Consider the following 54866-nt stretch of genomic DNA (forward strand, 5'->3'; position numbering starts at 1 on the left):
CCCCTCCCCCGTCCGGGGCGCCTATCCTGTTCCTATGTCACAGGACCCGCGCACATCGGAGAGGCTGACGCCGGAGGAACGGCGGGCGCGGTTGCGCGCCTTTGCCGACCGCATCCTGATGTGCGTCGAGCAGATGGACGATCCCGAAGACATGGTCGAGGCCGAGCGCGCCATGCGCTTCGGCGCGCTGGTCGAGCGGGTTTATTCGCGCTGTGATGCCGCCGACGTGCTGCGCGACAAACAGGCGGCGACCAAGATCGTCCATCGCGTCGAACTAGTCAATAAATCCGAGTGGGAACAGAGCCTTATCGGCAAGGGCAAGCTGTCGGGACCGACCTTGCCCGCTCCGGCCGTGCCCGTCGCGCCGCCTGTGGCGCGGGTTGTGGGTTTGCCGGTAGCGCCGAAGCTGGCCAAGCTGGAAACCAAGCGCGCGCCCGCTTCTGCGACGATGCCGGTGGCGACGGCGAAAACTGACGGCGGCAAAGACCCGTGGCGGCATGTGCTCGACCGGTTGAAGACCGAGTTGCGCTATCATCCCGACATCGACGAAGACGGCGAACTGAGCCGGGAACTCGATGATCTGGCGGATGATTTCGCGGACGATCCCTATCCGGATGATCCCTGGTACGATGAGGACGGGACGCCGATGGCTGATCCGAGGCGGAAACCGGGACCGTCCTGAGTGTGGGGACACAGTTCCCTCACCCCGACCCTCTCCCTCAGGGAGAGGGAGAAGAAAGATTGCCCCCTCACCCGGCGCTTCGCGCCACCCTCTCCCCATAGGGGCGAGGGGAAGGCGGGAGTCTATGGCGGAGATTTCCTCTATAGACCAAAGTCGCAGGGATAAAGGCTTGACCGGGCGACGGCTGAGGCGGCATTTGTCGTATAAAAACGACAACAATGCTTCAGGGGGCTTTCATGGCTTTTTCATCGGTTTTCAATCGCTCGCTCTTTGCCGGGACGGCGCTGGTGTGCGCTCTGGCTCTCCCGGCGCACGCCAAAACCTTCGTTTTCGGCAGCGACGCCAAGCCGACGGCCTCCGCCGTGGTCGGCAATGCAGTCTATGACCCGGCCGCCGGGTTCGGCGTCGAGGGCACCGCGCCGCTGTTGCAAAAGCAGAGCGCCAACGGGGCCTTCTACTATTCGGTCGACGTGCCGGAGGGCAATTACAAGGTCACGGTCACCTTCGGCGGCGATCAGGCGTCGGAGACCACCGTCAAGGCCGAGCTGCGCCGCCTGATGCTGGAGCGCGTCAAGGTGCCCGCCAAGGGCTCGGTGACGAAGACCTTCATCGTCAATGTCCGCACGCCGGTCTATCCGGGTGGTAAGGTGAAGCTCAAGGTGCCGCGCGAGGTCGAGACCGAAGCCCGCGCTTGGGATGCGCGCCTGACGCTGGAGTTCAACGGCACCCCTGCCGTGCGCGCGATCACGGTCGAGCCGGTCACCGTGCCGACACTTTATGTGCTGGGGGATTCGACGGTCTGCGATCAGTCGGGCGAGCCCTATGCCTCGTGGGGGCAGATGCTGCCGCGCTTTTTCAAGCCGACCGTGGCCGTCGCCAATCACGGTGAGTCGGGGGAATCGACCTTCTCATCGAAGGGCGCCAACCGCTTCGACAAGATCATCTCGCTGATCAAACCTGGCGACTATTTCATCGTGCAGTTCGGCCACAACGACCAGAAGTCGAAGGACGCCGACGCCGAGCCAAAGTACAAGGCGATCCTCATCGACTGGGCGACGCAGGTGAAGGCCAGGGGCGGCACCGCCGTGATCGTCTCGCCGATGCACCGCAACCGCTTCGAGGGCGGTAAGGTGACCGAGACGCTGGGCAATTATCCGCAACTGGCCAAGGAGGCCGCGGCGGAATCAGGCGCGATCTTCATCGATCTGCACGACAAGAGCCGGGTGCTGTACGAGACGCTGGGGCCGAAGGCGGCCATGGCGCTGTTCATGCACAACGAGGATTATTCCAAGAAAGACGGCACCCACCACGGGCCTTACGGGGCCTACGAACTGGCCAAGATCGTGGCGCAAGGGTTGCGCGAGGCCAAGGCTCCGGTCGCCAGCGAGATCGTCGCCGATCTGCCGGGTTACGATCCGTCGAAGCCTTTGCTGGAGAAAGACTTCAAGGTGCCGCCGAGCGCCGCCTTCACCACCGAACGGCCACTGGGGGTCAATCAGGAACAGTAGTTATACTCGCGTTGGGTCGGGCGGGTTATGCTTCTCGATAAAGGCGACGATGGCGGTGGACATTTCCAGCCGCCGGGCCTCGACCGACGACCAGTGGTCCTCGCCCTTCAGTTCGATGAAGGTCATGTCCTTGCCCGCCGATTTGAGCGCACGTTCCATCTTGCGGCTCTGGCCGATATCGACGACGATATCGTCCTTGCCGTGGATGAGCAGGACGGGGACCGTGACCTTATCGACGAACTTGATCGGTGAAATCTGATCGAGGGTCTTGCGATCGCCGACCGAGCGCTTGAGCGACAACATCATCGGGCTGGTGCTGGAACCCGACTGGCTGGTGTCGAAGTCGAGCATGGACTTGATGTCGGAGATCCCTGCCACCGATACGGCGCAGTTATAGACGCCGGGATCGAGGGTCACCCCGGCCAGAGCGGCATAACCGCCATAGGAGGCCCCGACGATGGCGACTCGTTTGGGATCGACCAGCCCTTGGGCGACCAGATGGCGGACGCCGTCGGACAGGTCGGTCTGCATTTTCCGGCCCCACTGACCGTAACCGGCCTCGACAAAATCGTCGCCGTAACCGGTCGAGCCCCGGAAGTTCGGTTGCAGGACGGCATAGCCGCGCGAGGCATAGAGCTGAACCTCCCAGTCGAAGCTGGAGGTATCGCGCGCATGGGGACCGCCGTGCGGCAGCACGATCAGGGGCAGGTTTTTGGCGTCACGATGGGGCGGCAAGGTCAGGTAACCGTGGATCGTCAGCCCGTCCGTTGCCTTGTAAGAGATCGGCTTTTTCTGGGTGATCCATTCCGGCGGTAGGTCGGGATAGTTCTCACCGACCGCGACATAATCCTTGCTGCCGAAATCGATGTAATAATAGGTGCCAGGGTCGTCGGGGCTTTCACCGTAAATGATGACCTTGCGCGGGTCTTCGGCAGCAAATTCGTAGATGGAGACATTATAGCCCGGCATGGCCTTCTGACACACTTCGGCGATGCGCTTTAGCTGAGGGTCGCTGTATTCGTAGCTCACCCAATCGTCCCAGCGCGCGAAACCGGCAAACAGCCGCGTCGTCGGATGGAACCGCGGCGCGCGATTATAGCCGCCCTTGTCCAGCGGTTCGGAGAGCGTGCCGTCGGATTTGACCTCTAAATATTCCCCGGCATTGTCGCCGGAGTCTAGGTAGATGATGGCCGAATTTTCATCCCGGCCCAGACCGATCAGCGACGGGTAGTCGATGGCTTCCTTCTGGGTGAAAACGGGCCGCCAGAAGCCCTTTTCGTTGCGCATCAGCAGGCGCCATTCCTTGCGCAGGCGAACATATTCCGAGCGCGCCACCAGCACGCCCGACGGGGTCACGACCCATCCGTGGGTATCGCTGTTCGCCGTATCGATCAGCTTGCCCTTGATGGTGTCGAAGTCGAACCGGTACAGTAAAAGGGGGAAATCACCCAGCATCTGATAGTTGGAGGCGGTGATATAGTATTTGCCGTCCTGTTTTATGCGATTGATGTCGCCTTCGACGATATTGTAATGACCACCCATATCGTCGAACAGGGTACGGATCTTGCCCGTTTCTATGTTGATGCAATGGGCCTGGGTATGTTCCTGACGGCTGCCGGCAAAGGCTTCCAGCCCTATCGTCGTAGAGACCTGAACCACGACATTACGCTCATCGCCCCAGATCACCGAACGGACCTTGCCGGTTCCCAGATCGAAGGTGCGAACGTCGCCACCCGTCGTCACCTGAGTCAGGAGCACGAAACGGTCCCTGACCCACGTGATCAGCGCAATGCGCTTCCCGTCCGGCGACAGGCTGACGTCGTGAACAGCCGGTTTCCGGCAAAAGGCGTCGAGGGCCGGTTGCGGCGGTATCTTGTGCGGCGGGATATTGTTCTGGGACGCTGGCGCAGACATCGTTTCGGCAGCCCTTGCCCCCAACGGTACGATGCTTACACCCAACAAGCTGCCCATAACGGCGCGCCGGTCAAATACCTGTTTCATCTGGCTATTCCCCCACATAGTCCCGGCGCTCACCCCGAACACCTTTTTCAGCTTAATCAGCCGGATCGAAGACGACAAGTCTCAACGGTAAAATACCCCCGCAGATTGAGCGTGATAGAATAGCCGGGCCAATGCAATAGTAAAACGCGCTTCCCCTCAGGTCTGAAATCCGCTACGCCACGCCTATAAAACCCCGGCATAACGGGACTACCCAGGACATATCCATGACCACCGCCCAGATCGAGCCCACCGGGACCAAGCCGGTCAATTCCCCGGCTCAGGTGCTTGTCGCCAGCCTGATCGGCACGACGATCGAGTTCTTCGATTTCTACGTCTACACGACCGCCGCCGTGCTGGTGTTTCCGACGCTGTTCTTTCCGACCAGCGACCCGACCTCGGCACTGTTGCAGTCGTTCGCCACCTTCTCGCTGGCCTTTTTCGCCAGACCCATCGGCGCTATGGTCTTCGGGCATTTCGGCGACCGGGTCGGCCGCAAGGCGACGCTGGTCGCGGCCTTGCTGACCATGGGGATTTCGACGGTGCTGATCGGCTGCCTGCCGTCCTACGCGCAGATCGGCGTCTGGGCGCCCTTCCTGTTGTCGCTGTGCCGGTTCGGTCAGGGGCTCGGTCTGGGGGGCGAATGGGGCGGTGCGGTGTTGCTGGCGACCGAAAACGCGCCGGAAGGCAAGCGTTCGTGGTACGGCATGTTCCCGCAGCTGGGGGCACCGCTGGGACTGCTGCTCTCGTCGGGCGCGTTCTGGATTCTGCTGCATTTCATTTCTCAGGAGGCGCTGCTAAGCTGGGGCTGGCGCATACCGTTCATCGCCTCGCTGGTACTGATCATGGTCGGTCTGTGGGTGCGTCTGTCGATCACCGAAACGCCGGAATTCCAGCAGGCCATCGACAAGGAAGAGCGCGTCAAGGTGCCTCTGGTCGACATTTTCGCCCGCCACAAGCGCAGCCTGTTTCTGGGCACCTTCGTGGCACTGGTCACCTTCGTCCTGTTCTATATCGGCAGCGCCTGGCTCCTGTCCTACAATACCAAGGTTCGCCAAATCCCCTATATCGACGCGCTGGAAATCCAGATTCTGGGGTCGCTGGCCTTCGGTCTGTTCATCCCCCTGTCGGCCAAACTGGCCGAACGTTTCGGACGTCGTGAAGTCCTGATCGGCACGACGATCGCCATCGCGCTGTTTTCGTTCCTGCTGCCGGTCCTGATGGGCGGCAGCGAAGCGGGTATTTTCGTTTTCGCGGCTCTGGCCATGGCGCTGATGGGAATGACCTACGCCCTGATCGGCACGGCGCTGGCCGCGCCGTTTCCCACCAGCGTACGCTATACGGGCTCGTCCCTGACCTTCAATTTCGCCGGTATTTTCGGGGCGTCTCTGGCGCCCTATGCCGCGACGTGGTTACAGAAAACCTACGGCCTGAGCCATGTCGGCTACTATCTGCTGGCGGCGGCGCTGATTACGCTGCTGTGCATTTTCGCGTCGGGCAAGGACGAGGTCTAATCCTCGGTCGGCGTTTCGATGATGACCGGCGCGCCTTCGGAGGCCGGGACGACGGGGGCCTTGTCGTTCGATATGATGGGGGCAGCCTCGGGCAAGGGTTCGACCGTATCTCGCGCTTCGGATTCGGCGTTACGACACACATCGGTGCAGATCATGACACCGGACGAAGGCTTGTCGGACGCCAGATATACGGCCTTATCCCCGCGCGGCGCAGTGGGCTCGGAATAGGTGTTAGACGGCTCGACCCATGTGTCCGCCACAGGTCGATAGGCGGGCACCTCAAAGGCCGACGGTGCAAAGGCGTAGCCGAAGGTTCCGGTATTTTGAGCCTGTATCGGTAACACCGGGCGCACGTCGAGCTTTTCGCGCACGACCTCGGAGGTATCCGGGTAGAGGTTGCGCGGATCGGCATAGGCGTGCGGTTGAGCGTCCTCGGGCATATCACCTCCTGTTACCTGCGTGGCAATAACGACGGTGGCGAGGGCAGTCACCATCAAACCCGTCCATAAACTGATGGACAGGGCATGGCGCGGTTTCACCCTGGTTTGCACACCGCCCGATCGGTTCCAGGCGCGGGCCTCAAGCAAGGTGCCGGACAGCAAGGGCCTGATCGGCATGACGACCTCCTCAGTCAAAGCCTAAGTGGCGGATGAACGCACCAGTTCGGTATCGGGCGCCGTCTGGTTCTGACGACGCTTGAGACCCTTGATGAAGGAAACGGCCGCGATGGCGGCCAACCCGATGGTGACGGCGGCGCTCAGGCCGGGGGCGGCGCGGCGGATGAACGGCGCATTGACCAGAGCGGCAGCGGCCACGAGTTGCGGCGATTGCGGTTGTTTGGTGAAGGCCTGCGCGAAGGGCAGAACGCTTAAGATACGGTTGGCGTTGGTGAGGAGTGCGGTTTTCATGGCGAATCCTGAGGCTGATTTGTCCTCAGCCTACGCCGCCGCGCATAAGAATGACCTTCGGGCCGCCTGCCACGCGCATCAAAAAACTATCTTGCTCATCAAAAAATGGGGGGATTATTCCTTCGGCGGGACGCGAACCTTCGCCTGTTGTTCAAAGGCATAGCCCGCACGCAGCAGGCCTTCGTCCGACCATTGGGTGCCGATAAACGACAGGCCGAGCGGCAAGCCCTGCACATAGCCCATCGGCACGGTCAGGTGCGGATAGCCCGACATGGCCGGCCACTGGCTGGCCGACGGGCCGCTGAATTGATCGCCATTGACCTCGTCTGACAACCACGGCAGGCCATAGGTCGGGGCGACGAGAAGGGTGACGTTGTAGGATTTCAGCAGACCGTCGATATGGCTCTGCGACACAGAGCGGGCCTTGGCGGCGGCCAGTTTGTAGGCCGGATCGTCGAGCCCTTTGGTGGTTTCGGCATCGACGAAGAAGGCCTGACCGAAGAAGGGCATTTCGGTCGCGGCATGGGCGGTGTTGAAGGCGATGACCTCGGCAAGCGTGCGCGTTTTCACCGTCGCGGGCGTGGTGGCCAGATAGGCGTTGAGGTCGGCCTTAAGTTCGGTCTTTAAAACGGTCAGTTCCGCTTCGCCCAGCCCTTCGATGCGCGACACCGGGATGTCGACCAGCACGGCCCCGGCAGCCTCCAGAGATTTGAGCGCGGCGTTGAACACCGGCTCGATCTTGCCCGGTCCGCCCGTGCGGTCGCGCAGGACGCCGATGCGGACGCCTTTCAGGGCATCGGGCGATAACCGGGCGGTGTAATCGAGCTTATGCCCGTCGGCCTCGGCTGTGGCAGAATCGGCGGGATCGCTGCCCGCCATGACGCCGAGCATGACGGCGACGTCTTTTACGCTGCGAGCCATCGGTCCGGGGATATCCTGAGAATGCGAGATCGGCACGACATGGGTGCGCGAAATCAGGCCCATCGAGGGTTTCAGGCCGACGATACCGTTCATGGCCGAGGGACAGACCACCGACCCGTCGGTTTCGGTGCCGACGGCCAGCACCGCGAAGCTCCACGCCACGGCGACGCCGCTGCCCGACGACGACCCGCAGGCCGAGCGACGCGCATCGTAAGCATTGCCGGTCAGCCCGCCCACCGCGCTCCAGCCGCTCATCGAATCGTTGTCGCGGATATTGGCCCATTCAGACAGGTTGGTCTTGCCGAGGATGACCGCGCCCGCCGCGCGCAACCGCGCCACCACCGGGGCGTCGCGCCCGGTGACATTGTCTTTGAGCGCCAAAGATCCCGCCGTGGTGGCGATCGGGTCTTTGGTCTCGACATTGTCCTTGATCAGGACCGGAATGCCATGCAACGGCCCGCGGATTTTTCCGGCCTTGCGCTCGGCATCCAGCGCCTTCGCCTCGGCCACGGCATTGGGGTTGAGGACGATGACCGAATTCAGACCTCTGGATTTATCGAAGGTCTCGATGCGTTTGATCGAGGCGCGGGTCAGGGCTTCGGCGGAGGTCTCGCCTCTACGCATGGCCGCTTGCAGGGACTCGACCGAGGCTTCCTTTACGACGTCGGTTTTCGGCGCCGCGCTCACCGGACCTATAGACAGAACCGCCACCAGCATGATCGGTAAAATCGTTTTCATCGCCGTTTCCTTTGAAAAACCCCGGCAAAGGTTACACGGCAAACCGCTTGCCGCAAGCGCCGCATTACAAATACCGAAACCCGAAGAACGGCGATTTTCAAAAACAACGAATGGTGTATGGTTCCCTCAGAGCCCCCACCAAGGCTGTTCAAAAGCCGCCATCATGCACCCGGCGGCCGAGGGGCTGGGAAACATCAAAGGAGATATTATGCGTATTTCTCACCTTATTGCCGTGGCCGCTCTGGTCGCTGGCAGCGCCTTCGCTTTTGCTGGCACGTCCTACGCCGGCACCCAGGTTATCGCCAGCGGCACCGCGGTTGGAAAGTGTCTGGATGTCGCCGGCAACACAGGAGCTATCGTTCTTTGGGGCTGCCATGGCGGCTCAAACCAAAACTTCGTTTTCGCTTCCGGCAACTATGGTCAACTAAAGGTTAATGACAAATGCCTGAGCACCTCGGCCGTCTCCTTTAACCAAAAAAATGGTACGCCTCTGGTCGTCACGAATTGCAACAGCTCGCCGGCTCAAAAATGGGTTAATGACGAGAAAGGCTTCCTGCGCAATGAAGAAGGCTTTTGCGCCGATGTCCAATTCGGAAGTAAAAGCGACGGCGCCCGTATCATCGCCTACAAATGCGAAGAAGAATGGGCGTTGTGGAGTAAAAAAGCGGCGAAGAGCAATCAGCGCTTCGGCTTTGCGGACTTTGTCCCGAAGAAAGAACTTGCGGGGATAGCGGGCGGCGCGACGCTGACGGGTAAGACGAACAATGCTGCCACAGGTGCAGTTATCAGAAGCAATGGCCTGGTCGCGGCCGGCGGCGGTAACCTCGTCGGGAACGACGGTGCCTCGCTCATCGGAAACGACGGCTCCACCCTCGTCGCGGCGGGCGGTGGTAATGTCCTGGCCCCCAAGTCGGGTCTGGTCGCGGCGGGCGGCGGTAACTAATACAGATCAGCTCATAGGAAACGGCGCGGAGCGATCCGCGCCGTTTTTCATTTCCGTTTGGCCGCGACGACCAGTACGGCGGTGGACAGCAATATCCCCGACACCAGACCAGCTATGGCCCAGATACCCTCCGGCGTAACCCGGACACTCATGCGTGTAGCCGCAGGGCCGGCACGCAGCGCCAGATACGCCGACTGGATGTTTGCAGGTTGATCGGTCTCGCGCATGAGGAGCCTCCGGGAATTATCGTCAACGCAGTATAGCCGCTTGTGTAGCCGACTGAAATGACTACCTTGCCCGAATGCCCGCCTTCCGCCGCCCGCTCAGCGATAGAGAAATCCGCGCCCTGCCCGTTCGGCTTACCGCTGCGCTGGCGCTGGACACGGTACAGCTGATCGCGGCACATCACCCGGTATCGCGCCTGTCACAACTGATCGGCCGCAGCGCCCTGATCGTCGTGCGCGGACGGTGCATCTTCTGGCCGAACCTGCCCGACGATCTGTCGGCACAGCCTGAGACTCTGGCCCTTCTGGCGCACGAACTGACCCACATCTGGCAATATGCCAATGGCATGACCCTGTGGCGCTATATGTGGCGCGAACGCGGGCGTTATCGCTACAGACTTGTCCCCGGTCAGGGGTTTACGGGCTATGGTTATGAACAGCAGGCGGCGATGGTCGAAGACTGGGTGCGCGGTCTCAACGGCCTGAAATCGCGCTGGGGGACGGCGACCGGCGCGGAATTACAGGCGCTTCTGCCGTTCCCGCATTGACATAACGGCATTCGGCCATCCTTAATAAGCGCCTCGCCAGCTTGACGGAAGCCGCCCCCGTGCTCGACGACGATAATCTGTTCACCCTGCTCGCGTTGGCCAGCGTCGCTCTGGCGCTGATCGTCGGTCTGTGGCTACTGCTGTCGGCGCTGGCGCATCTGGGGCTGGCCCTGATCCGCGCCCTGAGTGGAAAGCCTCCACGCTTCAACGGCTGGACCGCCGCGCGCGCTCTGATCGCGCTGGGGGCCGTGGCCATCGTCGCGACCGGCCACGTCGCCGTGCAGCAGGGCGTCCTTGATGATCATCCCCTGCTCCTGCCCGCAGGCGGCCTGATCGCCATGTTCGGCCTGATCGGCGCCCCGCTGCTGCTCGTCATCGCCCGCATCCGGCTGGTCGATATGGAGCGTCCGCAGAATGCCGAAGGCTGGCCTCGATTCCGGCTGGCGCTCAAAAACGGCGGCCTCGTCCTTGCCCTGCCCGGTATGATGACGCTTCTGGTCACCGGCAGCCTGCTGATCAACAAAAACAGCGACCCGGCCAACGGCTATTACGTCCTGCCGCGACCGACGGCCTGTTCTGTCTGGCTGAGGGGCACCGCCCCCATAGACCTGCCGTCGCAAACGGGGCCGCGCACCACCGGTCACCTCGCTATCGCCTCGGAATTCTGGCTCGATTCGACCGTCAACGCCCTGACCTTCAGCCTGTTCGACGCCACCGGCTGCTATCTGCGCCGCGTCGATTACAACCGCGAAAGCCCGCGCATGGTCGCCAGCGTCATCACCTACAATCTGATCCTGATCTTCGTCGTTTCGACCATCGTCGTCTCGGTCTTCCGCCACAAGGTCCGCCAGGGCGTCAACAAAGGCCTGAGCACCCATCATCCCGTACAGGAGCCCGTGTAGTGGCCGAACCGAAAACCCAACCGACCGATGTCGATCCGCGCACCTATATCGAGACCGAAGCGCCGGAAAAGCATCGCGCCGACGCCCTGCGCCTGATCGATCTGTTTACTGAGGCCACCGGCGAGGCCCCCGTCATGTGGGGCCCGGCCATCGTCGGTTACGGTCGTTACACCTATGTCAATTCATCGAAAAAGCCCGCCGACTGGCCGCTGGCCGCCTTTTCGCCCCGCAGCGCCAACCTGACTTTGTATGTCCTGTCGGGCGATACGGACAAGTCCGGCTATCTGGCTAAACTCGGCAAGCACAAGGTCAGCGGATCTTGCCTGCACATCAATCGCCTGAGCGATGTCGATGAGACGGTCTTGAAAGACCTGATCCTCGACAGCTATACGGCGATGAAAGTCAAACACCTGTCCTGAGTTATAAGCCGCGTATGTGGCTTTTCCCCGTTTTGGCCTGCCCTTAATTCCGCCTTGATATTTTCATCCTGCGTTCAGCCTTATTTCCGTAATATCCTCCCGTTACAACGTCATTTCAAAGAATAATGGTGGACCTCCTCATGTTTAAGCGTATCAAGCCGCTCGTTCTGGCGAGCGTCCTCAGCATCGGCGTCGGGTCGGCCAGTCCCATGCTCATGGCCGCGCCTGCCGTGTCTGAAAACGTCCAGAAGGAAGTCTCCGCCGATCAGGCTTTCCCGTTCCTGTCGAAATTCCTGGCCGTGCCGGTGTCCGAGCGCGACGAGATGACGGTCGCCTATCTCCTCAAAATCAAGAACGGCAGCGCCCGCGACGGGTCGATCGTCCTCAAGCACAACGGCCAAAGCCAGAAGCTGAGCATCCTCGGCGACGGCCGCATCTCGCCCCTGCCGACGCTGTCCCAGCTTCGTGGCGGTGCGCGCATCGTGGTCAGCGGGCCCAAGGATATGTCGGTGGCGATGAAGGTGCGCATCTACGCCACCGAAACCCCGGCGAAGACCATGCCCGCCGCCCCGCTGATCAAGGCCGTCGATCAGACCAGTCGTGTGCTGAAAAAGATCGCCGGCGCACTTTACGCCCTGACGCCCAAACCCGACCGCCTGTACTTCGTCGGCGCCGGCAATGGCCGCGTCACCCTGGCCGACGGCAGCGTGAAGATTTTACCGAAGACGGCAGTGGCCGACGCCTATCCGGCGGGGACGCCCTATTTCGTTCCCGCAGACTATCAGGGCGCCGTCAGCTTCACCTTCGACGCCGCACCCTCGCGCATCGGCATCGACGATAGAGCGAAGTAAGCCCTATTTTCGCCAAAAGCCTGCCGCCAACTGCGGCAGGCTTTTTTTGATGTTGAGTTGTCTATCCTGGGGGAACTTATGCTCATCGACCGTCGCGTGCTTATCCTGTCGTCTGCGGCCCTGGCCTTGTCCGGCTCCACCGTCTGGGCCGAGGACAAGGAGAAGGACATGCCGTGCGACAAGCTCTTCATGTTCCTGCGCAACTATCTGGAGTTGCCCGCCGCCGACCGCACCCACTTCAAGCTGGCCTATCGCCTGAGCGTGACCGGCGCGGCCCTGAGCGACGTGAAACTGCTGCTCAAACATAACGGTCAGACCCAGAGTCTGGCCATCGCCCCCGACGGTCTGGTGACCCCGCCCTCGCTGGCCGCGCTCAAGGCCCATGCGCCGATAGAGTTTTCCATGCCCAAGGGTACGAAGCTCAGCCTCACCTTCTCGATTGCCGGCAGCCTGCCCAATGCCACGAACTATGCGGCGGCGGACCTGAAAAAGAGCGTCGATCAGGCCCGCGCCGGGGCGAAAAAGGCCGCCGGAATCGCCGCCATGGCCGTGCCGAACTTCGACCGGATCATTTTCTCGCACACCGGATCAGGGCAGGTCGTGCTGGCCGACGGCAAGACGCAAGCCCTGCCGATGATGCCGAAAAACAAGTCCTGGCCCGCCGCGCCCTATTTCGCCCCGGTGATGTGGCCGACCGCCGTGCGCGTCACGCTCGACAAGGCCCCCAGCCAGTTGTCGATCGGCGACAAACCCAAAAGCTAGGCTGTTTGCCTTAGCCGCATCAGGGTTACATAGTTGCCCAGCAGACCTGCCGCGTAGGCCGACACCGCGCACAGCGGCAAACAGATCATCACCACCCAGTTCGGATGCGGGATGATACTCATATGGATCATGTAGCTCGCCACCAGCAGGATGCCGGTCAGCCAGGCCGGAAAGGCGCCGGTCCGGGCCATGCGCACGGCGACATAGCCGCCGCCGAAAACCCCCAGCGTCCACGAGACGAGTTTGATGATATAGGCGTCGGCGGGGACGGTATCGAGCAGCGCACGGATATCTTCGGGACTGGCCATGTCGAAGGTCGGCGGCGGCGGGAAGATATAGTTGCCTATCTGACGGAAGACGGTGTCGAGCACCAGCCCCAGCAGCAGGCCGGTCAATACGGCCAGCGTCACGTTCAACACACCGCGCGTCTTGTCTTCCGACCAGTCGGTGAACCAGTTGCGCAGCCGAATAAACATGGATTGTTTCGCCATTGACGCGCCTCCCTGAACCGGCTGTCAAAATGACAAGGGTTCGGCGAGAGGTCAACGGAATTATAGTAAATCGCAAGCGCATCCCAAAAAGTGTCTGCGGTTTTTGGAATCAGATGCGCGACTATCACGGAAGCGGAAGCGGGCGTGGCTTTCCGTCCTCATCGATGGCGACAAAGGTAAAGTCGGCCTCGGTGACCATGATACGTTCGTCGTTATGACGCGAGCGACGATAGGCCTCGACGCTGATCTTCATCGAGGTACGGCCGACCGAGATCAGTTCGGCATAGACCGAGACTTCGTCGCCGACATGAACCGGCGTATGGAAGGTCATGCCTTCAACGGCGATAGTGGCAGCCCGGCCCACGGCACGGCGCGCGGCGACATTGCCCGCCGCCAGGTCCATCTGCGACATCAGCCAGCCGCCGAAAATATCGCCGTTGGGATTGGTGTCGGCGGGCATGGCGATGGTACGGATGGCGATATTGGCCTCGTTGGGGCCTTTAGCGGTGGATTTGGAGCGCATCAGCAGGGTCTCGGTGATTTTATCGTGGAGATATCAAACCGCGCCCGCGTCGTTGTTGCAATGCAAAAAGCGTCGGAACCTTGGTTCCGACGCTTTTTATTACTCTGTCCGAGGACGAAGGTCTTAGGCCTTGGCGCGAACCGGAGCCGCACCGCCTTCGCGCTGGATGCGCTTGCGGGCCAGCTTGCGGGCGCGACGCACGGCTTCCGCCTGCTGACGGGCGCGCTTTTCCGAAGGCTTTTCGTAATGCACGTGACGCTTCATTTCGCGGAAGGAACCTTCACGCTGCATCTTCTTCTTCAGGGCCTTGAGGGCCTGATCGACATTGTTGTCGCGGACAAAAATCTGTACCAGAGGTATCTCTCCATTCCAGTGAACCGCCAGCCCTTTTGTACGGGGCCTAGAAAAGGGCGGGGTTAAAAGACCAAGCTGCCCGCAAACTGACGTCTGCGGGCGTGTGGGGAAGGGCAATACAGCAAGCCCGCGCTCAATTCAAGCCGAACCGTCGGCGAAAATGCCCTTATTTACCCTCATCGTTGAAATGCGCGGTAAATTTATCGCCCCTGCCGCTGACTTGACCGTCACGTTTCGTCACAGGGCTGGATTTCAGCTTGGCGGCCCCCGGTTGAAAGCCTAATATAGCACAATGACCGACGTCCTTACCGCTCTGGAAACCGAACTGGCCCACGCCGTGGCCGCCGTCATGCCGGATCTGGGCCTAAACAGCCTGTCCGTGCGTGCGGGCGCCAAACGAATCGGCCTCAGCGACGCCGAGGTGGCGCTGGTCTGTCCCAACGGCCCCGCCGATATCGCCGCGATTCTATGGCGCGAAGGCGACCGCGCGGTCGAGGCCGAATGGACCGACGAGACCTTATCGGGTTTGAAAATCCGCGAAAAGATAGCCACCCTGCTGCGCGCCCGACTGGCCGCCGCCTGTGTCAATGAAGCGGTGACGCACCGTCTGGTCGGCCACCTGTGCCTGCCGCAGCATCTGGGGCTCTATAAGCGCCTGTTGTGGGAGTCCGCCGACCTCGTCTGGCGCAAGGCGGGCGATGTGGCGCTGGACGAGAATCACTACTCCAAACGCCTGATCGTGTCAGGCATTCTGGCGACGGCTTTGATGACGCGGCTGACGCGCGGCCTTGAGGCGCAAAATGAACAGATCGACCGCAATATCGATCAGGTCATGGCGTTCGAAAAGTGGAAAGCAAAACTGCCGTTCAAGCCGGAATCGGCATTGCTGAATGTCGTGGAAACTTTGGGAAAGCTGCGTTTCGGGTCAGCGGCCTGACTCCCTCCTCCCCATCGCTGCGCGACAGGGAGGAGAAGATTACACCGCCCGCTTCAACCGGTTGATATGGCCCATCTTACGGCCTTCGCGCGGATCATCCTTGCCATAGACATACAACCGGGAATTCGGTTCCTGCGACAGGGTTTCCCACGCCAGAATGTCCGGCCCCAGCAGATTGGTCATCTCAACCTGAAAACGCGCGGTCGTGTCGCCCAGCGGCCAGCCCGCCACGGCGCGGATATGCTGCTCGAACTGATCGCAAAGACAGCCGTCCTGCGTCCAGTGTCCGGTATTGTGGACGCGCGGCGCGATCTCGTTCAGCACCAGTTCGTCGCCGTCAAGCACGAACAGCTCGACGCCCAGAACGCCTACATAATCAAGACCTTCCAGCACCTTCCTCGCGATATCTTCGGCACGTTTTTTCAGCGTTTCCGATATCGTCGCCGGGGCCAGGGTCGTGGACAATATGCCCTTCACGTGGTGGTTTTCACCGACGGGATAGGTTCGCACCTCGCCATTGAACCCGCGCGCCGCGATCACCGACACTTCGCGCAGAAAATCGGCCTTCGCCTCCAGAATGGCCTTCGCACCGTTCAGGCTCTCGAAGGCGGCCCGGACTTCGTCTGCGTGGCGAATCCACACCTGACCCTTGCCGTCATAGCCTTCGCGACGCGTCTTCAAAAGCGCGGGTACACCATTGATCGCAATCGCTTTTTCAAGGTCATCAAGCGTGTTGACTTCGTAAAAATCAACCGTCGAAATACCGACCGACCGCGCAAAGGTCTTTTCCAGAACGCGGTCCTGCGTGATCCCCAAGGCGCGAGCGTTCGGCGCGACCTTCGCCCCTTTCGAGACAAGGTATTCCAGCGACGAGACCGGCACGTTCTCGAATTCGAACGTAATCACGTCGGACGCCGCAGCAAAACGATCCAGCGCCGCCTCATCGGTATAGCGGGCGACCTTGGATACCGCCGAGACGCTGGCGGCGGGCGATTCCGCGTCGGGGCCGTAAACCACGACCTTGAAGCCCAGACGGCTGGCGGCCTGAGACAACATGCGCCCCAGTTGACCGTCGCCAAGGATACCGATCTTCGAACCTAAAGGCAGTGGCGTCACTTTAGTCCTCAACACTTTCCGGCACACCGTCAGTCTGGGCGGCACGCAGAGCCTCGATCCGCTGGCTCAATTCGGGGTCCGTCAGGGCCAGAATCTGCGCCGCCAGAAGCCCGGCGTTCTTGGCGCCCGCTTCACCGACGGCCAGAGTGCCCACCGGAATGCCGCCCGGCATCTGCACGATCGACAGCAGCGAATCGATGCCTTTGAGGCCGTCGCGCACCGGCACCGGCACGCCCAGCACCGGCAAGGTCGTCATGGACGCCGTCATGCCCGGCAGGTGCGCCGCACCACCTGCCCCGGCGATGATGATCTGAAAACCGGCGGCCTTGGCCCCCTTGGCAAATTCGACCATGCGCTCAGGCGTGCGGTGCGCCGAGACGACGCGCGCGTCATAGGCGACCCCCAGTCCGTCGAGCGCCTCGGCGGCCTTTTTCATGACCGGCCAGTCGGAGCGCGACCCCATGATGATGGCGACTTTGGGGGTGGTTTCAGGTTGTGCCATAGAGCGCTCACACACTTGCGGAGGAGGGATATAGTTAAGCTGCGCGCACTATAGGAAGAAAGCCTTCACCGCAAGATTTAACACTCGCATGACAACGAAAAGGTCGCTAAAGTCCGCCACATGAGCCTCCCTCCCCCTGCGTCTCAGAATGATCCGGACAGCCCGCGTCCTGTCGCGACGGGCGGCTATACCGCGTCGATGCAGAACCTGCTGCAAAGCCATTTTGGCGGCGCATCAGCCGGGCTTTCGACACCCCGTCCCGTGCCGCAACCCGTTCAGTCTCCCGCACCGCTTGCAGAGGCCGGCGAGGAATGGCCTTATGCGGCGCGCGCCCTGATCGACAGCCTGATCAAAGAAAATGCCCGCCTGAAAGCCGACGTAAAGGCCCTGTCCGAGCAGGCCCAGGCTGCCGAGCATCTGGCCGATCACGACGTCCTGACGCCGACGCTCAACCGCCGCGCCTTCCTGCGCGACATGGCCCGCGCCATGAGCGACTGCAAACGCTACGGCGAGACCGCGACCCTGATCTTCCTCGACATGGACGGCTTCAAGAGCATCAACGACACCTATGGCCACGCGGCAGGCGATACGGCCCTGATCTATGTCGCCGACCTTCTGCGCGCCAATGTCCGCGAAGGCGACAGCGTCGGGCGCATGGGCGGCGACGAATTCGCCATCCTGCTGCGCCACGCCGATATTTCCGTCGCCAGATCCAAGGCGCAGAAGCTTGAAGCCGAACTGCATCTTGGGACGTTCGAATATCAGGGGCTGTATCTCAAGGCCGCGGGCTCGTTCGGTGTGCGCGCCTATGACGGGCAAAAATCGGCCGAGGAATGGGTATCGGAAGCCGACGCGGCCATGTTCCTCGTTAAAAAGTCCAATCGTTAGCGCACGCCAAAAAGTGTGAAGCGGTTTTTGGGACCACGTGCGCGGAGAAAATCATGAGCCACGTTGCGGCGGTTACGGTGGTTGTGCCCGACTATGACGAGGCCATCGCACACTATTGCGGCGGGCTGGGGTTCGACCTGATCGAGGACACCGATTTCGGCAATGGCAAGCGCTGGGTGCTGATCGCGCCACCGGGCTCGACGGAGACCCGTCTGTTGCTCGGCAAGGCCTCGACGCCCGAACAGCGTGCAGCTATCGGCAACCAGACCGGCGGACGCGTCTTCCTGATCCTGTTCACCGACGACTTCGCCCGCGACCATGCGCGGTTCAGCGTGGCGGGGGCGGTGTTTAATGAAGCGCCGCGCCATGAACCCTACGGCACGGTGGCGGTTTTTCGTGACAGGTTCGGCAATCTGTGGGATTTGTTGGAGCCTAAGGACTAAACCCTCGCGGTAGCCGGGGGGACGGGGGGACATATGGTCAAAATCCTGGCGCGACTTGCCGTCATCCTGCTGTGCTTAACCGGCACAACGGCCCATGCCCAAAACGAACCGGACGAGCGCTGGTCCGATATCACCGAGGTCATCGTCAAGGCCCCGCGCACGACGGAGGTCACCGTCCGCGCGCCCTGCCCGGCCATGTGGCGTCTGCAACGCGGCGAGTCCGTGGTCTGGGTCATGCCGACCCTGACCACGGTCACCTTCGGCATGAAGTGGGACGAGCGCTGCCTCAAACGACGGCTGAAAGGCGCAAACGCGTTTCTGGTCCAAAGCGAATGGATTCGAGTCCCCGCCGAACCGGAGTTGCTGAAAAAGGGGCGCATCCAGGACGTGGTGTCGCCGGAAACCTATGCCCGCTACAAGGCTGCCGCCCGTCGCGCCGGTGAAAGCGGCGCGCGCTACGAGCGCTTCCGCCCAGGCTGGGCCGCGAGTTTTTTCCTGAAAGACGCCTATAACAAGCATAACCTCATAAACGAAAGTTACCCCCGCCGGATACCGCTTCTGGCCAGAGGGGCCGGGGTGCCGGTTCGGGAAATCCTTCTGTTCACCGGTGACGAAGACGGACGCAACAGTCGAAACCGGCTGGACGCCGCCGGCGATGAAGCCTGTATGAACAGCATTCTCGACCGGCTCGATCATACGCACAACAAGCTTCCGGCCATGATCGAGGCGTGGCGCACCGCGGATATCGCTACCGTTTTGAAGCTGTTCCCGCCGGAAGACGAACGCTGCTTTCCGCCGCGTCAGGACGGCAAGATTATTCAGCAGGAAAACGAGCGCCGCTGGAGTCAGGCTTTGACGACGGCGCTGAACACCCCCGGCAAGACCGTGGTCGCCCTGCCGTTGAGCTGGTTTCTGTACAGGGGCGGCGCGCTTGATCAGGTGCGGCAGGACGAGGCTGTCATCGTCACCCTGCCGGAGGGGCTGGAGGATTAAAGCGATATGCCGAAAAGTGTGTAGCGGTTTTCGGCTACAATATCGCGACCAAATCTAAAGACTAAACAGCGATTTATGCTGACTGATGGCAAAGCTGTCGGTCATGCCCGCTATATAGTCGCAGACGACGCGGGCGCGCTGGGCCTCGGTGTCCTTGGTGCAGACGCGCCCGAACCAGCCCGGCGGCAGGACTTCGGGCTCTTCCATGAACAGGGTGAACATCTGACCCAGCACGCGCTTGGCCTGAGAGCGCGTGCGGTTGACCATGAAGTGCTTGTACATCTTTGCATAGAGGAAGGCGCGCAGCCGCGACAGGTCTTCGTTGACGGCGTGCGAGAACTGCACCATCTGGCGTTTCGCGCGGCGGACGTCCTCGGCGGTCTCGATGCCGTCGGCCCTGAGGCGGGTTTCGGTTTCCTGACAGACGTCGCGGATCATGAAACCGATGACACGGCGGATGGCTTCCAGTCGCAGCAATCGCGTATCGATCAGCGGCCAGTCCTTTTCGACCTCGGCGATGGCCGGGCCGATCAACGGAATATCCCGCAGTTCATCGAGCGTGAACAGACCGGCGCGCAGGCCGTCATCGACATCGTGGTTGTTGTAGGCGATGTCGTCCGAAATGGCCGCGATCTGGGCCTCAAGCGAGGCATAGGTTTCCAGCCGCAAATCCCAGACATCCGAAAAATCGCCGACCGATTTCCACGACGGCTTCCCCAGCTTATGTGCCACGGGGCCGTTGTGCTTGATGATGCCTTCCAGCGTTTCCCAGGTCAGATTGAGCCCCTCGAAGGCCGGGTAGCGGTGCTCCAGCCGCGTCACAATGCGGAAGGTCTGGACGTTGTGGTCGAAGCCGCCCCACGGCTCCATCATGGCGTGCAGTTCGTCCTCGCCCGCATGACCGAAGGGCGAGTGGCCGAGATCGTGCGACAGGGCGATGGTTTCGGCCAGATCCTGATCGGCCCCCAGCGTATGGGCCAGCGACCGCGCCACCTGAGAGACCTCCAGCGAATGGGTCAGGCGCGTGCGGAAATAGTCGCCTTCGTCGGCGACGAAGACCTGCGTCTTGCCCTTGAGGCGGCGAAAGGCCGTGCAGTGGATTACCCGGTCGCGGTCGCGCGCGAAGGGCGTGCGCGTCGAGCTTTCGGCCTCCTGATAGAGCCTGCCTTTCGAGGTAGCGGCGTTTTCGGCAAAGGGGGCAAGCGTGAGGGTCATGGAGGTCCGTGCAACAGAATCGGCAGATAATGACGCGCAGGATACGCCTTTGGCGGCGACTTGTCCCTTCCCGATCAGGACACAACCGGGTCTGCGCGAAAATATGAGCCTTGCCCCCTAAAACTCCGCCGCGTTTGCCTCTATATTGGCGGCATGACCCAGATTACCCTGTCTGGCGCCGCGGCGCGCCACATCAATCATCTGTCCAGCGAAGCCGGGCACCCGATCATGCTGCGCGTCGCCGTCGATGCCGGGGGCTGTTCTGGGTTTCAGTACAATCTCGATCTGGTCGAGGCGGCGGAAGACGGCGATGCGGTCATCGAATATCAGGGCGCGAAGGCACTGGTCGATGAAATTTCCGCGCCCCTGCTGTCGGGCTCGATCATCGACTATGTCGAGGAACTGGTCGGCGCGCAGTTCAAGATTTTGAACCCCAATGCCAAATCGTCCTGCGGCTGCGGCGTGAGCTTTTCGATTTAATGCACTTCATACTCCCCCGGCTTGCCGGGGAAGGTGGATTTGACGCCGACGGCGTCAAAGACAGTGGGGGGGGGGCGCCTAGTTGCAACGGTCTCGGGCCTGACATAAGTAAGAACCCCCACCACCGCATCTCACCACTTCGTGGCTCGTGCGGTCCCCCTCCCCAGTAAACTGGGGAGGTATGAAACAGGACAGCGGACGCGCTATGAAATTTTTCACCTACAACGTCAATTCGGTCAATGCGCGCCTGCCACTGATCCTCGACTGGGTCGCCGAGGCCCAGCCCGATGTCTGCGCCTTTCAGGAACTGAAGTGCATCGACGAAAAGTTTCCCTATGAGGCCTTCGAGTCGCTCGGATACAACGTCGCCGTCCACGGTCAGAAGACCTATAACGGCGTCGCCCTGATCTCCAAATACCCGCTGATGGACGTCGAAAAGGGCCTGCCCGGCGAGGACGAGGACGAACAGGCGCGCTATATCGAGGCCGTGGTCGATGGCCCCGTGCCGGTGCGGGTGACCTCGATCTACCTGCCGAACGGCAACCCGATCGGTACCGACAAATACGCCTATAAGCACCGCTGGTATCAGCGGCTGATCGCGCGCGCGAAAGACATTCTGGCCTATGAGGAACTCAGCATTTTATCCGGCGATTTCAATACCATCCCGTTCAAGGCTGACCTCTATCGCGAATCTGCCTGGCTTGATGACGCGCTCTATCAGCCCGAAACACGTGCGGCGTACCAGACTCTAAAAAACCTCGGCTATACCGACGCCTTCGACGTGCTGCCGCCCGCCGACAACCGCTATACCTTCTGGGATTATCAGGCCGGGGCGTGGCAGAAGAACGAAGGCATCCGCATCGACCATCATCTGTTGTCACCGCAGGCCGCCGACCGCCTGAAAGGCTTCGAGATTCACAAGGACGCGCGCGGCAAGACGCACGAAACCGCGAAACCCTCGGATCACGTGCCGGTCGGCGTCGAACTGCTCACCGAAAATTAACCCCCGCCGCCTAAGACTTGATTCGTAAGCTTTTCTTAAGCACATCCTATCTTGACGCGCATTTAATCCGAAAACCGCTTACACTTTTCGGAATGCGCTTTATTTCATGGCTTGGCGGTAGAATGGAACAGGCCCTGCGCGTCATCTTGTGGTTCGGGTTTGCGGCGCTGGCCCTGACCCTGATTGCGTCCGGCGCTCTGTGGTGGTTCGAAAATACCCGTCGGCTGGCGCGTGGCGTTACCACGGCGCTAGGCCACGCCCCTGATGCTCTCGTTTTCGACACGCGCAACACCAAGGCTGCCGGTCTCGATTTCAGCCACGGCGATCTGGCGATCCTATGGGATATCGGCCGGCACGGGCTGGTCTTTACCTTTGACGAGATCGAAGGCGCCGAACTGATCGTCGATGAACGCGTCGTCGCCCGCACGCAAAAGGGCGAACCGCGCCGGGTGCTGGAAGAGACCTACCCCAATGCTTCGCGCGTCGTGCTGCGGCTGATCTTCGCCGACGTCCAGACGCCGGAGTTCGAACTGACGCTGTTTGGCGATGTGACGACGAACAACGTCCACCCCAAGACCGCCACCGAGGCCGTGCAACTGGGGCGCAAGTGGTTGTCGCACGTGGACGCGGTGATCAAGCGCGTACCGCCAAAGCCCGCGTCTCAACCGCGCGCCGTTCCCCAACCCTCCCCCGACGAAGCGTAAAAAAGGCCGGTGCGAACACCGGCCTTTTCCTGTTCTATTGCACCGAGGCGGAGGCCTCCGCCAAAGCCTCGCCCGGCGTTTCTGCCACGGGCGGCAACGGCGCTTCGACCGCCGCCTTTTCAGGGATTTTGTCCGAAAGACCGAACAGCGAACCCGGCATGGCACCTATGATGGCGGCCGACAGACAGGTGGCGATGAAGCCTGCGAACAGGGCTTTCCACACCATGCCCAGCACCTCTTCGCGACGCTCCGGCATCAGCACGCCCAGACCGGTCACCGTGATGCCGACCGAGCCGATATTGGCGAAGCCGCAGATAGCGTAGGTCAGCAGCATCCGGGTGCGCTCCGACATTTCATCGACGGGAATGGCACCCAGCTTCAGGAAGGCGACGAATTCGGTCAGGGTCAGCTTGGCCCCGAGGATATAGCCGGCCTTTTGCGCCTCTTCCCACGGCACGCCTATGATCCAGGCTAGCGGCGCGAAGACGACGGCCAGACCGCGCTCCAGCGACAGGGGCTCGCCGCCGACATGGGGGAACATGCCGAGCATTATATTGACCAGCGACACGAAGGAGACGAACACGATCAGGATAGCCGAGATGTTCATCACGACCATCAGGCCGTCCGCCGTGCCCTTGGAGATGGCGTCGATGGCGCTGTCGTATTTGAGCGAAGAGTTATAATCGGCAACCGCACCGCCCTCGCCGTCCTTTTCAGGCACGATGATGCGCGACAAAAGCACGCCCGCCGGGGCCGAAACGATCGAGGCGACGAGCACGTGACCGGCGGCGTTGGGCAGGGTCGCCTTGAGGATCAGAGCATAGGCCACCATGGTCGAACCGGCGACGGTCGCGAGCCCTACAACCATCATCATGAACACTTCGGAACGCGACAGCTTCGAGAGGTAGGCGCGGATAACGATCGGGCTTTCGATCATCCCAAGGAAGATATTGGTCGCCACCGACAGGGCCGACGCTCCGCCAAGGCCCATCGTCTTCTGGAACAGGAAGCCGAAGGCCTGCGTGATCCATTTGAGGATATGCCAGTGCCACAGAAGCGCCGACAGAGCCGAGATGACGAGGATCAGGGGCAGAACCTGAAAGGCGAAGACGAACAAGGCGTTGGGGTCATTGACCGCATAGGGCTGGCTGCCGCCGCCGAGGTAACCGAAAACGAACTGCGTGCCCTGGTTGGTGGCCTGAGCCAGAGCATCGACGCCCGAATTGATGGCGTCCAGCACGGCCTGCGATTGCGGGAAAGCGAAGAACAGCAGGACCAGCAGAACCTGAACGCCGATGGCGCCGAGGGTCAGAAAGATCGGAAACTTCTTCTTGTTTTCCGAGACCAGCCAGCAGGCGAGCAGCATGAGCCCGATGCCCAGTATGCTCTGAAAATTCAACATCCCGTATGACGGCATTTACGCTTATCCCCAAAATACCAGTTGGCCGCGCGTGACGCGCGAACGGGCTTTGCACACGATTGCGCCCGCAAGCCGGTAACTATTCAATAACAGTTGAAACCAAGGCAAGCGCTTTTTACATCCGGCAATACTTATTTACGCGCCATGATAAAAAGGCGACAAATGCCTGATGACAAATCAGTCACGCAACCTGTACTCTCCGGTTGATATCGGCACACAAGGATAGGATCACGTGAGCGCACCCAACGGCATCAATGACGCCATCGTCCGCCACCTGCTGGTCGTCGACGATGACGACCGCATCCGCAACCTGCTCAAGGAATTCCTGTCGCGACAAGGGTTTCGCGTCACCGCCGCCGCCCATGCCGATGCGGCGAAACGCATGCTGCAACTGCTCGATTTCGATCTGCTGATCCTCGATGTCATGATGCCAGGCGAAGACGGATTCTCGTTGTCGAAGTGGGTGCGCCAGCATTCCAACGTGCCGATCCTCATCCTGACGGCGCGCGGCCTGCCCGACGACCGCATCATGGGCCTGAGCCTGGGGGCCGACGATTATCTGTCGAAGCCCTTCGAGCCGCAGGAGCTTCTGCTGCGTATCGAGGCCATTCTGCGCCGGACGGGGATCAAGCCCGCCCTGCCCAAGACCATCAATATGGGGCAGATCGCGTTCGATCTGGAGCGTGCCGAATTGTCGAAGAACGGCGCGATGGTGCGCCTGACCGAGGCCGAGGCGCAACTGCTCAAATATCTGGCCGAACGCGCCAATGTCCCGGTCGATCGCATGGACCTCGCCAAGGACAGCGTCGATACGACCGGCCGCGCCGTGGATGTTCAGGTCACGCGCCTGCGCCGCAAGATCGAGCCGGACCCGAAGAACCCACGCTATCTGCAAACCGTCCGCGGCAAGGGCTATATGCTGGCGCCGGACTAATTGAATATCCCCTCTCCCCCGTGGGGAGAGGGTTAGGGTGAGGGGGCTCTTTATTCCCCCCTCCTGACCGGCCCTATAGGGCCACCTTTTCCCATAGGGGCGAAGGGATATATGGCCATCTAATGCGCATACCTCGTCTCAAATTCTGGCCGCAGGCCTTCAAGCGCAAGATCCCCAAGACGCTTTGGGGCCGCGCCCTGCTTATCATCGTCCTGCCGGTCGCCCTGATGCAGGTCGCCGTGACCTGGGCTTTTTTCGACATGCACTGGGAAACCGTGACGGCCAAATTGTCGGAAGGCCTGATCGGCGACGTGTCATGGGCGGTAGACGCCTATAAGGCCGATCCGACGCGCGAAAACATGGACCGCATCTCCGCCGCCGCGCAAAAATCGATGCAGTTATCCATTGCGTTTCAGCCAGGGCGCGAACTGCCGGAAAACCGTCGTCGCAACCCTTGGGCAGCGCTCGACCGCTCGCTGAAACGCGCGCTCAACGAACAACTCGACGATCCGTTCTGGTACGACACGACGCGCTATCAGGCCTCGGTCGATATCCGCGTCAAGGTCGATGGCGGCGTCATCCGCGTCATCGCCCCGCGCGAACGGGCCTTTGCGACGCGGGCGCACATCTTCATCCTGTGGATGACCGGCGCGACTTTGGTCCTGACGGCGATTTCGATCTTGTTCATCCGCAATCAGGTTCGCGCCATCGAGCGCCTGTCGGTCGCCGCCGAGAAGTTCGGCCGCGGCGAGGACGACCCGAACTTCAAGCCCTATGGGGCCGCCGAGGTCCGCGCCGCCGCGCAGAACTTCCTCAAGATGAAGACGCGCATCCAGCGCCATATCGAGCAGCGGACCACCCTGCTCGCTTCGGTCAGCCACGATCTGCGCACACCCTTGACGCGGCTCAAGCTGGAACTGGCCATGGCGACACAGGACACCGCCACCGAACGCATGAAGCAGGACGTGTCGGAAATGGCCTATATGATCGACGAATATCTGGCCTTCGCGTCCGGCGAAATGGTCGAAAGCCCGCAGACGGTCTCGGTCAATGCTCTGCTGGAAACCGTCGTCGATGGCGCGCGCCGGGCCGGTCACACGCCGGACTTCGTGCCGCTGGGCGAGGACATCGAGACCGCCTTCCGCGTCTCGGCCATTTCACGCGCCCTGTCCAATCTGGTGATGAACGGCTTTCACTACGCCACGACGGTGCGTCTCAGCGCCGAAATCGAGCACAAAGCCGGCGGCAAGCGCTCGCTGCACATCTATGTCGATGACGATGGCCCCGGTATCGCGCCGGAAAAACGCGAGGATGCGCTCAAGCCGTTCTCGCGGCTCGATGACTCGCGCAATCAGAACAAGAAGGGCGTGGGTCTGGGCCTCGCCATCGCCCGCGACACGGTGCGCAGCCACGGGGGCGAACTGGAGCTGGATCAGAGCCCGATGGGCGGGCTGCGTGCCAATATCGGGATACCGCTGATCTAAAGCTTAACCGCGATTAACCTTGTTTTATAACGCTTTGTTGACTCTGTTGCCGCATTTTAGATGCGAAAGCGCATTCCAAAAAGTGCATGGCGGTTTTTGGATCAAATGCGCGACAAGCGAATATACCCCGTCGAAGCGCGGGGTGTGGAACAGAAGGTTCAGCATGGCACACGCCGACACCGTATCGACGCCTGCCCGTCAGCGTGCCCCCCTGAAGGCGTGCGGCGACTGCAATCTATGCTGCAAGGTCTACGACGTCGAGGACGTGGGCAAGAAGGCCGGTACACTATGCCAGCACACCCGCGAAAGCGTCGGCTGCGGCATCTGGGGCCTGCACCCACAGATGTGTCAGGATTTCAAATGTCTGTGGCTCAAGCACGAAGACCTCAATGGTCTGTGGCGACCGGATACGGCAGGCTTCGTCCTGCGTCTTGAGCCGAACGGCACGACCCTCAATATCGATGTCGATCCCGACCGTCCGGATGCCTGGCTCAAGCACCCCTATTATAACCAGTTGAAACTGTGGAGCGAAGGCATCTACCGCAGCGAAAATCTGGTGGTGGTCTATGCCCCCGAAGGCCTTTATGTGGTGACGCCCGAAGAAGACCTGTTTCTGCGCAAACCCAGGCGCGGCGATATTCTGGAAACCGGGATGGAGATGACCCTGTTCGGTCCCCGTCCCTTCGCCCGTGTCATCCCGGCAGCGCAGGCAAGGTTGCGGGCTTAACCGACAGTTACAAAACCCTCAGCCCATTGATCTGCATCCACCTCATAGGTGTCGATGCTGAAACCTTCAGGTAAGCTTGAGAAACCGGTCTGTAAAGCAAGACGCGCTCTGGCGACTTCCGCGTTTTGGAGCGTGGAATAAATACCAATCAATTTTACATCTTCTGTGCCGTCATCAAATTCATGCACATGATGCAGAGCAAAAACGGTGACCATATTGGCTCCTAACAGCAAACCCCGCAGACCGACTGCGGGGTTTGTAAGTCAGAGAGAATTTAAAAGCAATTTACTCCTGCTCGACCGTGCCTTCGCCGCTGATCTTCGTATCCAGCTTTTCCGGATGAGTCGCGATACGCACCTCGCCTTCGCCGGAAACCTCGACCTTGGCGGTCTTGCGCGGGGCGATGGTGGTTTCGCCCGAGCCCGAAATATTGACGTCGGCGTCTTCGACCCTGAGGCTTTCCAGATCGGCTTCGCCGTAGCCCGAAATATCGAGTTTAAGCGTCTTGGCCTGACCCTTGATACGGGCATAGCCGTTGCCGGTGATGGTCAGGTCGATAGCCGGCTGATCGTAGGCATCAACCTTCAGCCGCGCGTCACCGGTCAGGTTGAAGGCCTTGACCGACGGAGCGGTGACCAGCACCCGCAAGCGGTCGTCATGGGTGTCGGTACGGATGTCGCCATTGCTTATCCGGAAACTGACGACCTTTTCGTAGTCGGGACCATCCAGCATATAGAGGCGACCCTTGTCGAGACGGACGCGGTCGGCCAGCACCTTGGGGCCTTCGACCGTCACCGAGGTCGTGGTACCCTGCGTGTAGATCACCTCCGCCGGCAGGTCGAGGTCGAGTGTGGCGCCCGCCGTCCAGTCGAGCGTGCGGCTGATCGACGGCTGAACCGGGGCCTTGCCCTTATAGAGGCGCAGATTGTCGTCGTCGCCCCGGAAGCTCCAGTCGTTGGTGGACAGGTCGTGCCAGACCAGAGCGGCCGAACCAGCCAGCGTGGCGAGCGAAAGGACAAAACCTGCGCCCGCAATAATGAACAGTTTGCGTATCATGTTTTTCTCTCCTTACGCGGCTTGCGGCTCAAGCGCGGGCTTCAGCAGGCGGTAATGCAGACGGGCGAACCAGACGAGGCCGTTGACCAGCCACACGGTGACGACGCCGGTCAGGCTGGCGACCGTCACGGCCACGGCCATCAGGCCGACGCCCCCCAGCAGGGCTGCGGCGACCCCGCCCGGCTGCGCCAGAAACGGCACGGCGGCGAAGACGACGCCCCCGGCGACGAAGATACCGATGGCGGCCATAAAGAAGCCGACCAGTGTTCCGGCGACCCCCATCAGGATCGGCAGCAGGACCAGAATATCGAGCGCCCCCAGTCCCAGAACGGCGAAGATGGCGGCCACCGCCGACGACGGCGTCTTGACGTCCTCCCACTTTTTCAGACCGATCTCGGCCCTCAGTTCGCGGGCCAGACGGTCGGGATCGCCCAGCGCCGCCGCCACCTCGGCCTCGCTGCGACCGGCGGCAATGCCGTCCTCGAAGTGCGCCTCGTGATCGGCGACAATATCGGCGATGCTTGCGGCGGGAAGGCCGACAAGGCCCTGCTTCAAGCGGTTGATGAATTCGTTGCGGGTCATGTCCCTTACCCCTCCTGAGTTTCAGATGACGCCGCGTCCAGCAGCGCGTCGACCGCGCGGGCAAAGCCGCGCCATTCGGTGGCCTGCGCCGCCAGGGCGTCATGCCCGGCCTGGGTCAGGCGATAATATTTGCGCGACGGGCCGGACGAGGATTCGACCAGCCGGGTTTCGACCCAACCGTCGCTCTGCATCCGCCGCATCAGCGGGTAGATGGTGCCTTCGCCCATGCCGATCGCGTCGGACAGGGTGGAGGCGATCTCGTAGGAATAGCTCTCGTTGCGGGCCAGCAGGGCCAGTACGCACAGGCCGAGCACCCCTTTCTTCAGTTGGATGTCAATGGTTTCCGCCATCTCCGTTTTTCCTTTCGCCGGGACGATCATTCGCTCCGTCATGAGATGGTGTATATGACAAGCTACTGTTTATTGCAAGATACCATTTTATAACATGTACCATTTGTAATGTAGTAGCCATCGACGCACGGTAGCTTGCATGGTTCTCGTTGAGGGCAAGGCTGGACAGCGGCAGTACGAAAAGGCATGTAAACGCCATGACCGATACGCCCGATATCCTGCCCGACGCCGCTGCCACCAACTGGGTGGATCGTCATGCGCCCGTGGCCTTGCGGCCGTGGCTGAAGCTGGGGCGCTTCGACCGGCCCGTCGGCATCTGGCTGCTATTTCTGCCCGGCGCTATGGGCATCGTCTTCGGCGCGCAGTGGGTGCTGTCGTGGGAGGTCGCCTATAAGCTGCTCCTGTTCGCGCTCGGTTCGGCCCTGATGCGCGGCGCGGGCTGCGCCTTCAACGATTTCGTCGACCGCGATTTAGACGCTCAGGTCGAACGCACGCGTATGCGGCCCATCCCCGCCGGTCAGATCACGCCGAAACAGGCCTTAGTCTTCGTCGCCGCCTCATCCCTGATCAGTCTGCTGATCCTGATCCAGCTCGGCTGGACCGCGATAGGGCTGGGCATCGCGTCGCTTGGCCTCGTGGCCGCCTATCCGTTCATGAAGCGCATCACCTGGTGGCCGCAGGCGTGGCTGGGCCTGACCTTCAACTGGGGCTTTCTGATGGGCTATGCCAGCCTGACCGGGCACCTCAGCCTTGGCGCGCTGATATTCTATGCGGGGCTGGTGTTCTGGACGATCGGCTACGATACGATCTACGCCTATCAGGACATCGAGGACGACGCCATGATCGGTGTCAAATCGTCCGCGCGTGCCTTGGGTACGAACGCCAAAGGCGGTGTTTCGTTCTTCTATGCGCTGGCCATTGCCCTGACCGGCGTCGGCGGCATCGTCGGCGGTTTGTACTGGCCCTTTTACGGTGGACTTTTTATAACCGGATGGCATCTATTCCATCAGGTCCGCGCCTTGCGAATCGATGATAACGGCCTGCTGCTCAGGCTGTTCAAATCGAACCGGGACACCGGTTTGTTGTGGGTGGCGGCGATCGTACTGGGACACCTGCGTCCATAAGGGACACCTAATGACCACCGTTCTGCGCCTGTCTGCCGTCGCGCTCTGCCTCCTCGCTGCCGCCTGCTCGAAGAAAGAGGAGAAGGACAAACCCGCCGCGCCGGTCGCGGACACGCCGCTTATTTTCGAACAAAAGACAGCGGACGCAGAGGTTAACCTAACCTTCCCTGAGGCCATGAAAACTTTCCCTTACGTACATGCGCAGGCCTATACCGCCGGAAAAGAAAATTTAGAAATATTCATAGCTCAGTCTGCCCGGGATCGTGCCGCGCTCATAGCCGAGGGCTCCAATCCACCCCCTTATCTTCGCACCATAAAATGGACCGTATCGGGCCAATCCGACAGATTGTTTTCCGCCTATTCGGAGTTGACCAACTATACCGATGGCGCCCATTCCAACATGATCTATCACGCAGAATTATGGGATAAAAAAACGACAAACCCTGTCGGTCACCAACATCTATTTGTTAATGGTTCAGGGACGGATCTGTCATCTGCCGATACCTTTCTTTGCCACCAAATCGAAGCCGAACGGTCTCACCGAAATGAAAATCCGACGACACAGGCTGAAGGCGGTTTCACCTGTCCTAAGCTTTTTGACAGTCACTTCGTGCTTCTACCCTCGACAGTAAAGGGTAAGATCGGGGGGCTTTTGGTCCTGTTCGCGCCCTACGACGTCGGTCCCTATGCCGAGGGCCCGTACCAGATCCGCATCCCGCAGGCCGTGATCCGCGCCGTGATCAATCCCGCCTATGCCGCCGATTTCGCGGGCGACCCGGTCGCGGTGACCACCGATCCGGCCGGGTGATGCACGCCGACTTCATCCGCAGCCATACGCGGCCCCTGCCCGTGCCGTCCTTGCCGGAGATCGGGCTGTATCAGGCCGACGAGGTGACGCGCCTGTGGCTGATGACCGAGGCCGAACTGTCGCAACATAATCTGTCGCCGCCGTTCTGGGCCTTTGCCTGGGCGGGCGGTCAGGCGCTGGCTTTGCATCTGAAACAGCACCCTGATCTGGTCGCCGGAAAGCGCGTCTTTGACTTGGCCTGCGGGTCCGGGCTGGTCGGGATCGCCGCCGCCAGATATGGCGCGATCTCGGTAACCGCCAACGATATCGACCCGTTCAGTGAGGCCGCCGTCGCGCTCAATGCAGCTTTGAACGGTGTCGACATCGCGTTTGAAAACGGCGACCACCTCGCAGGCCCGCCGCCGGAGGTCGATGTCATCCTCGCCGGGGATATCTGCTACGAAAAGGCGATGGCCGACGCCATGCTGACATTTTTGCGCGCCGCCCGCGCCAAGAGTATCGCCGTCTATGTCGGCGACCCGCACCGCAGCTACTTCCCCTCCGAAGGGATGGAGCGCGTCGGGCGCTACGACATCGCCACCAACACCGAAATCGAGGATCGCGCCGTCAAGGCCGCCAGCGTCTGGAGACTGATATGAGCACGCACCACAAGATCGACTATATCGAATGGCAGGCCGGCGACCTGCCCGCCACCAAATCCTTTTATCAAAAGGCTTTCGGCTGGAGCTTCATCGATTACGGACCGTCCTACGGCGCGCTGTCCGAAGCCGGAATCGACGGCGGGTTCGATGCCGATGGCGGTCCGGCGAAACCGCTGGTCATCCTCTATTCGGACAGCCTCGAACAGAGCCGCGACGAAGTTCTGGCCGCCGGTGGCGTGCTGACCAAAGACATTTTCGACTTCCCCGGCGGCCGGCGGTTCCAGTTCACCGATCCGTCGGGCAACGAACTCGGCGTCTGGAGCGACAAATAGGCTTGCCGAGTCTTAAACGATTGGGCCATATGCGCCAACCCTCCCCCTCTCCCCGCCGGGGAGAGGGCCGGGGTGAGGGGGAGTCAAACGCGCCTGATGTCTGAAACCGAGTCCCATTCCGCCCCCTCACCCGGCCCTGACGGTCCAACCTCTCCCCCTCGGGAGAGAGCATTAAGCGATTCTTTCAAAACCCGCTTGGCCCAACTCCGTACCGGAAAATGGGGCGATGAGCCCCTGACCAAGGTTCTGTGGCGCGATGCCGCCCTGCGCTGGATACTCGGTTTCGCCGTGGTGGCGCTCGGCATCTTCAACTTCGCGCGCGACCTGAACGATCCGCCCTACGCCTTCTGGGACGAAAGTTATTACGTCACCGCCGTCCAGCGCGCCGAAGAACATACGGCGCAATATGCTTCGCACCCACCGCTGGGCTTCATGCTGATGAAGATCGGCCGCGACATCGTCGGTGACGGCGACCCGAAAAGTCACTTCCTCACCGAGATCAAGAAGACCGATACGCGCAAGATCCCTGCGACCTATTCCTATGTCGGGCCGCGCCTGATGGGCGGGCTGTTCGGCGTGATCGGCGCGCTGCTGTTCTACGGCATCTGTCTGTGCCTGACGCGCGAAGCCTTTTCGGCCTTCATTTTCAGCCTGCTTTACCTGTTCGAAAACGCCTTCATCGTGCATTTTCGGGCCATTCATCTCGATCCGTACCAGATCGCCTTTGCGCTCGGCGGCATCCTCGTCTGGCTGAGGGCGTTCAACGATCCGCGCAAAGACAGCTGGAAACATGCCGCCCTGTTCGGGGCGCTGATCGGGCTGAGCTTCATGGTCAAGGTCAATACCCTGGTCCTGCTGGCCCTCACCGGCCTGACCATTTTACGCGACCTCCACCGCGCGCGCTGGCCGATGGATCGCGAACTGAAACACGGCATCGTCAAGTCCGGCGCCATGCTGGGCGCGTTCGGCGGGGTTGTCGTGGCGGTCTTCGTTCTGCACACCCTTATCAATCCCGTCGCGCCGGATTTCAAATCCGAAGCCGGACGCCGGGACGGCAATTACATGTCCGAGCCGTACAAGGCCTGGCTGGAAAAGCGCGGACCGCTGACGCCGGGCGTGCTCTACGACGCCACCAGCGGCTATTTCGCCTATATGGAGCATGACTTTACCGGCATCGTGAAGACCGAGAAAAACGGCTCGATCCCTGCCCTGTGGCCGGTAATGCACAAGACGATCAACTATCGCTGGGATTCCAACCACGGCAAGACCAGCTACGTGCAGATGGTCGGCAATGTGTTCAGCTGGGGTCTGGGCCTTTTCGGCATCCTCGTCGCCACAGGGCTGATCGCCCAGCGCCATTTTCAGAAGAAGCTCTGGCTCGACACGCACGAGATGGACATCCTGACCGCCGTGCTGGCCATGTGGGCCATCTTCATGGGCGTGCATATCTTTCTCGGCACCCAGCGCGTCATGTACGTCTACCACTACTTCACCGGCCTGATCCTCAGCTATATGCTGCTGCCGCTGATCTATCAGGTGCTGAAAAGCCGGTTCAAGGTCATAGAACGACAGAAAGACTTCGTGCTGGGCGGGGTGTGCGCCGGGGTTACCCTGTGCTTCATCTGGTTTGCGCCCCTCACCTACCACCAGCCCCTGACGCGCGCGCAGTGCGAGATGCGCAACCGCCCCTTCCACGTCCTGACCTGTCAGCCGAAACCGAAGCCGGCGAGTGACGACAAGGCATGATCGCGCCTTTAAAAGGCCTGAAAGCCTGATAAGTTACACGGACAGGATAGGAGTCCGGAATGCGGTTCAAGGCATGGGTGTTGGGAATGGCGGTCGCTCTGGCGGTGCCGGGGGTCTGGGTCGGTGCCGACGTGACCGCCTATGCCGAACCCTTGAAAGCCGGCAAGTCCGGGGCGCAGTTCGCCCATATCCATTCCGACCTGCCGGTCGATCCGACGGCCCGCTTCGGGCGACTGGCCAACGGCATGACCTACGTCATCTACCCCAACGGGACTCAGCCCGGCAAGGTTGTCATGCGTCTGCGTGTCGGTGCGGGCGTGCTGGACGAGGCCGACGAAGAGAGCGGCATTGCCAACCTGATCACCTATATGGCCTTTTCCGGCTCGGCTCACTACCCGCAGGGCGACCTGTTCCGTCAGCTTGAACGTCAGGGCATCCAGATGGGGGCCGGTCAGCAGGCCCGCGTTTCCGAAGGCGAGACCAATTATCAGATTACCCTGCCACGCAACGACGAAGCCACGCTGGAGACCGGCTTCACCGTCATGCAGGACATGGCCTTCGGTCTGACCTTCCCGGAGGCCGCTTTGCAACGCGACCGCGATCTGGTGGTGACCCAGATGGTCAATCAGGCCCGGCCGCTGGAGCGCCACTACGAGAACTGGCTGCGCACGGCCTTTGCCGGTCAGTTGCTGGCCGAGCGCCCGCAAAAGGGTCAGCGCGACATCGTGCTCTATACGCCGCGCGAGTCGATCATCAATTTCTACAACAGCTTCTACCGTCCCGATCTGACGACTCTGGTCATCGTCGGCGACGTCGATGTCGATCAAATCGAAAAGCGTCTGCAAAAGACCTTCGGCGGCTGGAAAGCGAAAACGCCCGACTATCCGAAGCGCGATCCGGGGGCGTTCACCGCGAAAGGGCCGCGCGCCTATACCTATTTCGAGCCAGGTCTACCCGAAATCATCGACATTACGTGGCTTAAGCCTGTCGAAATGCGCTTTCAGAACCGCGACCTCGTTCGCGACATGATGCTGGAAAATCTGGTTCTGGCGGCGCTTAACGCGCGTCTTGAGCGCGCCGCGGCGAAGGCCGATTCCCCCATCACCCGCGCCAGTATCAATACCGGTCACTTTCAGCGCACCGGCGACAGCGCCGGTTTCTTTGTTATGCCGAAGCCCGGCCAGACGCAGGAGGCCATGTCGTTGGCCGTCGAACTGATTCGTCAGGCGGGCGAATTCGGCTTTACCGAGGCCGAGTATCAGCGCGCTGCCGCCGACTACGAGGCCAGTTTGCAACAACGCAAGGCCGGGGAAGCGACGCGGTCGAACGAATGGCTGGCCGACATGGTCGCCGGTTCGATCGACGGGCGTTACGTCATCAACACGCCGTCGCAGGATGTGGCGTTTTACGAAAGCCTCAAGCCGCAGCTGACGCGTGAGGCGATGAACGCCTATCTCAAAGACCTGCTCAGGCGCGATGGGCCGCTGATCTCGCTGATCGGCCCCGCGCCGGTCGCCGGACTGGATGCCAAGGCTATCGAGACGCACTATGCCGAACTGTCGAAAGCCAAGCTCTCGCCGCCCGAAGATACCGCCGCCAAGGCTTGGGCCTATGACGATTTCGGCGCTGCGCAGGGCCCGGTCAAAACCGTCCGCGACGAGGCGCTCGACTATACGCGCCTGACCTATGCCAATGGCGTCACGGTCAATATCAAGACGACAAAGCTCAAGGCTAACGAAGTCGTGGTCACGGTACGCTCGGCGGGCGGATTGAAACGTCTGTCGCCGAAAGCCCCGACGCCGGTTTTTGCGCTGAACTTCTACGACCTGTTTGAAGGCGGTCTGGTCAAGATGAGCGCCGCCGAGATCAACGAATCGATGGCCGGGGTCAATTTCAACCTCAGCTACCACATGACCGATGACGCCGCCGTCCTGTTCGGCCAGAGCGGCACGAAGGATTTCACACTGCAAATGCAGGTGCTGCGCGCCTTCTACAGCGACGCGGCCTTCGACCCCGGTTATCTGGAGCGCGTCCGACACACCGTGCCGTCGTTCTACACCTACACCAATACCAGCCCGTCAGGTGTGCTGGGCCTGCACCTGGCGCGGATTCTGTACAATAACGACAGCCGGGTGACGCCCCTGTCGCAGGCCGACTTCACCACCCTCAGCAACGAGACGCTGGCCGGGATCGTGAGGGCGTCCTTGCGCGATGCACCGGTGGAGATCACCATCGTCGGCGATATCACCGTCGATCAGGCGCGCCCGGCGCTCGACGCCACCTTCGGGACACTGGCCAAGCTGCCCGCGACCTATGCCACGGTCGACGGTGGCAGCGAGGTGCATTTCCCGACATCGGGCCTGTTCAAGACTCTCTACCATCAGGGCGGTGCCGAACAGGCGCTGGTTCTGATCGCCTTTCCCACCACCGACCGTTACACAAGCCCGGAAACCGCCGTCGGGCTCGATCTTCTGGCCGAGGTGATCAGCCTGCGCCACTACGAGGCCGGACGCGCCGAGACGGGTTCGACCTATGTACCATTGGCGCGCAACGTGACCTCGACGACGTTCAAGGGATTCGGCTATCTGTCCGCCACGGTGCAGATCTATCCCGGCGCCGAAACCGGCTTTTACGACAGCTTTCTGGCTCTGGTCGACGGCGTGAAGACGCAGCCGCCATCCGCCGATGAACTTCTCAGGGCGCGGCAGTTGCTGCTGACGCGCCTGAATGAGGAAACGCGCACCAATGGCTACTGGCTGGGGTTGCTGCCGGGTGCGGCCGACAATCCGGGTCAGCGCGACTATGCGCTGAAGCGCAAGGCCCTGATCGAGGCCGTTACCCCGGCGCAGGTACAGGACCTGGCCAAGCAGTATCTCAACCCCGACAAGGCGATGAAGGTGCTGGTCCTGCCGGTGCCCAAGGGCGAGTCGCGGGCGTCCTGATGAAGCTCACATAACGCTGGCACGGAGTTTGAACCCAGATAAGCGAACCGTCCCGAAACGGTACGCTTTTTCAACGAACGAGGGATCAAACCTATGGCTACCGATATCGATCTGCACCTAGGCAAACGCCTGCGCCGCCGCCGCCGCCTTCTGGGCCTGACCCAGCAGCAACTGGCGCTGGCCGTCGGCATCCGCTTCCAGCAGATCCAGAAGTATGAATGCGGCGCCAACCGCATCTCCGCCGCCCGCCTGTTCCAGCTGGCTAAAGCGCTGGAAACCCCGATCAACTACTTCTACGACGGCCTGACCGACGAAAAGACCGAAGTTGCCGCCGTCCAGAACGAAGGCATCGAAGTCTTTTCGCGCAAGGAAACCCTCGACCTCATTCAGGCCTATTACCGCCTGTCGGAGCGTCCGCGCCGCCGCCTGCTCGACCTCGCCAAGTCGCTCAATGGCGAAAGCGAACAGGCCGCCTAAGCGTCTGTTTGGTCTCTTCGTTCCTCGTTTTGTAAGCGTTGCGTACAGTAGGCGTAACCGGGTCGTCGCGTAAAAGACGGCCCGGACCTTTTACAATTGAACTTTGACGGCTCTGTCTCTACACCTGCGCACACATATACAGCGCAAGGTGACTCATGGCCCCCTCCCCGGCGGAACTCGCGACCCTCGAAGCCTTCGCGTTGACTCTGGCGCAAGCCGCCGCCGACGTCGCCCTGCCTTTGTTCCGCGCCCGCGATCTGGCCGAGATCAACAAGGGTAATGCCAGCCGCGCCGACGTCTTTTTCGATCCTGTGACAGAAGCCGACAAGGGCGCCGAGCGCGCCATTCGCGCCCTGATCGAGGCACACTATCCCGACCACGGCATCATCGGCGAAGAATACGGCACGATCCGTCCGGACGCCGATTTCGTCTGGGTGCTCGACCCCGTCGATGGCACGCGCGCCTTTATTTCGGGTCTGCCGTTATGGACGACCCTGATTGGTCTGCGCTTTCAAGGGCGTCCCATTCTGGGTCTTATTTCGCAACCCTATCTGAAAGAAGTCTTCCTCGGCTCGCCGCTGGGGTCGCGTCTGGTCACGCCCGAAGGCTCGACGCCGTTGAAGGTCCGCGATTGCACCGGGTTATCCGCCGCCGTCATCGCCACCACCGACCCGCATCTGTACAGCGGCGACGAAGTGGCCGCGTTCAACCACACGCGGCTGGCGGCCAAGCTGATCCGTTACGGCTGCGACGCCTATGCCTTTGCGATGGTCGCACAAGGCACGATGGACGCCGCGCTCGAAACCGGGCTCAAGGCGTGGGATATCGACGCCATCATCCCGGTCATCGAAAACGCAGGCGGCATCGTCACCGACTGGGTGGGCGAACCGGTCGGCTCTTACGGCGGTCAGGTCATCGCCGCCGGATCGCGCGCTGTCCTGACCGAGGCACTGGCGCACCTGTCACTGTCGTCCCGCCCCGCTGATCCTCATTAGGGTTTTAGTCTGGAGCGATGTTCTAAAAAATGGATTTACTCCCACCTCCCTGCTTTGCGGGGAGGTGGCAGCCCGCAGGGCTGACGGAGGGTTACGACTCCAAACGCCGAAGCATGGTGAAATGCTTGGCGTTATACCCCTCCGGCGCTTCGCGCCACCTCCCCACTGCGTAGGGAGGTGGGGAATCAAGCGCTCTGCTGGCCGTCCGGTTTGGCCGGTGCTTCAGGCTCGACCTTTTCGCCGCTGACCGCCTCTTCCCAGTCGACGATCTCAATCTCCTCAGCCGGTTCCAGCGGCGGCGCATAAGCCGGGACGTCGCTCAATTCATAGGCCACGAACAAGGCCGGTTTCGGCGCATCAGGCGCGGGTTCAGCCGACTCGTCTTCCACCTCAACCGGCGGCGCGACGCTCAGATTGTCTTCCGGCCCTTCGACCGCCGGATCAGGTAGGGGCACGTCTTCCGGCACGAGCGAATCAAAGACCTCGGCGCTCACCGGCACGGGCGCGGCCTCGACCACGCTGGTCGGCGCATCGCTGACCGGCGGCGGCGCAAAGGTCACCGGCGCGGGCAGGGTCGCCTCGGCCATCTCGTCGAACTCGGCCCAGAACGGACGGCGATATTCGTCCAGCTCCATCAGGATTTCATGATCCGCTCCGGCGATTTCCACATAGCGGCCCTTGGGCAGCTTCTTGGCGAACATTTTCGACGGCTGTTTCATCATCAGGGTGTCGTCGCCGGAACAGATGATCGACACCGGCGTGCGGACCTTCTTGATCAGCTTGCCCTTGTCCTTGAGCAGGGTCTCGCCGATCTTCAGCGCGAAGTTCAGCCAGCCCCAGGTCGGCGTACCGATGGCCAGATGCGGGCAGGCGAACAGCTGCTCGCGCCAGATATTGTAGCGGTGCTCGTCGTGGCACAGGGCGTCATCCTCAAAGGTGTGCTCGAACGGATCGTCGAACAGCTCCGGCACGTAGTCGGTGCCCTGACCGTGGCGCACCTTCCAGTCGGTCTGGAACGAGACCGACCACAGGGAATGCTTGCCGGTCTTGATGCGCAGCATGGGGTTGATGAAGATCGCCGCGCCGAAACGCTCCTCGCCCTTGATCAAAGTCGACAGATTGAGCGCCGCGCCCATCGAATGGCCCATCATGATCCACGGCTTGGGCGCGCGGTCCTCAAACCCGTCGAGAAGCCGCTGATAATCGTCGAGAAATTCCTCGGTCGAGCGCGCGTGGCCTTTCAGACGATCGGGCAGCAACCGCGCCGACAACCCCTGCCCGCGCCAGTCGTGGACCACAACGCAGAACCGGCGGCTCAGCAAATCGGCGACGACCTCGTAATATTTCTCGATCGGTTCCGAACGTCCGGGGCTGACGAAGACCGTGCCGCGCGCAGGCCCCTTGGGCTGCCAGAAGCCCAGTCGCAGACGCAAGCCACCGGCGCCACGGAACCATTCGCCGACGCCGCCTTCAGGCGGACGGGATTCGGGAATGGCCATCAGGGGGGCTGTGGACGACAGGGCGGCGATGCGACTCATTATCCGGGCTTCTTAAATTTCAGGGTCATTCGGTCACTCTCACCGATGGATTCGTAGAGTGTACCATCAAATTCAGGATTTGCAGGCTCACCGCGCGGCGCGGTCAGGCGTTGCGGCGGCAGGGTCCATACGCCGAACGGATGCGACTTGTTATCCTTGGGGTTGGCATTGATTTCGCTGGCTTCGACGAACTCGAAACCCGCTTCCGACGCCAGTTGCTTGACGAAGGGCTCCTGCACATAGCCGTTGGTTGCCGCCGGGTCCTGCGCATTGCCGATGTCGGAGCGGTGCTGCTCGATACCGAGGATGCCGCCGGGTTTGAGGACGGCCATCGCGTCCATGAAGGCCTTTTCGGCGATGCCCGCCGCCATCCAGTCGTGCAGCACCAGCAGGAACAGGACCGCATCGACGCTTTCGGTATCGGCCAACGGGCCGGAATTGGGGCCGAACGCCGTATAGGCCATCTCGCCATAGAGTTTCTTGTCGGCGGAAAAACGCGCCTTGTACTGTTCGGTGAGGGTGGCCGCTTCGGGGGCCGCAGCGTCGGTCTCGATCAGGCCCGCGACGTAATGGCCCTTGCCGCTGGCCAGCCACGGCGCGAGAATATCGGTCATATAACCGGCACCCGGCCACATATCGAGGACGGTATCCTTCGGCTTGATCTCAAAGAAATCGAGGGTTTCGATGGGGTGACGGAACCTGTCGCGCTCGCGGTCGAGCTGGCTGCGCCACGGTCCCGATACGGCCCAGGCCAGCGACCCCTCTTCGGATTTCAGGCCGCCGGGTGCCTTGTCCTTCTTGCCGCAGGCCGCCAGTAGCGCTGCCGCACTGCCGGCCGCGCCCAGTCTGAGGACGCGGCGACGATCGAGCCTTAACCTGTCTAGCCTATGCGCCAATACGCCACCTTGCACCTTGTTCCTGTGCGGGAAAGTTAGGGGCTATATGACGAAAGGTCAAAGGGCAAATTATTATAGTTCCTGTTGAAAACCCGGCTTTCATACTCCCCCACTTGTGGGGGAGATGTCACGAAGTGACAGAGGGGGGCCTTGCGGTTTCTACAAAGGCCCCCCCCCGTCGTTTCACTTCGTTCAACGCCACCTCCCCCGTGTGACGGGGGAGTATGAGTAAGGAATCTACCCCTCGCCTTCGATTTCCTTCATCGCGCTTTGCAGGTAGTTCGGCTCGCCCATCATCTTGATCAGGTTGAGCTGGGTCTCCAGCCAGTCGATATGGTGCTCGGTGTCCGACAGGATCTTCTTGAACAGCTCACGGCTGACGTAGTCGGCGTGCTCTTCACAGTACTTCACCGCCTCGACCAGAGTCTTGTGGCCGCGTACCTCGACCGACAGATCGGCGGTCAGGCATTCGGTGATCGTCTCGCCGATCTTCAGCTTGTGCAGGTCCTGCAAATTCGGCAGACCGTCGAGGAAGAAGATGCGCTTGATGAGCAGGTCGGCGTGCTTCATCTCCTCGATCGATTCCTGATAGACGATGCGGCCCAGATGCGTCAGGCCCCAGTTTTCCAGCATACGCGCGTGCAGGAAATACTGATTGATCGCCGTCAGCTCGTTGGTGAGGACGGTGTTGAGTAGTTTGATAACCTGAGGATTGCCCTTCATGGTGCCGCTCCGTTTCGTGTTGGCGGCAGTATGGAGACAGACGACCTATTCGGCGGCCAGTCGTACTGTGGCGCTCACGTCGTCGATCATCTGCCGGATGTCGCAAACGCATTTGGCGCACTGGGCGCGGGTCTGGCAATGGTCGAAAACGGCTTTTACGGTCGCGGCGCCGCACATAATGGCCTTTTGCGCATCTCTTTCGCGAATTGCGTTACAATTACAAACGTACACAGCCGAACCCTGGGTGAAACCCGTGTGAATGCCTCTGAGAATGTGTCTCAATTATCAGATTGCGAATTCAATTGCAAGTCACTTGCAAAGAGCGCGGGCGATTCTTCGATTGCGGTACGTGGCGACCGTCAGGCTTCCTTGAAACTGACCGTCACGCCGCGCTTCTTGAAGTAGGACTGCATCAGCTTGCGGCCCTGACGGTTGTTCTGCGCCAAACGCGACGGCTCGAATACCGCTTCCTTGAGACCTTCGGCCGCCAGCGTCTTTTTCAGCGCCGCGATGTGCGAATCGAGATCGGCATTGTCCGCGATCATCGAGGCATAGACGTTTTCAAGGGCTTCGGTGACGGTGAGAGTGGTCAAGGGGCTAACTCCGGTGATTTTGCGTCCTGTTAGCAGAAGCGCCCGCCCCTATCAATCCGCATCGCCTTCTGATTCGCGCTTCGGCACATTGAGTGCGCAGGAGATCGAGCATGACCAAAACCTTCAAACCCGGCGATAAGGTGGCGTGGGACACGTCTCAGGGCGAAACCCATGGCATGGTGAAAAAGAAGCTGACCGCGCCTACCGACATCAAGTCGCATCACGTGGCAGCGTCGAAAGATGACCCGCAATATCTGGTCGAAAGCGCTAAAACCGGCGCGAAGGCCGCGCACAAACCGGACGCGCTCACCAGGAAATAAAAAGGGATGGCCTCACAACCCGCAAAGGCGACCATCCCCGTTCGGTGAAGACGACCGTTAGAACCGGTAGCCTACGCCCACCGAAACCACCCACGGATCGAGCGTCACGTCGGATTTGAGCGCGCCCTTGTTGATATCCGCATCTGTGTCGAAAAAGACTTTCTTCGCATCGACATTGACTGACCACTTGCCTTTGACGGCAACATCGACCCCGGCCTGAAGCGCATAGCCGACGCCGTTGTCCAGTTTCACGTCGAAACCGTTATAGTTCTTGTCGTTATAGAAGATCATGGCGTTGACGCCCGCGCCCACATAGGGACTGACGCGGCCCTTGGGGTTGAAGTGATACTGTACGGAGACGACCGGCGGCAGCACATAGGTCGAATGTACCTTCACGTCGGTCGCACCGCCCACGGCGCGGACCTCGTGCTTCGAGGTGCCGAGGATGGCTTCGACGGCGACGTGATCGGTCAGGAAATAGGTGAAGCCGAGGCTGGGGATGGTGTCGTCGCTGACCTTCACATCCAGCCCGGAATCGGCACCCGCCGCCGTCAGGATGTCACCCGTCTCTTCCGGCGCGACAGAGGTGACGCGCGTGGTGATGATGAACTGCCCCTTGGCCTTTGGCGTAAAATCCTGCGCAGACGCGTGACCGGTGGCGAGCGCCAGAAGGCTGGCGGCGATACAATATGCGGCTTTCATAACGAAATGTCCTCTCTCGGTGTAAATCCGTTGAGAGGGGTTTAGGCGCAAAACGCTGCCCTGTGACCTGCGCATTCCGCCGCGCGACCGCCTGCCTCAGAGGCCGGATGACGCGCGGCAAAAGGTCATATTTTTATGGCGATAGCGCACGGAGGCCTGTATGACGGAACAAAGACCAAGGAGCCTGCCATGTCCGTCCGCAACCTCACGCCCGCCGAAGTCCAGACCGCCCTCGACAGCGGTCAGATCCATCTGATCGACGTGCGTGAAGACTACGAATTCGAACAGGCGCGCATCGCGGGCAGCGTCAACCAGCCGCTGTCGACCTTCCATCCTGGCGAACTGCCTCAGGACGGGAAAGAGATCATTTTCATGTGCGCGGGCGGCGTGCGATCGCTGCGCGCCATCGAAGCGGCTCAGGCCTTCGGGATCGAGGCCGACGCCCATCTAGCCCCCGGCATTCGAGGCTGGATCGCCGAGGGCCTCCCCGTCGAGCCATAACTATTTCCGCGTAATGCGGTCGAAGATACCACCGTCCTCGAAGTGTTTGGCCTGCACCGCGTCCCAGCCCCCCAGATCGCGGATCGTGCTCAGCGTCACTGCCGGAAAGCGATCCGCATAGCGCGCCGCAACCGCCGGAACGCTGGGACGGTAGTGGTGTTTACCGATGATATCCTGCCCTGCCTCGCTGTAGAGATAAGTCAGATAGGCCTCCGCCACAACGCGGGTCTTTTTCTTATCCACCACGCGATCGACCCACGCCACCGGCGGCTCGGCCAGAATCGAGGTCGGCGGCGTGACGATCTCGAAGTTCTCGCCGCCCGGTTCGCTGACCGCCAGATGCGCCTCGTTCTCCCACGTCAGCAGGACATCGCCGACGCCGCGCTGGACGAAGGTCGTGGTCGAGCCCCGCGCGCCGGTGTCGAGCACCGGCACATTGGCGTAGAGGCGCTTCACATAGTCCTCGGCCTTAGCTTCGTCGCCGCCATAGGTTTTCAGCGCCCATGCATAGCCCGCCAGATAGTTCCAGCGCGCGCCACCGCCGGTTTTCGGGTTCGGCGTGATCACCCCTACCCCTGGCTTGATCAGATCGCCCCAGTCTTTGATGCCTTTCGGATTACCCTTGCGCACCAGAAAGACGATGATCGAGGTATAGGGCGCGGAATGATTGGGCAGCCGCGCGTCCCATCCGGCAGGCAACAGCGAAGCCTTGCGCACCAGCGCGTCGATATCGTCGGACAGAGCCAGCGTCACCACATCGGCCTCAAGGCCTTCGATAACCGCCCGCGCCTGCTTGCCGGAACCGCCGTGCGACTGACGGACCGTTACGGCCTGCCCGGTCTTGTCGAGCCAGTACTTGGCAAAGGCGGCATTATATTCGGTATAAAGTTCACGTGTCGGATCATATGACACATTGAGCAGTTCAATCGCCTTGCCCTCGGCGGGCTTTTGCCCGCAGGCCGACAATAGCGTCAGGCCCACCCCGGCGGACATCATCAGGTGGCGGCGGTTGAGGGGCAATGTCATGGCTCATATCCAAAAAAGCGGGCGCCTGTATCAAAACAGACGCCCTTAGTCTCACCAAGGAAAATGTATCCTCTCCTGCGTACAGGGGAGGATGTAGACTTAAAACGACTTGCGCAGGGTCACGCCGAAGGTGCGCGGATCGCCCGGCTGGCCGAAGAGCGCGCCCGAATTGCCCTGCTGGATGGTCAGGAATTGCAGGTACTCTTCGTCGAAGGCGTTCTTGACCCACAGGAAGATTTCCGTGCCGCCGCTGGCGCGGTAGCCGAGGCGCAGATTGGCGATGGTCGATTCGTCGACCACGGCGTATTTCGACACCGAGGCGTCCGAGTTCCATTCCGAACGGTAGGAGACATCGCCGCTGATATAGGCGTCGCCCGTCAGCGCGCCGAACGGTGCATTCCAGGTGTATTCGCCACCCAGCGAACCCGCCCACTTCGACACACCCGGCAGGTCCTTGCCGCTCAGGTCGGCAATCGACGTGCCCGACGCTTGCAGTTCCAGCGGTGCCGGGGCGTTGGTGAACGAAGCGTATTTGCCGTCGGTGTAGCTGACCGTGCCCCAGATATTGAAGCCGTCGATCGGACGCCAGCGACCGTCGAGTTCGACGCCCTTGACCTCGACCTTTTCAACATTGGCCAGATAGCCGCGCAGCGAACCTGTGTTCGAGTCGACGACGTTGGCCTGATAGTCTTTCACGTCGTTCGAGTAGATGGCGAGGTTCAGCGTCCCGCGCTTGTCCCAGAACTGCGTCTTGAAGCCCAGTTCGATGCCGCTGACGTTTTCAGGGCGCAGCACGGCGCTCTGGATAACCGGGTTGCCGGCGCTGTCGGTCGGGATACCCGCCGCGTTGATGCCGCCCGACTTGTAACCCTTCGAGAAGGTCAGGTAGGACAGGACGTCCGGCGCCAGATCGTAGGACAGGCTGAGTTGACCCGTCAGCTTGCTGTCGCTCAGTTCCGCCGTATAGGCATAGGTCCGCGAGATGCCGTTCTTGGCCGAGATGAGCGCCGAATTGGTCGTCGCCAGACCGCCCGAAGCGACCTGCTGGTAAAGCTGGTACTTGTCTTCGGTCGTGTAGCGCAGGCCCGGCGTGACCTTGAATTTGTCCGTCACGTTCCACGTCAGTTGCCCAAACACCGCGTAGGAGGTCGTCTTGCCGACCGCGTGCAGCTTTTGCTCGTAACCGTCGAGCAGGTTCGACGGCACGGCGACGGCCGGCGAGCCGGTCGTGGTGCCGATCAGCCACCAGGCGGCGTCCTTGCCCCAGGCTTCGGTGCCGTTGGTTTCGACGCGCTGTTTGAAGGCATAGGCCCCGACGACCCAGTCGATCGTGTTGTCGCCGTTCGAGGCCCAACGGACTTCCTGACTGAGTTGCTTCTGATCCGACGGATTGCTCGACTTGGTGCGAATCGACAGCGAAGTATAGTCGCGGTCGTTCTGCGGCCACCACTCCCACTTGCGCCATGCCGTGATCGAGGTCAGGGTCGTGTCGCCCAAATCCCAGTTGAAGGTCGCCGAGGCCCCATTGATGCGCTGTTTGGCCTGGATCTCACCGTTCACGTCAACCAGACGGTCATAGGGATTGGTCGAGGCCGGCTGATAGCCGCCGGCCTGTTGCGACAGGAAAGCGAACTGACGGTTGGCGGCGCGCAGCGTCGTACCGGCACGCACGAAAGCCTGCGTATTGGCTTCCGGATCCTGATAGGCGTAGTCATAGCTGAAACGACCGGTGAGCGTGTCGTTAGGCGTCCACAACAGTTGCGCGCGCAGAACCTGACTGTTCAGGTCGTTCTGCTTCGTCTTCGTCGTGACATTTTCATAGAGGCCGTCGCGCTTGGTAGCACCGACCGCCAGACGACCGGCCAGCTTGCCGTCGATCAGCGGGCCGGAAATGATGGCCTTGCCTTGCAGGAAGCCGTAGTTCCCGACGGTCGCTTCCAGCGTCGCTTCCGGCGTGAAGGTCGGCGCACGCGTCGTGATGTTCAGCGCGCCCGCCGTCGTGTTCTTGCCGAACAGCGTGCCTTGCGGGCCGCGCAGCACTTCGATGCGCTCGACGTCGATCAGATCGGCGACCGCCGAACCCGGACGGGCGTAGAAGACTTCGTCGACATAAATGCCGACGCCCTGCTCCAGACCGTCATTGGTCAGGCCGATGGTCGACCCAAGGCCGCGGATCGTGGTCGCGGTATTGCGCGGGTTCTGCGTGATGAGCTGGATCGACGGCTGGGCGCGGGTCAGTTGCTCGACATTGTTGATGCCTTGCGCTTCCAGTTGCGCACCGCTGACGGCGGTCACGGAAATCGGCACGTCCTGAATGTTTTCCGACTTGCGGCGGGCGGTGATGTAGACGTCGGTGATGTCGTTCTTGGCCTTGTCGGCGGCGTCGGCGACATCGTCAGCCGCAGCGGCCGGCGCATCGGCGGCATAGGCGTGGGTGACGGCGAGCGACGAGACGCTGGCCAGCAGGGCGAGCGTAAAGACGCCCGATTTGGTCTTAAGGGAGGAGGACATGGAGGTAGCCTTTGATTATGTGCGGTGCGGTTTTCTGGGTATTTTTTTGGCTTGTATGCAAACGCCGCGTTGTCGCGGCGGTACTGAAACTTGATCAGGCGTCGCGCTTCGTCTCGAAGCGGACCTTTTCGCTCTTCTCGATCTGAACGATGCGCGAGTCGTGGATCACCACCTCGACCGAGCCGTAACGGATCTGACCGATGGCGCTGAGGATATGTTCCTCGGCTTCGCTCAGACGACGCGCAGCGGAAAGGGTCGGGTTCAGAGAATGGACCTGGCTCATCGAAATCTCTCACAACGGAAGGCGTTAATTACAACCAGATAAGTTGTATATAACCCGGTTTTCGTCAATCGAATTTTGCGTGAGTTTAGAAATCATGCCTTAAAGTCGCCACAAGGCTGGTTGTGGCGGTGGCAACTATGCATGGATATGCGACTGTCAAAATGTGAGTTTATATATTTGATATATATAAATAAAATATATTAATACGACCCACAAGATCACGTGACACAGGCCTTTACGCACTGAAACGCGCGTTCGGCAGCTTTAGTTTCGCTAATCGATAGAAGCGCGCGAGACATGAAAAAGGCCGGGATAAACCCGACCTTAAAAGAAACTTGTAGTATGGTGTTTTACGAAACCATCGATAGCATTACCCGGTTACCGTTACGCCCTAATCTGTTTCAGGAAGTCGTCCACCTTGTCGTTGAGCACGCGGGCATGGCCTTGCAAAGTGTCGCTGGCGCCCGCCACACGTCGTGCCGTAAGGCCGGTATTATCGGCCGCCGTGGTCACCGTGATCATGTTGTCGGCGATTTCACGCGCCCCGGTCGCCGTGGCGTGGATGGTATGCGTGATTTCCGCCGTCACTTCCGACTGCTGACGGACGGCTTCGGTGATGACCGCCGTGCTGCTGTCGATCGCCTGAATGCTGCTCAGCATGTCGTTCATCGCCTCGACCGACAGGCGCGTTTCGGACTGGATCGAGGCGATGATTTCGGAAATGTCGCCCAGCGCCTTCGACACCTGGTTGGACAGACCCTTGACCTCCGACGCCACGACCGCAAAGCCCTTGCCCGCGTCGCCCGCGCGCGCGGCCTCGATCGTCGCATTGAGTGCCAGCAGATTGATCTGACCGGCGATACCGTTGATCAGGCTGACCACGTCGCCGATGCGGCCCGACGAGGCGCTGAGGCGCTCGATCACCGATTTGGCAGCGTCACCGCGCCCGGCGGCGGCGCGCACGACGTCGGTCGCGCGATCGGCCTGCTGACGGATTTCCTGAATGGACGCGGTCAGTTCCTCAGCCGCCGCGGCGACCTGAGCGGAATTGCTGGCGGCGTCCTGCGATATGGCCGAAACCTTGTAGGTGCGCTCCTTGGTATCGACGGCAATCGTGGAAACACTCCCGGCTTCGTCGTGCAGCATCGAGGTCGCCGACACGACCTCGGTCACCACGGCCTTGACGGACCGCTCCAGTTCATTGGCCAGATCGTGCATCATGGCGCGTTTCTGGGCGACGGCGCGCGCCGCCTCTTGCGCCTGTTCCTCGACGCGCTGACGTTCCATCTCATCGATGCGGGCCTGCTGAGCGATGGCGTCGCGTTGACTGCGCAGCATGGTCCGGCGGAAGCCGAATACGGCACAACCGACGGCTATGGCGCAGATCGCCGCGATGGACAGGCCGATTTCGAGCGCCAGTTGCACCCGCGCCAGACTGGCCTGATATTCCTTCAGAGTGATATCGACCCCGACCATGCCAAGAAAGGTGCCCGATGCGTCGTAATAGGGCGCATAGCCGCTGAGGAATGTGCCCCATTTGTCGGTGACCGGTTCGCTTTCGGTGCGCGCGGCCTTGGCCGCGAAGGCCTCTTTCAGGACGGGCGACGCCTCGGCATAGACGTCCATCACCGCCGACGGCGTCGAAGTCGAACCGGCGGGTTGCGCGTCCATGACGAAGAGAACCTTGCCGTCGCGCTCGACCATCGAATAGACGAAGGCGAGGCGCTTGTCGGCATTGACCATCTTCTGAAACGGCGCCACCGTCGCCTGATATTCAGGGCTGGTCTTGTCGGTCGCTTCGGTGAACTGCGCCTGGGTCTGCGTATCTAGCAAGGCGGCGGCGGATTTCGCCAGCCCGTCAAGATTGCCGCGGATTTCCGCTTTCATCGCCTGCTGAGCGGTGACGAACACCGCCACCGAGGCCGCCAGCGCCACGCCCATCACCAGAACACCGGCCAGAATGCCGTCACGTTTGGGCTGAATGGCCGGGCGACCGATCTGAACCGTTGTCATCTCTATATCCGTTATCAAAAGAAACCATCTCATGGCTATCAGAGACAAGGTTAATTTGAGTTAACGGAACGCGGTTTTTTTATGATCCACGCCTTATGCTGCAAGGGTTTCGTGCGATATCGGTCGAGTGCATATTACCGGTCAGTTCGACAATATCTTGCTGCCTTTGACGGTCGTTCCATTTTTGTCTTTAACATCAATGCCCTGACCTTCGAGTGTGATCTGACCATTTTTGCGAAGCGACAGCGACGCGCTGCCCGTCCTGAGGCGAATCTCGTCCCCGGCTTCCAGCGTCAGGACCCGCCCGGCGTCGAGCGTCAGTCGCTGCCCGTCACCCAACCGGGCTTCCATCGCCGCGAGGCGGGCCTCCAATGCCGCCACGCGAGGCGAGTCGTTGTCCGCCCATACCGGCGCGCTCAGACCGATTACCGCACCCGTCACCAACCCACTCAAGAATATGATCTTACGCATGGATACCTCCTGTTTCGCGAAACCTGACACAGACGACCGGCTTTGGCCATGTCATGAAAACCTGACATTTATTTTCGATGTCAGGTTGACATTACATTTTTCAGATGTAACCTAAACCTTACATCCGGCCCGATGTCCTTCACCATCTTAAAGGACTACACCCATGAACCTGAAATCACCCGCTGCCGAATACACGATCCAGATGATCGTCTGGATGACGCTCTATGTCGGCCTGCTCACAGGCGCGATCCTCTATATCAAGACGAACCACCCTACGGGGCCATTGCTTTATGCCCTGGCGATCCTGCCCGCCTTACCGATCGGCGGCACCATCGTCACCTTCCTGCGTTTCATCGAGCGCTCCGACGAATATATCCGCGCCATGATGGTGCGCCGCGTCCTGATCGCCATGGGCCTGACCCTGTTCCTCAGCACCGCCATAGGCTTCATCGAGAACTTCACTGAAACCCAGTTGATCGAGCGCTATCTGGTCTATCCGATGTTCTGGGCCTGCTTCGGCCTGGTCTCGCCCTTCGTTCGGGGCAGTAAATGAAGACCACGCTCAAGGAACTGAGGTCCGCCGCCGGCCTGACCCAGGCCGATCTGGCCGCCAAACTGGGCGTCTCGCGACAGGCCGTCATCGCGGTGGAGTCCGACAAGCACGATCCCTCGCTCGACCTTGCCTACAGGATCGCCGGGGTGTTCGACCTGCCGGTCGAAGACATCTTCGACAACCCGTACCGACCCAAAATATAATCCTCTTTTCATAAGGAAATTACCATGTCCGAACGCAGCCCTCTGGCGCGTTGCCGCCCTTCCCTTGCCTTTTGGTTCATCATCGCCGCCGCTATTTTCTTCGCCTGCGCGTCGGGCTCCAAGGCCGCCACGCCCTTCCCGTCTGCCGAGACCGCACGCTTTTCGGTCGAGGTGGTGGGCCAAGGTCCGGATGTCATCCTGATCCCCGGCCTCAACTGTTCTCGCGAAGTCTGGGACGCCACGGTGGCGCAGCTCAAAGGCCAGTACCGCCTGCACGTCATCAATATCGCAGGCTTCGGGCCTGAGCCCGCCGCCGCCAACCGCAACGGCCCGGTCATCGACCCGGTGACCGAAGCGCTTAATGCCTATATCGTGCAGAACAAACTGCAAAAGCCGATCGTCGTCGGCCATTCGCTCGGCGGCCTGACCGGGCTGCGTCTGGCCAGCCAGCACCCCGACAGCGTGTCGAAGGTCATCGTCGTCGACGCCCTGCCCTTTATCGGGGTTCTGTTCAATCCCGCTGCCACGGCGGAAACCATCGCCCCGCAAGCCACCCAGATGCGCGACAACATGCTGAAAGGCGACGACGCGACCTACAAAGTCCAGCAACAGGCCGCGCTCGCCGCATTGGGAGAGCCGAAGACCGAGGCCGAGAAAAACCGGCTGCGTATCGCGACGTGGGGCGCGCAATCGGATCGTTACGTCGTCGCTCAGGCCCTCTATGACGACATGACGATGGATCTGCGCAAAGACCTGCCGAAAATTACCGCCGAGGTCGTCCTGTTCTTTCCGCACAGCCCGGCCATGCCCTATACGGCGGAACAGACCGAAGCCTTTTACAAGGTACAATATACGGGCACGGCGCGTTTCACCGCCCGCCGCTTCGACAACAGCCAGCACTTCATTATGTACGATCAGCCCGAAGCATTCGCGACCGCATTGGCCGAAGCGTTGAAATAAGTTCCTGAAAATTTGAACCTAATTTCCCCGGCGGCACCCCTTGCAGTTCCGCCGGGTTTGAATTAACGTCCGGCCATCGCCCGTTACGGGCGCGATACATACTAAAACCCTGGGGGGGAAATCATGAAAAAATGGCTGGCCATCGCGGCCATCGCTATCGGCCTGTCCGTCGCCGGGCAGCCGGTTCAGGCGCAGAAACTCAAGACCTTCGTGCCGATCGAGAAGCCTGCCGAAGGGGCGAGCATCATCGTCGTCACACCGGAAATCAGCCTGGGCCTCCTGACCATGGGCGGCATCACCGAACCCAAGGCCGACTGGTCGAAGGCCTCGCAGGGCCATCTGGCCGCCGCCATGACCACGGTGCTCAAAGGGAAAAAATACACGGTCACCGAGGTCAATGCCGACACCTGGGAAGATCCGCGCGCGCTGCAAATCCTCAAGCTGAACGACGAAGTCCTGCTCGGCATGGCCATGCAGGACGTCAGTATGTACAAGCTGCCGACCAAGACGACCTTCGACTGGACATTGGGCGCGGGCGTGCAGAGCCTGATCCCGCCGGGTACCGCCGCCGAAGCCGCTCCGCACTACGCCCTCTTCCTGCGCGGCAAGGGCAGTTATCAGAGTTCGGCCAAGGCCGCGATGAACATCGGCATGGCCATGCTGGGCGGACCGATGCAGTTCGGCGGCCAGACCCTTCAGGCAACGCTGGTCGATCTGCGCACCGGTCAGGTCGTGTGGTACGAATTCAACGGCGTAGCGTCAGGTACCGATATCCGCGAGGCCGAGGGTGCGACGACGGCGGTCGCCACCCTGTTCAAGGACCTGCCGCTGTGATGATGCGCGCGCTCACAGCGTCGGCGATGGCGCTGGTCATGGCGTCGGCCCCGGCCTACGCCGCCGACAAGGCCTATCTGGCCGACCGCACGCCGGGTCAGAAACCCGTCGCCGGGACGCTGGAATTTTCCATCTGGGAAGAAACCGCCAAGACCGAACGCAGCGCGCGGACATCGGGCGAACGCAACCACGACGCGGCGCTCAATGCCTATGTTCAGAGCGTGCTGACCCGGGTGGCCGGGGAGCATACCGGCGATCTTCGCCTCTATGTCATGGACCGGCCCTTCTTCAACGCCTCGATGGCCCCCAACGGTTATACCGAGGTATGGACCGGCCTGCTGCTGCGCGCCCAGACCGAGGACGAACTGGCCTTCGTGCTGGGCCACGAATTTGCGCACTATCGCCGCAGCCACTCGATCAAGACGTTCGAGACCGTCAAGTCGAACCAGAACGCCGCCGCCGCGGCCAGTCTGGTTATCGGCGTCATCGGCGCCGGGGCAGCGGCCAATGCCGGTACCTATTCCGCGGCGCGGGACATTTCCAATATTACCGGCGGGCTGATCGACGCGGTCTATCTCGGTTCGATCGCGGCCTTCTTCGCCTATTCGCGCGAGAATGAAAACGAGGCCGACCGACTGGGCGACGAATATGCCTTCAAATCCGGCTACGACCCCCACGCCGGGGTGCGCATCTGGGCGTTCGTGATCGATGAAACCGCCGCCTCGGACTTCGAGAAGACCCGCCGCCGCGGTGGCCGCATCAACGTTTTCGGCAGTCACCCGCTGGAGGCCGAGCGCGTCGCCGCTCTCAGCCAGCAGGCCGATGGCCTCGACAAGTCGCCCGATACCGAGGACGAACAAAAGGCCAAGCGTGTCGCCTATCGCGACAAGATCAGGCCTTATCTGGCGGGCTGGCTGAAAGACGATCTGCGCCGTCAGGATTACGGCCAGACCCTGTTCGTCATTTCGCGCCTCAGCCTCGACGAACAGGATCAGGGCTTGCTCAGCTTCTATGCCGGCGAGGCCTACCGTCTGCGTGCCAAGGACAATCTCGGCTCGCAGGATTTGCTGGCCGCCGCCAACGCCTATACGCGCGCGGCGACCTTTGCCGATGCACCCGCCGCGACCCAGCGCCAGCTCGGCGAAGTCTATCGCCGGATGGGCCGTAAGGCCGATGCCATCGCTGCGTTCGAGGCCTATCTGAAAGCCAATCCGTCCGCCGAAGACGCCTGGATGGTCGAAGACCAACTCAAGGGCTTAAAGGCCGATCCCGTCGCGCCTGCCGCGGCAACGAACTAATTCAAGGGGGAAATTTATGCGTAAACTTGTCAAATATACCGGCCTCGTGGCTCTTACCGCCGCTCTGCTCGTCGCCTGCGGCGGCCCGACGCTCGCCCCGAAAGGCGCGCTGACCGTCGGCACCGGCTACAGCGTCCACCTCAGCCGCGACTGGTCGGACGTATCGAATCTCTATTACCTGCGCGCCAAGAAGGTAAAGGTGCTCAGCATCGACGCGCCGGGGCTTAACCGCCTGTTCGTCTCCGAGGGCCTGAGCGCCGCCGATCCTTTGATGGTCAGCCCAACCAAGGGCGACAATAAGAACGCCCCCGCCCCGCGCGGCAAGGCGAATATGTCGTTTCAGGAGCAGATCGAGTTCGTGACGACCTCGCTGTCGACTCTGGAATACCAGAAGATCGAAACCTCGGCGCCGAAGCCCGTCGACCTCAACGGAACGCGCGCCGTGCGCTTCGAACTGACCGCCAAGACGTCGGAAGGCCTGAACGTCAAGGGCGTCGCACAGGCAGCGTCAAAGGGCGGGCTCGGCTATTATATCGTCTATATTGCCCCGGCGGAACACTATTACGACGCGAGCCTGAAAGACGCGATCTCGACGATGGACAGCGCCAAGCTGCCCTAACCTGCGGCGAATGACCACATAAACCGGAGGGATAAATCGGCGTAAAAGCGGCGGGTATCGCGTAAAGGAACCCGCCATGCCCGCCTCTGTCATTCACAAAAGTTGGCCCCACAAAAGCTGGCAAGATCACGATATCGCCCGCTTTCTGGGCCGCGAAGCGCCGCGCTATACCTCGTATCCATCGGCCCATCATTTCGGTGCAATGACGGCGGACACCTATGCGGACGGATTGCGCCAGATGACGTCGGGGCGCTCGATTGCGCTCTATCTGCACATCCCCTTCTGCGAGCAGATGTGCCATTTCTGCGGTTGCAATACGCGGGCGACGAAGCGTTACGACCCGGTCGCCAGCTACGTTGACAGCCTGATCGCAGAGATCGGCATGGTCGCGGATCGGCTAACCTTCCGCCCTCAGGTTCATAGCGTTCATTTCGGCGGCGGCTCGCCCTCCATGCTGACACCCGGCGATCTGGGACGCATCATGGAGGCCCTGCACAGCCGTTTCGACCTGACGGTCGATGCCGAACTGTCCATCGAACTCGATCCCCGCCGGGTCACTCTGAGCAAGGTGAAGACCTATGCGGCGTTGGGGTTCAACCGCGTCTCGTTAGGGCTTCAGGACACCGACCCGGTGGTC

The 54866-nt window shown here is 61.2% G+C and carries 62 protein-coding genes (1 of these 62 only partly in view); 36 read left to right on the forward strand and 26 right to left on the reverse strand.

Annotated elements, in window-relative coordinates:
* Positions 1-34 precede the first annotated feature (34 nt).
* Both AEYBE204_RS25400 and AEYBE204_RS25405 read left to right on the forward strand, forming a co-directional pair.
* Positions 35-682, forward strand: coding sequence for a hypothetical protein (locus tag AEYBE204_RS25400; protein ID WP_155908252.1), 648 nt, complete (start codon positions 35-37; stop codon positions 680-682).
* Positions 683-918: 236 nt separating this feature from the next.
* Positions 919-2190, forward strand: coding sequence for a rhamnogalacturonan acetylesterase (locus AEYBE204_RS25405; protein ID WP_023461234.1), 1272 nt, complete (start codon positions 919-921; stop codon positions 2188-2190).
* On the opposite strand, the gene AEYBE204_RS25410 is transcribed toward AEYBE204_RS25405, so the two are convergent.
* A complete protein-coding gene (locus tag AEYBE204_RS25410) occupies positions 2191-4209 on the reverse strand; it encodes an alpha/beta fold hydrolase (RefSeq protein ID WP_369751799.1) in 2019 nt (672 codons plus the stop codon). It abuts the gene before it with no gap.
* Between the two features lie 206 nt (positions 4210-4415).
* Here AEYBE204_RS25410 and AEYBE204_RS25415 point away from each other — a divergent pair, with 206 nt between their 5' ends.
* Positions 4416-5702 (forward strand): MFS transporter, encoded by a 1287-nt coding sequence (locus AEYBE204_RS25415; protein WP_023461236.1) that lies wholly within the window; start codon positions 4416-4418, stop codon positions 5700-5702.
* Here AEYBE204_RS25415 and AEYBE204_RS25420 read toward each other — a convergent pair.
* The 3 genes from AEYBE204_RS25420 to AEYBE204_RS25430 all read right to left on the reverse strand — a co-directional run bounded on the left by AEYBE204_RS25420 (position 5699) and on the right by AEYBE204_RS25430 (position 8269).
* Positions 5699-6319, reverse strand: coding sequence for a hypothetical protein (locus tag AEYBE204_RS25420; protein WP_023461237.1), 621 nt, complete (start codon positions 6317-6319; stop codon positions 5699-5701). The two genes, AEYBE204_RS25415 and AEYBE204_RS25420, sit on opposite strands and share 4 nt — an antisense overlap.
* A 21-nt stretch (positions 6320-6340) precedes the next feature.
* The gene (locus AEYBE204_RS25425; protein WP_023461238.1) at positions 6341-6610 is read right to left on the reverse strand and encodes a hypothetical protein; all 270 of its coding nucleotides are present in this window, start codon (positions 6608-6610) and stop codon (positions 6341-6343) included.
* A 114-nt stretch (positions 6611-6724) separates the two neighbouring features.
* Positions 6725-8269: an amidase gene (locus AEYBE204_RS25430; RefSeq protein ID WP_023461239.1), complete on the reverse strand. Its 1545-nt coding sequence runs from the start codon at positions 8267-8269 to the stop codon at positions 6725-6727.
* On the opposite strand from AEYBE204_RS25430, the gene AEYBE204_RS39840 reads away from it, so the two are divergent.
* The 6 genes from AEYBE204_RS39840 (at position 8247) to AEYBE204_RS25460 (ending at position 12918) form a co-directional block, all read left to right on the forward strand.
* On the forward strand, positions 8247-9212 hold the full coding sequence (locus tag AEYBE204_RS39840) for an RICIN domain-containing protein (protein WP_162148392.1): 966 nt from the start codon (positions 8247-8249) through the stop codon (positions 9210-9212). The two genes, AEYBE204_RS25430 and AEYBE204_RS39840, sit on opposite strands and share 23 nt — an antisense overlap.
* Before the next feature lie 301 nt (positions 9213-9513).
* On the forward strand, positions 9514-9984 hold the full coding sequence (locus tag AEYBE204_RS25440; protein WP_023461242.1) for a hypothetical protein: 471 nt from the start codon (positions 9514-9516) through the stop codon (positions 9982-9984).
* Between the two features lie 41 nt (positions 9985-10025).
* On the forward strand, positions 10026-10886 hold the full coding sequence (locus AEYBE204_RS40540) for a hypothetical protein (RefSeq protein ID WP_031229929.1): 861 nt from the start codon (positions 10026-10028) through the stop codon (positions 10884-10886).
* Complete coding sequence (locus AEYBE204_RS40545; RefSeq protein WP_023461244.1) at positions 10886-11305, forward strand: DUF1801 domain-containing protein; 420 nt, start codon at positions 10886-10888, stop codon at positions 11303-11305. The genes AEYBE204_RS40540 and AEYBE204_RS40545 overlap by 1 nt, the downstream gene beginning before the upstream one ends.
* A gap of 140 nt (positions 11306-11445) precedes the next feature.
* Complete coding sequence (locus tag AEYBE204_RS25455) at positions 11446-12156, forward strand: hypothetical protein (RefSeq protein ID WP_155908260.1); 711 nt, start codon at positions 11446-11448, stop codon at positions 12154-12156.
* 78 nt (positions 12157-12234) lie between these two features.
* Complete coding sequence (locus tag AEYBE204_RS25460) at positions 12235-12918, forward strand: hypothetical protein (protein WP_023461246.1); 684 nt, start codon at positions 12235-12237, stop codon at positions 12916-12918.
* Here AEYBE204_RS25460 and AEYBE204_RS25465 read toward each other — a convergent pair.
* The 3 genes from AEYBE204_RS25465 to rpsU all read right to left on the reverse strand — a co-directional run bounded on the left by AEYBE204_RS25465 (position 12915) and on the right by rpsU (position 14316).
* Complete coding sequence (locus AEYBE204_RS25465) at positions 12915-13409, reverse strand: hypothetical protein (RefSeq protein ID WP_023461247.1); 495 nt, start codon at positions 13407-13409, stop codon at positions 12915-12917. The two genes, AEYBE204_RS25460 and AEYBE204_RS25465, sit on opposite strands and share 4 nt — an antisense overlap.
* Positions 13410-13533: 124 nt before the next feature.
* Positions 13534-13932 carry an acyl-CoA thioesterase gene (locus tag AEYBE204_RS25470; RefSeq protein ID WP_023461248.1) on the reverse strand — a complete coding sequence of 133 codons (399 nt, stop codon included), beginning with the start codon at positions 13930-13932 and terminating at the stop codon, positions 13534-13536.
* 123 nt (positions 13933-14055) lie between these two features.
* Positions 14056-14316 (reverse strand): 30S ribosomal protein S21, encoded by a 261-nt coding sequence (rpsU, locus tag AEYBE204_RS0119950; RefSeq protein WP_031229933.1) that lies wholly within the window; start codon positions 14314-14316, stop codon positions 14056-14058.
* 262 nt (positions 14317-14578) lie between these two features.
* Here rpsU and AEYBE204_RS25475 point away from each other — a divergent pair, with 262 nt between their 5' ends.
* On the forward strand, positions 14579-15223 hold the full coding sequence (locus AEYBE204_RS25475; protein WP_023461250.1) for a COQ9 family protein: 645 nt from the start codon (positions 14579-14581) through the stop codon (positions 15221-15223).
* Positions 15224-15262: 39 nt separating this feature from the next.
* Here AEYBE204_RS25475 and AEYBE204_RS25480 read toward each other — a convergent pair whose 3' ends face one another.
* Positions 15263-16339, reverse strand: a complete 1077-nt coding sequence (locus AEYBE204_RS25480; protein WP_023461251.1) for a 5-(carboxyamino)imidazole ribonucleotide synthase — start codon at positions 16337-16339, stop codon at positions 15263-15265.
* A gap of 1 nt (position 16340) precedes the next feature.
* Entirely contained in the window at positions 16341-16841 is a 501-nt protein-coding gene (purE, locus tag AEYBE204_RS25485; protein WP_023461252.1) for a 5-(carboxyamino)imidazole ribonucleotide mutase, read from the reverse strand.
* A gap of 120 nt (positions 16842-16961) precedes the next feature.
* Here purE and AEYBE204_RS25490 point away from each other — a divergent pair, with 120 nt between their 5' ends.
* From AEYBE204_RS25490 to AEYBE204_RS25500, 3 genes are read left to right on the forward strand one after another with little or no spacing between them, the layout of a single operon-like run.
* Entirely contained in the window at positions 16962-17729 is a 768-nt protein-coding gene (locus AEYBE204_RS25490; RefSeq protein ID WP_023461253.1) for a GGDEF domain-containing protein, read from the forward strand.
* Between the two features lie 53 nt (positions 17730-17782).
* The gene (locus tag AEYBE204_RS25495; RefSeq protein ID WP_023461254.1) at positions 17783-18172 is read left to right on the forward strand and encodes a VOC family protein; all 390 of its coding nucleotides are present in this window, start codon (positions 17783-17785) and stop codon (positions 18170-18172) included.
* Positions 18173-18205: 33 nt separating this feature from the next.
* Positions 18206-19165 carry a TraB/GumN family protein gene (locus tag AEYBE204_RS25500; RefSeq protein ID WP_023461255.1) on the forward strand — a complete coding sequence of 320 codons (960 nt, stop codon included), beginning with the start codon at positions 18206-18208 and terminating at the stop codon, positions 19163-19165.
* 54 nt (positions 19166-19219) lie between these two features.
* Here AEYBE204_RS25500 and AEYBE204_RS25505 read toward each other — a convergent pair whose 3' ends face one another.
* Entirely contained in the window at positions 19220-20380 is a 1161-nt protein-coding gene (locus AEYBE204_RS25505) for a deoxyguanosinetriphosphate triphosphohydrolase (protein ID WP_023461256.1), read from the reverse strand.
* Between the two features lie 153 nt (positions 20381-20533).
* Between AEYBE204_RS25505 and AEYBE204_RS25510 the strand changes: the two genes are divergently transcribed.
* The 3 genes from AEYBE204_RS25510 (at position 20534) to AEYBE204_RS25520 (ending at position 22567) form a co-directional block, all read left to right on the forward strand.
* Entirely contained in the window at positions 20534-20860 is a 327-nt protein-coding gene (locus AEYBE204_RS25510; RefSeq protein WP_023461257.1) for an iron-sulfur cluster assembly accessory protein, read from the forward strand.
* Positions 20861-21065: 205 nt separating this feature from the next.
* Complete coding sequence (xth, locus tag AEYBE204_RS25515) at positions 21066-21863, forward strand: exodeoxyribonuclease III (RefSeq protein WP_023461258.1); 798 nt, start codon at positions 21066-21068, stop codon at positions 21861-21863.
* A 122-nt stretch (positions 21864-21985) separates the two neighbouring features.
* Entirely contained in the window at positions 21986-22567 is a 582-nt protein-coding gene (locus AEYBE204_RS25520; RefSeq protein WP_023461259.1) for a hypothetical protein, read from the forward strand.
* Between the two features lie 34 nt (positions 22568-22601).
* On the opposite strand, the gene AEYBE204_RS25525 is transcribed toward AEYBE204_RS25520, so the two are convergent.
* On the reverse strand, positions 22602-23984 hold the full coding sequence (locus tag AEYBE204_RS25525; RefSeq protein WP_235068070.1) for a NupC/NupG family nucleoside CNT transporter: 1383 nt from the start codon (positions 23982-23984) through the stop codon (positions 22602-22604).
* Positions 23985-24219: 235 nt separating this feature from the next.
* Here AEYBE204_RS25525 and AEYBE204_RS25530 point away from each other — a divergent pair, with 235 nt between their 5' ends.
* The 3 genes from AEYBE204_RS25530 to AEYBE204_RS25540 all read left to right on the forward strand — a co-directional run bounded on the left by AEYBE204_RS25530 (position 24220) and on the right by AEYBE204_RS25540 (position 27132).
* On the forward strand, positions 24220-24921 hold the full coding sequence (locus tag AEYBE204_RS25530) for a response regulator (protein ID WP_023461261.1): 702 nt from the start codon (positions 24220-24222) through the stop codon (positions 24919-24921).
* 122 nt (positions 24922-25043) lie between these two features.
* The gene (locus AEYBE204_RS25535) at positions 25044-26405 is read left to right on the forward strand and encodes an ATP-binding protein (RefSeq protein WP_023461262.1); all 1362 of its coding nucleotides are present in this window, start codon (positions 25044-25046) and stop codon (positions 26403-26405) included.
* A gap of 163 nt (positions 26406-26568) precedes the next feature.
* On the forward strand, positions 26569-27132 hold the full coding sequence (locus tag AEYBE204_RS25540; RefSeq protein WP_023461263.1) for a hypothetical protein: 564 nt from the start codon (positions 26569-26571) through the stop codon (positions 27130-27132).
* Here AEYBE204_RS25540 and AEYBE204_RS25545 read toward each other — a convergent pair.
* The 4 genes from AEYBE204_RS25545 to AEYBE204_RS25560 form a co-directional block, all read right to left on the reverse strand.
* Entirely contained in the window at positions 27129-27347 is a 219-nt protein-coding gene (locus AEYBE204_RS25545) for a hypothetical protein (RefSeq protein ID WP_023461264.1), read from the reverse strand. The two genes, AEYBE204_RS25540 and AEYBE204_RS25545, sit on opposite strands and share 4 nt — an antisense overlap.
* A gap of 70 nt (positions 27348-27417) precedes the next feature.
* A complete protein-coding gene (locus tag AEYBE204_RS25550) occupies positions 27418-28188 on the reverse strand; it encodes a GIN domain-containing protein (protein ID WP_023461265.1) in 771 nt (256 codons plus the stop codon).
* Between the two features lie 12 nt (positions 28189-28200).
* Entirely contained in the window at positions 28201-28770 is a 570-nt protein-coding gene (locus AEYBE204_RS25555) for a DUF1700 domain-containing protein (RefSeq protein WP_023461266.1), read from the reverse strand.
* Positions 28771-28775: 5 nt separating this feature from the next.
* On the reverse strand, positions 28776-29120 hold the full coding sequence (locus tag AEYBE204_RS25560; RefSeq protein WP_031229946.1) for a PadR family transcriptional regulator: 345 nt from the start codon (positions 29118-29120) through the stop codon (positions 28776-28778).
* A 197-nt stretch (positions 29121-29317) separates the two neighbouring features.
* Here AEYBE204_RS25560 and ubiA point away from each other — a divergent pair, with 197 nt between their 5' ends.
* The 8 genes from ubiA (at position 29318) to hisN (ending at position 38185) form a co-directional block, all read left to right on the forward strand.
* Positions 29318-30244: a 4-hydroxybenzoate octaprenyltransferase gene (ubiA, locus tag AEYBE204_RS25565; protein ID WP_023461268.1), complete on the forward strand. Its 927-nt coding sequence runs from the start codon at positions 29318-29320 to the stop codon at positions 30242-30244.
* Positions 30245-30254: 10 nt separating this feature from the next.
* Positions 30255-31052, forward strand: coding sequence for an RsiV family protein (locus AEYBE204_RS25570; protein ID WP_023461269.1), 798 nt, complete (start codon positions 30255-30257; stop codon positions 31050-31052).
* Positions 31052-31690: a methyltransferase gene (locus AEYBE204_RS25575; RefSeq protein WP_023461270.1), complete on the forward strand. Its 639-nt coding sequence runs from the start codon at positions 31052-31054 to the stop codon at positions 31688-31690. The genes AEYBE204_RS25570 and AEYBE204_RS25575 overlap by 1 nt, the downstream gene beginning before the upstream one ends.
* Positions 31687-32025 carry a VOC family protein gene (locus tag AEYBE204_RS25580; RefSeq protein ID WP_023461271.1) on the forward strand — a complete coding sequence of 113 codons (339 nt, stop codon included), beginning with the start codon at positions 31687-31689 and terminating at the stop codon, positions 32023-32025. Before AEYBE204_RS25575 ends, AEYBE204_RS25580 begins: the two co-directional genes overlap by 4 nt.
* Before the next feature lie 195 nt (positions 32026-32220).
* Positions 32221-33771, forward strand: a complete 1551-nt coding sequence (locus AEYBE204_RS25585) for a phospholipid carrier-dependent glycosyltransferase (protein WP_023461272.1) — start codon at positions 32221-32223, stop codon at positions 33769-33771.
* A 59-nt stretch (positions 33772-33830) separates the two neighbouring features.
* Entirely contained in the window at positions 33831-36713 is a 2883-nt protein-coding gene (locus AEYBE204_RS25590; protein WP_031229948.1) for a pitrilysin family protein, read from the forward strand.
* A gap of 93 nt (positions 36714-36806) precedes the next feature.
* Positions 36807-37190, forward strand: a complete 384-nt coding sequence (locus AEYBE204_RS25595; protein ID WP_023461274.1) for a helix-turn-helix domain-containing protein — start codon at positions 36807-36809, stop codon at positions 37188-37190.
* Between the two features lie 155 nt (positions 37191-37345).
* Positions 37346-38185 carry a histidinol-phosphatase gene (gene hisN / locus AEYBE204_RS25600; RefSeq protein WP_023461275.1) on the forward strand — a complete coding sequence of 280 codons (840 nt, stop codon included), beginning with the start codon at positions 37346-37348 and terminating at the stop codon, positions 38183-38185.
* Positions 38186-38370: 185 nt separating this feature from the next.
* Here the strand turns inward: hisN and AEYBE204_RS25605 are convergent, their stop codons facing one another.
* From AEYBE204_RS25605 to AEYBE204_RS25620, 5 genes are all read right to left on the reverse strand, one after another.
* A complete protein-coding gene (locus AEYBE204_RS25605; protein WP_023461276.1) occupies positions 38371-39723 on the reverse strand; it encodes an alpha/beta hydrolase in 1353 nt (450 codons plus the stop codon).
* Positions 39723-40619, reverse strand: coding sequence for a class I SAM-dependent methyltransferase (locus AEYBE204_RS25610; RefSeq protein ID WP_023461277.1), 897 nt, complete (start codon positions 40617-40619; stop codon positions 39723-39725). Before AEYBE204_RS25610 ends, AEYBE204_RS25605 begins: the two co-directional genes overlap by 1 nt.
* Positions 40620-40856: 237 nt before the next feature.
* Complete coding sequence (gene bfr, locus AEYBE204_RS25615) at positions 40857-41342, reverse strand: bacterioferritin (protein ID WP_023461278.1); 486 nt, start codon at positions 41340-41342, stop codon at positions 40857-40859.
* A 45-nt stretch (positions 41343-41387) separates the two neighbouring features.
* Entirely contained in the window at positions 41388-41573 is a 186-nt protein-coding gene (locus tag AEYBE204_RS0119955; protein WP_031229950.1) for a bacterioferritin-associated ferredoxin, read from the reverse strand.
* Between the two features lie 128 nt (positions 41574-41701).
* On the reverse strand, positions 41702-41935 hold the full coding sequence (locus AEYBE204_RS25620) for a hypothetical protein (protein ID WP_023461280.1): 234 nt from the start codon (positions 41933-41935) through the stop codon (positions 41702-41704).
* Positions 41936-42045: 110 nt separating this feature from the next.
* Here AEYBE204_RS25620 and AEYBE204_RS25625 point away from each other — a divergent pair, with 110 nt between their 5' ends.
* The gene (locus AEYBE204_RS25625) at positions 42046-42255 is read left to right on the forward strand and encodes a DUF2945 domain-containing protein (protein WP_023461281.1); all 210 of its coding nucleotides are present in this window, start codon (positions 42046-42048) and stop codon (positions 42253-42255) included.
* A gap of 57 nt (positions 42256-42312) precedes the next feature.
* Here the strand turns inward: AEYBE204_RS25625 and AEYBE204_RS25630 are convergent, their stop codons facing one another.
* The gene (locus AEYBE204_RS25630; RefSeq protein ID WP_023461282.1) at positions 42313-42957 is read right to left on the reverse strand and encodes an OmpW family protein; all 645 of its coding nucleotides are present in this window, start codon (positions 42955-42957) and stop codon (positions 42313-42315) included.
* A 189-nt stretch (positions 42958-43146) separates the two neighbouring features.
* On the opposite strand from AEYBE204_RS25630, the gene AEYBE204_RS25635 reads away from it, so the two are divergent.
* Positions 43147-43458, forward strand: a complete 312-nt coding sequence (locus tag AEYBE204_RS25635) for a rhodanese-like domain-containing protein (protein WP_023461283.1) — start codon at positions 43147-43149, stop codon at positions 43456-43458.
* Here the strand turns inward: AEYBE204_RS25635 and AEYBE204_RS25640 are convergent, their stop codons facing one another.
* The 5 genes from AEYBE204_RS25640 to AEYBE204_RS25655 all read right to left on the reverse strand — a co-directional run bounded on the left by AEYBE204_RS25640 (position 43459) and on the right by AEYBE204_RS25655 (position 49762).
* Entirely contained in the window at positions 43459-44484 is a 1026-nt protein-coding gene (locus AEYBE204_RS25640) for a sulfate ABC transporter substrate-binding protein (RefSeq protein ID WP_023461284.1), read from the reverse strand.
* 99 nt (positions 44485-44583) lie between these two features.
* Entirely contained in the window at positions 44584-46995 is a 2412-nt protein-coding gene (locus tag AEYBE204_RS25645) for a TonB-dependent receptor (protein WP_023461285.1), read from the reverse strand.
* A 94-nt stretch (positions 46996-47089) separates the two neighbouring features.
* Positions 47090-47278, reverse strand: a complete 189-nt coding sequence (locus tag AEYBE204_RS25650; protein WP_023461286.1) for a YezD family protein — start codon at positions 47276-47278, stop codon at positions 47090-47092.
* 384 nt (positions 47279-47662) lie between these two features.
* Complete coding sequence (locus AEYBE204_RS39360) at positions 47663-49291, reverse strand: methyl-accepting chemotaxis protein (RefSeq protein WP_023461287.1); 1629 nt, start codon at positions 49289-49291, stop codon at positions 47663-47665.
* 141 nt (positions 49292-49432) lie between these two features.
* Complete coding sequence (locus AEYBE204_RS25655) at positions 49433-49762, reverse strand: hypothetical protein (protein WP_023461288.1); 330 nt, start codon at positions 49760-49762, stop codon at positions 49433-49435.
* Between the two features lie 163 nt (positions 49763-49925).
* Here AEYBE204_RS25655 and AEYBE204_RS25660 point away from each other — a divergent pair, with 163 nt between their 5' ends.
* From AEYBE204_RS25660 to hemN, 7 genes are all read left to right on the forward strand, one after another.
* Positions 49926-50315 carry a hypothetical protein gene (locus AEYBE204_RS25660; RefSeq protein WP_023461289.1) on the forward strand — a complete coding sequence of 130 codons (390 nt, stop codon included), beginning with the start codon at positions 49926-49928 and terminating at the stop codon, positions 50313-50315.
* Positions 50312-50518: a helix-turn-helix transcriptional regulator gene (locus AEYBE204_RS25665; RefSeq protein WP_023461290.1), complete on the forward strand. Its 207-nt coding sequence runs from the start codon at positions 50312-50314 to the stop codon at positions 50516-50518. Before AEYBE204_RS25660 ends, AEYBE204_RS25665 begins: the two co-directional genes overlap by 4 nt.
* A 24-nt stretch (positions 50519-50542) precedes the next feature.
* The gene (locus AEYBE204_RS25670; protein ID WP_023461291.1) at positions 50543-51478 is read left to right on the forward strand and encodes an alpha/beta fold hydrolase; all 936 of its coding nucleotides are present in this window, start codon (positions 50543-50545) and stop codon (positions 51476-51478) included.
* 123 nt (positions 51479-51601) lie between these two features.
* Positions 51602-52312: a hypothetical protein gene (locus AEYBE204_RS40550; protein WP_023461292.1), complete on the forward strand. Its 711-nt coding sequence runs from the start codon at positions 51602-51604 to the stop codon at positions 52310-52312.
* On the forward strand, positions 52312-53610 hold the full coding sequence (locus tag AEYBE204_RS40555) for a M48 family metallopeptidase (RefSeq protein ID WP_023461293.1): 1299 nt from the start codon (positions 52312-52314) through the stop codon (positions 53608-53610). The genes AEYBE204_RS40550 and AEYBE204_RS40555 overlap by 1 nt, the downstream gene beginning before the upstream one ends.
* A 16-nt stretch (positions 53611-53626) precedes the next feature.
* Positions 53627-54229 (forward strand): hypothetical protein, encoded by a 603-nt coding sequence (locus AEYBE204_RS25685; RefSeq protein ID WP_023461294.1) that lies wholly within the window; start codon positions 53627-53629, stop codon positions 54227-54229.
* A 76-nt stretch (positions 54230-54305) separates the two neighbouring features.
* Positions 54306-54866: the start of an oxygen-independent coproporphyrinogen III oxidase gene (hemN, locus tag AEYBE204_RS25690; protein WP_023461295.1), read on the forward strand. It continues 837 nt past the right edge of the window; only the first 561 of its 1398 coding nucleotides appear in the window; the start codon lies at positions 54306-54308; the stop codon falls past the right edge of the window.

It is taken from the genome of Asticcacaulis sp. YBE204, from assembly GCF_000495855.1.
Taxonomy (GTDB): domain Bacteria; phylum Pseudomonadota; class Alphaproteobacteria; order Caulobacterales; family Caulobacteraceae; genus Asticcacaulis.

Bases quoted from the DNA above. Each gene is read 5' to 3' on its own strand.
- AEYBE204_RS25400 (WP_155908252.1), top strand. From the start codon at position 35: ATGTCACAGGACCCGCGCACATCGGAGAGGCTGACGCCGGAGGAACGG.
- AEYBE204_RS25405 (WP_023461234.1), top strand. From the start codon at position 919: ATGGCTTTTTCATCGGTTTTCAATCGCTCGCTCTTTGCCGGGACGGCG.
- AEYBE204_RS25410 (WP_369751799.1), bottom strand. From the start codon at position 4,209: ATGTGGGGGAATAGCCAGATGAAACAGGTATTTGACCGGCGCGCCGTT.
- AEYBE204_RS25415 (WP_023461236.1), top strand. From the start codon at position 4,416: ATGACCACCGCCCAGATCGAGCCCACCGGGACCAAGCCGGTCAATTCC.
- AEYBE204_RS25420 (WP_023461237.1), bottom strand. From the start codon at position 6,319: ATGCCGATCAGGCCCTTGCTGTCCGGCACCTTGCTTGAGGCCCGCGCC.
- AEYBE204_RS25425 (WP_023461238.1), bottom strand. From the start codon at position 6,610: ATGAAAACCGCACTCCTCACCAACGCCAACCGTATCTTAAGCGTTCTG.
- AEYBE204_RS39840 (WP_162148392.1), top strand. From the start codon at position 8,247: ATGATCGGTAAAATCGTTTTCATCGCCGTTTCCTTTGAAAAACCCCGG.
- AEYBE204_RS25430 (WP_023461239.1), bottom strand. From the start codon at position 8,269: ATGAAAACGATTTTACCGATCATGCTGGTGGCGGTTCTGTCTATAGGT.
- AEYBE204_RS25440 (WP_023461242.1), top strand. From the start codon at position 9,514: ATGCCCGCCTTCCGCCGCCCGCTCAGCGATAGAGAAATCCGCGCCCTG.
- AEYBE204_RS25455 (WP_155908260.1), top strand. From the start codon at position 11,446: ATGTTTAAGCGTATCAAGCCGCTCGTTCTGGCGAGCGTCCTCAGCATC.
- AEYBE204_RS25460 (WP_023461246.1), top strand. From the start codon at position 12,235: ATGCTCATCGACCGTCGCGTGCTTATCCTGTCGTCTGCGGCCCTGGCC.
- AEYBE204_RS25465 (WP_023461247.1), bottom strand. From the start codon at position 13,409: ATGGCGAAACAATCCATGTTTATTCGGCTGCGCAACTGGTTCACCGAC.
- AEYBE204_RS25470 (WP_023461248.1), bottom strand. From the start codon at position 13,932: ATGCGCTCCAAATCCACCGCTAAAGGCCCCAACGAGGCCAATATCGCC.
- AEYBE204_RS25475 (WP_023461250.1), top strand. From the start codon at position 14,579: ATGACCGACGTCCTTACCGCTCTGGAAACCGAACTGGCCCACGCCGTG.
- purE (WP_023461252.1), bottom strand. From the start codon at position 16,841: ATGGCACAACCTGAAACCACCCCCAAAGTCGCCATCATCATGGGGTCG.
- AEYBE204_RS25490 (WP_023461253.1), top strand. From the start codon at position 16,962: ATGAGCCTCCCTCCCCCTGCGTCTCAGAATGATCCGGACAGCCCGCGT.
- AEYBE204_RS25495 (WP_023461254.1), top strand. From the start codon at position 17,783: ATGAGCCACGTTGCGGCGGTTACGGTGGTTGTGCCCGACTATGACGAG.
- AEYBE204_RS25500 (WP_023461255.1), top strand. From the start codon at position 18,206: ATGGTCAAAATCCTGGCGCGACTTGCCGTCATCCTGCTGTGCTTAACC.
- AEYBE204_RS25505 (WP_023461256.1), bottom strand. From the start codon at position 20,380: ATGACCCTCACGCTTGCCCCCTTTGCCGAAAACGCCGCTACCTCGAAA.
- AEYBE204_RS25510 (WP_023461257.1), top strand. From the start codon at position 20,534: ATGACCCAGATTACCCTGTCTGGCGCCGCGGCGCGCCACATCAATCAT.
- xth (WP_023461258.1), top strand. From the start codon at position 21,066: ATGAAATTTTTCACCTACAACGTCAATTCGGTCAATGCGCGCCTGCCA.
- AEYBE204_RS25520 (WP_023461259.1), top strand. From the start codon at position 21,986: ATGGAACAGGCCCTGCGCGTCATCTTGTGGTTCGGGTTTGCGGCGCTG.
- AEYBE204_RS25525 (WP_235068070.1), bottom strand. From the start codon at position 23,984: ATGCCGTCATACGGGATGTTGAATTTTCAGAGCATACTGGGCATCGGG.
- AEYBE204_RS25535 (WP_023461262.1), top strand. From the start codon at position 25,044: ATGCGCATACCTCGTCTCAAATTCTGGCCGCAGGCCTTCAAGCGCAAG.
- AEYBE204_RS25540 (WP_023461263.1), top strand. From the start codon at position 26,569: ATGGCACACGCCGACACCGTATCGACGCCTGCCCGTCAGCGTGCCCCC.
- AEYBE204_RS25545 (WP_023461264.1), bottom strand. From the start codon at position 27,347: ATGGTCACCGTTTTTGCTCTGCATCATGTGCATGAATTTGATGACGGC.
- AEYBE204_RS25550 (WP_023461265.1), bottom strand. From the start codon at position 28,188: ATGATACGCAAACTGTTCATTATTGCGGGCGCAGGTTTTGTCCTTTCG.
- AEYBE204_RS25555 (WP_023461266.1), bottom strand. From the start codon at position 28,770: ATGACCCGCAACGAATTCATCAACCGCTTGAAGCAGGGCCTTGTCGGC.
- AEYBE204_RS25560 (WP_031229946.1), bottom strand. From the start codon at position 29,120: ATGGCGGAAACCATTGACATCCAACTGAAGAAAGGGGTGCTCGGCCTG.
- ubiA (WP_023461268.1), top strand. From the start codon at position 29,318: ATGACCGATACGCCCGATATCCTGCCCGACGCCGCTGCCACCAACTGG.
- AEYBE204_RS25570 (WP_023461269.1), top strand. From the start codon at position 30,255: ATGACCACCGTTCTGCGCCTGTCTGCCGTCGCGCTCTGCCTCCTCGCT.
- AEYBE204_RS25575 (WP_023461270.1), top strand. From the start codon at position 31,052: ATGCACGCCGACTTCATCCGCAGCCATACGCGGCCCCTGCCCGTGCCG.
- AEYBE204_RS25580 (WP_023461271.1), top strand. From the start codon at position 31,687: ATGAGCACGCACCACAAGATCGACTATATCGAATGGCAGGCCGGCGAC.
- AEYBE204_RS25590 (WP_031229948.1), top strand. From the start codon at position 33,831: ATGCGGTTCAAGGCATGGGTGTTGGGAATGGCGGTCGCTCTGGCGGTG.
- AEYBE204_RS25595 (WP_023461274.1), top strand. From the start codon at position 36,807: ATGGCTACCGATATCGATCTGCACCTAGGCAAACGCCTGCGCCGCCGC.
- hisN (WP_023461275.1), top strand. From the start codon at position 37,346: ATGGCCCCCTCCCCGGCGGAACTCGCGACCCTCGAAGCCTTCGCGTTG.
- AEYBE204_RS25605 (WP_023461276.1), bottom strand. From the start codon at position 39,723: ATGAGTCGCATCGCCGCCCTGTCGTCCACAGCCCCCCTGATGGCCATT.
- bfr (WP_023461278.1), bottom strand. From the start codon at position 41,342: ATGAAGGGCAATCCTCAGGTTATCAAACTACTCAACACCGTCCTCACC.
- AEYBE204_RS25625 (WP_023461281.1), top strand. From the start codon at position 42,046: ATGACCAAAACCTTCAAACCCGGCGATAAGGTGGCGTGGGACACGTCT.
- AEYBE204_RS25630 (WP_023461282.1), bottom strand. From the start codon at position 42,957: ATGAAAGCCGCATATTGTATCGCCGCCAGCCTTCTGGCGCTCGCCACC.
- AEYBE204_RS25635 (WP_023461283.1), top strand. From the start codon at position 43,147: ATGTCCGTCCGCAACCTCACGCCCGCCGAAGTCCAGACCGCCCTCGAC.
- AEYBE204_RS25640 (WP_023461284.1), bottom strand. From the start codon at position 44,484: ATGACATTGCCCCTCAACCGCCGCCACCTGATGATGTCCGCCGGGGTG.
- AEYBE204_RS25645 (WP_023461285.1), bottom strand. From the start codon at position 46,995: ATGTCCTCCTCCCTTAAGACCAAATCGGGCGTCTTTACGCTCGCCCTG.
- AEYBE204_RS25650 (WP_023461286.1), bottom strand. From the start codon at position 47,278: ATGAGCCAGGTCCATTCTCTGAACCCGACCCTTTCCGCTGCGCGTCGT.
- AEYBE204_RS39360 (WP_023461287.1), bottom strand. From the start codon at position 49,291: ATGACAACGGTTCAGATCGGTCGCCCGGCCATTCAGCCCAAACGTGAC.
- AEYBE204_RS25655 (WP_023461288.1), bottom strand. From the start codon at position 49,762: ATGCGTAAGATCATATTCTTGAGTGGGTTGGTGACGGGTGCGGTAATC.
- AEYBE204_RS25660 (WP_023461289.1), top strand. From the start codon at position 49,926: ATGAACCTGAAATCACCCGCTGCCGAATACACGATCCAGATGATCGTC.
- AEYBE204_RS25665 (WP_023461290.1), top strand. From the start codon at position 50,312: ATGAAGACCACGCTCAAGGAACTGAGGTCCGCCGCCGGCCTGACCCAG.
- AEYBE204_RS25670 (WP_023461291.1), top strand. From the start codon at position 50,543: ATGTCCGAACGCAGCCCTCTGGCGCGTTGCCGCCCTTCCCTTGCCTTT.
- AEYBE204_RS40550 (WP_023461292.1), top strand. From the start codon at position 51,602: ATGAAAAAATGGCTGGCCATCGCGGCCATCGCTATCGGCCTGTCCGTC.
- AEYBE204_RS40555 (WP_023461293.1), top strand. From the start codon at position 52,312: ATGATGCGCGCGCTCACAGCGTCGGCGATGGCGCTGGTCATGGCGTCG.
- AEYBE204_RS25685 (WP_023461294.1), top strand. From the start codon at position 53,627: ATGCGTAAACTTGTCAAATATACCGGCCTCGTGGCTCTTACCGCCGCT.